Genomic DNA, 57,671 nt, shown 5'->3' on the forward strand with positions numbered 1-57,671 from the left:
GCAATACGAAGCGGATAAAGTTGATGAAACAGCCATGAACGATTTGGAATGGCTCAAACAGTTCATTTTGGCGATTCGTAATATTCGTGGCGAAATGGATATTAGCCCGAATAAACCATTGTCAGTATTGCTGCGTCATGTAAGTGAAACAGATAAACGGCGATTAGATGAAAACAAATCATTTTTATCTTCTCTGGCGAAACTTGAACAGATCCAGCTGTTGCAAGCTGATGAAGCCGCGCCTGCTAGTGCAACGGCCCTGTTAGGTGAGATGGAAATCTTAATTCCAATGGCCGGTCTTATCGACAAAGAAGCAGAGTTAGCTCGAATTGAACGCCAGCTTGAAAAAGCTCAGGTCGATCTTAAACGGGTAAGCGGTAAACTCAGTAACGAAAATTTTGTCAACAAAGCCCCTGCGGCAGTCATTGACAAAGAACGCGCCAAGCAGGCCGAACTGGAACTGACCGTAGATAAACTGCGCCAGCAACAAGCCACGATTGCTGCGTTATAAACAAAGGAAAGGGCAACCTTCGGGTTGCTCTTGTCAGTGACGATTCGGATTAATCAAACCATTATGACCAAAGCTGTTTCTAGTGACGATATTTATAAGGATATTCGTCCATATCATGATCATGAAGTGCCAGCGGTATTAAAGCGCTTGGCCAATGATCAGCGCCTGATTGGCGCTTTGGCACAGTTTAAATTTCCACGCTTAAATCGGTTCATTCCAACTTTGACCCGATACGTGATTCGCCGTTATTTAAACGGTTATGTGAAAAAAGTAAGCGGTGTCGATGATGTTCAGATCCGTCTGACCTCATATATTCAGCGTACTATTGAAACAACCACTGAATCTTTAACTTATGAAGGGCTCGGTGAGCTTGACTCTAAGCAAGCTTATTTGTTTATCTCTAATCACCGGGATATCGTTATGGATCCAACGTTTGTCAATTATGCGTTGCATCTGGAAGGGTTCCCAACTGCGCGAATTGCCGCGGGTGATAATTTGCTTTCCGAGCAATATATTGGCGATCTCATGCGCCTTAATAAAACATTTATCGTTAAGCGCTCGATTAGCAATCGCCGAGAAAAAATGGCTTCTCTAACCAAGTTGAGTCGCTATATTAGTGAGTCGATTCAAGAAGGATGTTCAATTTGGATTGCTCATCGTGAAGGGCGCTCCAAAGATGGGTTGGATAAAACCGACTCGGCAGTTTTGAAAATGTTGCAATTAGGTCAGCGCAGTGAGACCAAGTCATTTGCTCTGGCGATGCAAAATTTGAGAATTGTGCCAGTTGCTATCTCATATCAATATGACCCTTGTGATGCGATGAAGGCTCACGAATTGGCTGTGAAAGCTCAAACTGGTGAATATCAAAAAGCACCGGGGGAAGATACTCGCAGTATTGTCAAAGGGATTATGGGAAACAAAGGGCGAGTGCACGTCTCTTTTGGCCAGCCACTTGAAGAATTTAGTGAAGATGCTGGTGAGATGGCTTCTATCATCGATAAGGCGATTCACCAGTTGTATCGTTTGCACGATACTAATTATGCTGCAGCTGATTTATTAGCAGGCAAAGAGTGTGAAGCGCTAAATGCTGATGCTCTGGCGCATATTCAAAGCCGTTTACAAGGGCTTAATGAAGCTGAACGTCAGCAATTACTGGCGATGTATGCTAACCCGGTACTGCAAAAGCAAAGTTGGGAATCGCAATCAGATCAGGCTCCTTTATCAAGCGAAGCTATTTAGTGCACTTTTCATTGCCTCGCATTAATTTCTATTTATCTGGTAGGGATATTCACCTGCCAGATTTATTAAAATTAAGATCATGTTGAAGATAAATTAACCACGTTTAGTTGCAATATTTTCACGATTGCTGAATTTGCATATTTTTACAGTTGGTTGATTTTTAACTTATTTTATGTTTTTGAGCGCTTAACTATCTGATTTAGCTAAATCAGAGATAAATATTTCGTCTTAGCAAAAGCCTTCTTTTAAGTTGATCTCTCTTGAATATCTCGTTTGTATAGTCAAATCTAGGTCAAAACCATTCAAGTTCATCATGCTGTAATGTATTATGTTGTTTTTAATGGCATAATTGTCATAAATTTCTAAGTAAAATATGCCGTTTTGTACTAAATTATACAGATATCAATAGATTATCTGTAAGTATTGATATTCAAATCTAAAAAGTTCTAAATAGCGTCAATATCGCTATAAAAATAGTAATACTTTGAACATTTTTCAGGTCGTTGATCTGCTTGGGGCTTCGCATTCATATGGATCGTGTAGCTATAAGGATTGTTTTTTTGATATCGAGTTATTCATGAGTGTACAAATTTCTGTTGCTATTCCTGCCAAAGATGAGCAGGGCAACATAGGTCATCTAATCGAAGAGATTCATGCCGCTTTAGAAGGGCAATATAGTTATGAAGTCGTTTTGACCGACGATGGAAGTACCGATGGGACAGTTAATGAAGCTTTAACTACCGCTGAAAAATTAGGGGTTAGTCTGCATGTTGTCAGCCATGAGCAAAGTTGCGGGCAAAGCACGGCGCTATGCAGTGCGGTGCGTTATTCTCAAGGCGAGTGGATTGCGACCTTAGATGCGGATGGACAAAATGATCCAGCCGATATTCCAGGAATGCTTGCTGCAGCTCAAAAATTAGAAAACCCTCATTTTTGTATCGCGGGCTATCGTAAAAATCGTAAAGATACCGCTTGGAAAAGGTTCCAGTCGCGTTTTGCCAATCGAATCCGGCAACGAATGTTACATGATGGTGTGCCCGATTCTGGGTGTGGCCTGAAAATTTTCCCCAGAGCAACCTTTATGATGTTGCCTTATTTTGATCACATGCATCGTTTTTTGCCTGCTTTGATCTGCCGAATTGATGGCCAGATTGTGGTTCATGAAGTTCATCATCGTGACCGCCAAGCTGGCGTTTCAAAATACAATGCGTGGAATCGGGCCTGGGTCGGGATCTCTGATACTTTAGGTGTGATGTGGCTGATTAAACGTGCCAAACATCCCAAAGTGAGTTCGGTTCAATCACGATGACACCAAAAGCAAAACGCGGCCTGAAAATAGTTCTCTTGCTGGCTATTTTAGTCGCGGTTTTTTTTGAAATTGATAACCCTTTTTGGCAACACTTAGCTGACCATCGTTGGATGGCTCATTATATTCGCTCCGGTGGGGTTGGCGCAGTGTTATCGGTTTTATTATTTGGTGTGGTTTTTACCGGTCTTGGTGGCCCAAGACAGCTCATGGCCGCCATGCTCGGCTATGTTTTTGGCGCTTTCCTTGGTGTTGGCGCGAGTTTATTGTGTAGTTTGTTAGGCGCAAGCTGCACCTATAGTTTAGCCCGGTTTGGTTTAAGGGCATCGCTGCAGCGTCGATTTGGCTCAAAGTTAGAAAAATTTCATAAACTCGTCGAATATCAACCATTCTTTAAAATATTACTACTGAGACTGTTGCCAGTGGGTAGTAATGTTATTACCAATTTGCTCTCTGGCTGTGTGGCGCTGCGGTTTTGGCCTTTTATTGCCGGGAGTTTACTTGGCTATCTTCCTCAAACGATTATTTTTGCTTTGGCTGGTTCTGGCGTCGGTAAAGCGGATAAATACCAACTCACCATTAGTATCGCGCTTGGTATTGTCAGTTTATTGGTCGGTGGTTGGCTTTATCGAAGTCATACCCAGCGCAAAGTGGAGAACATGATTAAGGACTGACTTTATGCGTCTATCGGCCTCTTTTCAGAATGCTCTGCAAGAAGATAATTACCGTAAAGTACTCATTTTTATTTTAATCGCATTTGCCATCGTGTTGCTTGCAGGCGTTGGATTGCGCTCTCCTTGGCCTGCTGATGAGCCTCGTTTTGCTGAAGCTGCTCGTGAGATGGTCGCCTCTGGGCATTGGTTTTTCCCGCTACGCGGCGGGGAATTATATCCTGATAAACCACCTGTGTTCATGTGGTCGATTGCCATTTTTTATGCATTGCTTGGCAATATGAAATTAGCTTTTATGTTGCCAAATATCTTTTGCTCACTGGTGGTCGTCTGGTGTGTGTTTGATTTGGCGGCAAAATTTTGGAATGTGCGTGTTGCAAGCTTTGCATCAGTAGGCTTATTAATCGCTCCCCAATTTATTCTGCAAGCTAAATCGGCGCAGATTGATGCCATGCTCGCAACGTGGGTAACGATCTCCATGTATGCGTTGCTGAGGCACTTTTTTGTAAGGACTAATTGGAAACTTTATTATCTGGGTTGGGCCTTTATGGGCTTAGGGATAATTACCAAAGGAGTCGGCTTTTTACCCATCTTTTTGCTGGTCCCGATTTTATTTTTACACTTTAGCAAGCGTTATGATTTTGGCCGTTCCGTAAGTTGGCAGTTATGGCTTGGACCTTTGGCATTGTTAGCGGTAGTCGCCTGTTGGCTCATACCGATGATGTATATTGCCGATAGCAGTGCCAATGCTGATTTTATCGCTTATAAAGAGAATATTCTGTTTCACCAGACGATGAATCGCTATGCCCATTCATGGACGCATTTGCAGCCTTGGTATTATTTTTTACTGCATTTCCCGCTGCTATGGTTCCCATTGCCATGGTTGCTGTTAAACAAAACATTCTGGAAGAAATGCTGTGACGTTAAGATTGCGACCCTATTGATTTGGTGTGTATTAGTGATTGTCTTTTTCAGTTCAACGCCAGGTAAACGAGGTGTCTATATTTTGCCTGCACTGCCCATGCTTGCATTAGCTGTTGCGCCCTATATGGCGCAATATCAATGGGCTCGCTGGTTTCGTTATTTAACGAAGAGTCTCATCGCTTTAGTTTGTGTGGTGTTGATGCTGGCTGGCGTGTTGTTATTGATTCATTACCCTGCGCTGCTTAAGTTGGCTGCCCGTAAATCCAGTGGTATGGAGGATGTTTTACCTCTGGTTAACAGTTTTGGCTGGATGTTGTTAATCGCCGGAGGGATAGCAGGCGGGCTATTTATGTGGTCGCGTCGCCAGAGCGCTGTCTATCAGTTGGCTATTGTTAGTTTCTGGGGGTGGTTATGGTTTTCTCTGGCAGGTTATCCGCTGCTAAACCCACTTCGCACAGCAGCAGGTCCCATTATGCATGAAGCGAGTCAGCAGATAGGTCCTGATGGTGAGTTGGCATTGGTCGATTTTAAAGAGCAATTTTTGCTGGCATCGCCCATTAGTTTGACTCAGTTCAGTTATCTGGCCCCGCGAGATGAGCAACTTGAAAATGCTTGGTTATGGATGCAAGAAAAACCACATCGATTTATTTTAGTGCCTGCATTACCTGGTGAGAAAAATAATTGTTTTGATTTTTCTAAAGGAGTTGAGCTTGGTCGAGGCTATCGTCGGACGTGGTGGCTGTTAGGCGAAAAGGCTCTGGGCAAGCAATGCCCAAAACCTGAGCAGATAAAACGCTATCATATGGTTAGATAATCAAGCGTTATCTCATGTTTAAGATGGCTCTATCGTTTAATTTGGTAGTAATCTAAATACCAATCTACAAATGATTTGACGCCATCTATTACTGATGTTTGTGGTTTGTAATTAACTAACTCGTAAAGCTCTTGCGTATCAGCCCAAGTTGCGTGGACGTCACCAGGCTGCATTGGCAACATATTCTTTTGTGCTGTACACCCTAGTGCTTTTTCTAGCGCTTCTACGTAATCCATCAGTGCAACTGGGCTTCCATTGCCAATATTAAGAATGCGGTAAGGAGCTGAGCTTTTATCTGGGGTAGCAACGCTTGCATCCCAATCAGGGTTGGGTGATGGGAGCTTATCCTGAATACGAATAATTCCTTCGACAATATCATCGATATATGTGAAATCACGGCTTAAGTTGCCATGGTTATAAATATCAATTGGTTCGCCTGCTAAAATGGCTTTAGTGAATTTAAACAGCGCCATGTCAGGCCGCCCCCATGGACCGTAAACGGTAAAAAAGCGCAGTCCAGTGGTCGGCAGAGTATAAAGATGTGAATAGCAATGCGCCATCAGTTCATTAGATTTTTTAGTCGCGGCATACAGTGATACAGGATGATCAACAGAGTCTTGTGTGGAAAAAGGCATTTTTTTATTCAGCCCATAGACCGAGCTGGATGAGGCATAAACTAGGTGTTCAACTTTCTGATTCCGGCAGCCTTCGAGAATATTGATAAAACCTAGCAGATTGCTGTCAGCATATGCGAGCGGATTTTCAATAGAGTAACGAACCCCGGCTTGAGCTGCCAGATGGATGACCCGTGAGAATTGCTCTTTTTGGAACAGCTCGGCGATTGCCGCGCGATCGGCTAAATCGATGGGGAAAAAGCTAAAGTTTGAGTTGAGAGAAAGTGGTTGAAGACGCGCTTTTTTAAGCTCAACTGAGTAATAGTCATTTAGATTATCAATCCCGATAACCTGGTGGCCTAAATTGAGTAAGACCTCACTGACTTTTGCGCCGATAAATCCTGCAGCACCTGTGACTAAATATTTCATGTGGCTCTCTTTAATGCAATAATAATGCAGTTTTCTGACGGCCCTAATTTAAGGCTGCAGTAGCTGTTATTTTCTGTGAATGTACCGCGCTTCTTTGCTGTTGCTCAAAACGCTCAGAAAAACTAAAAGAAAGTTTTTTATGACTGATATAGTTAATCTTGTTGCTAGTGACAACCCCTGCGAACAGTTATAAATCACTATAAACATTCTCTAGTATACCTTGGGTTTTACCCCCGATGGTATCTCTTTGCCCCATTCAATGTATGAGAGGTTTGTTTGAACTGGCAAGAATTAATTACTCACTATGGCTATTTTGCGATAGTGGTAGGAACTTTTTTTGAAGGGGAGACTATTTTAGTTTTAGCCGGAGTGCTTGCCCACCATGGATATTTGAATCTTTATGGGGTGATGGGCTCGGCTTTTATAGGGACATTGTTCGGTGATCAGCTATATTTTTTAATTGGTCGTCGTAAAGGGATGAAGTGGATCAATGCTCGCCCGAAGTATAAGCGTAAGGTGAGGAAGATTTTTAGACTGCTCAACCGTCACCAGATCTTATTAATATTAGGTTTTCGCTTTTTGTATGGCATTCGCACGGTGACTCCATTTGTGCTGGGGGCTGCCGGGATATCACCTAAATTGTATGTGCCGTTAAATTTATTAGGTGCAGGTGTGTGGGCGATTGTTGTTGGGTTACTTGGATATTGGTTTGGTCAGGCTATCCAGGTTATTTTGGAGCAATTGCACCATTATGAGTACTGGTTTTTGAGCATATTAGCAGCATTCGCTGTAATTGTTGCTCTTGCGATGTATTTGCGGCGGCAAAAACGATAATTAGAGAAAAAAATTTTAAATTTTTTGTAAAACTCTGATTCAAGCTGTTCCATATTGAATAATAATTTGGTTAAATTAGCAGCATATTTGTGATGCTGGTCTCATTTTCATTGCAATACTTTAATTGGCGAAATTATCAGCTGTGGCAAATTTTTTGCATTTAAATTTATATCCCCAGGTTGTTGGAGAAAATAATGGTTAAATCGTGTTTCCGTGGAGCTTCTGGCGTTTCTGTTTCAGTTCGTCCTTGCTCTCAGTCATCGAATGGTTCTAAAAGCGCTCTTCCTAAATTAGGAACGTATGTTTGTAAAAAGGACAATGAAAAAAAGTAGCAGACAGTTCGGACTCTGAAGACCCCTTTGCCCAGAAGCCTCTTGTTGAGCAATGGGAGCCCGAGCTGACAAACGCCTAATTAAAGTAGATTTATATTCTGATAGCGAAGCCTTTGAGCTTCGCTATTTCGTTTCTAGCTTTGCTTCTATTCATTGATTTTTTTAAGTAAACGTTATCTTTAGCAAAGCAAAAATATGTCCACACGCTCTGTAAAAAGAATCTGGCAGGTTTTAGTGCCTGCCAGATTTATTGTCTGTGTCTATTAGTGAGATAAATGAAAAGGTTATAGTTCTAACTCGTCGTCCAGATCGAGTGTTGAATCAATTGACAATAACTCCTGTTTTAACCGCATCCGCTCCTTGATGGTTTCGATTTCTCGCCAACGTCTTTTTTTACCGCCTTTAGACGCCTTTGTGGTTGGTTCACTCATGCCTAATGTATCAAAATCTAAACGTTCCATAGGACCCTCACTCAGGCTAATACTGGTTATTTAATTACCATATTGGCTTTTAAAGTAAAGCGTTTTAGTTGCAGATTTTTGACAACTTATAACTATTTCTAAGTAAAAATTTTTAGGATAAAGCGCGGATAAATTTAACTAATGGTAATTTTGAAATTTAAAGAGGAATATAAAAAATGGAACATTTGTTTGAAAATTCGACACTGACAAACTTATATCCAGTAGATATCACTGGTTAGAAAATTATTTCTGGCTGAAAATGAGGCTCGAGAGTGATGCGGTTACATCAGTTCTAAGGTCAATATCAAGATTAGATCTTATAGGGGAAAAATTCCCCTATAAAATAGGTCATTTGGCTATTTAGTTGAGGCCTGTTCACTACTTTCAAGTGCCTGCTCAATCTGTTTTTCAAATGCTTTAAGGCGTTTATAGATAGAGAGAAGTTCAACGATTGTAGTCCACGAGTAGACCAGAAACTGAAATGAATTCTCAACCTTATCAAAGGCTCGTAAAATTTGTTGCAAAACCCCTAAGGTGATAACACCGGCAACAATGGTTGGGCCAAGAAACACATAAGGTAAGATGGTGGTGTACTGAAGGTAAGACCACTTGGCAATATCGAAATAAAGATAGTGTTTATAAAGGGTAAAATAGTTCTTTCGAATATTTTGGAACAATTCTTTAACTGTCTCAGGATGCGCTCGGTCTGCTTCATCCTCGCCATAGACGAGCTCTTTTCGATAAGCTGCCTCAACACGTTGGTTTTTGAATTCCAACCCCGGCAACTTAATTCCTACCAAAGCTAGCAATACTGTGCCGAAAATAGCCGATAGAATCGCCAGATAGATTAGCGAATGGGGAACATGGCCAATCCAAGGCAGTTGCGTGACCTGTTTTGAGAGGACCCACAAAATAGGCAAGAAGGCGATGAGCGTCATCACTGACTGAACTAGACTTGAACCCAATCCTTCAACGATTCGGGCAAAACGCATCGTATCTTCCTGAATACGCTGGGAAGCCCCTTCGATATGGCGGATCTGTGGCCAGTACTGCATGTAATAATCGTTCATTGCTTGGCGCCAGCGGAATACATAGTGGCGAACGAAAAAGTCCAGCAAAACGGCAATAATGATGTAAACGGAAACAATATTGAAAAAGTCGAGACAGCCCATTAATAAGTCGTGAAGGGTAACGGCGTGGGGCTTGGAAAGTGCGCTTTGGATGAGATTATAAAATGAACCAAACCATTCATTCACTTTAACGTCGATTTCTACCTTGTACCATGTAACTCCTAAAATGAGCAATGTGCCCAGAAGTGACCAATGCAGCCACCGCTTATTTAAAAAGAATGATCGAAACATCCCAAATCCTATGTTGTGTAATGCAAAACAGTAACGCTGATATCATTAGGTCATTATTAGCGAAAAAAGTGCCATATTTTGGAAAAAAGAATTTTGAAAAACAATTGGCAACTTTATTGTCCATGTGACGCTAAAATCAACTGCCTTAGATTAGCTAAGACATGTGACCATCATACGAATTTATTTGTAATAATGAGTAATTTTTATGTAAAGGTCGCTTTCAAACGACTTACTCACACTACCACAACATAAGGAAAAGAGGGAAATTTGCTCTGTGATTAATTTGCTGTTAGAGCGTACCAAGATTCAACGATAACCACTGCACTGGCGCTATCAATGGCTCCCTTTTTCAGAGCGCGATAACCGCCTTGTTCAAATAAAGATGCGCGGGCATCGACCGTCGTTAGTCGTTCATCTTGCAAATCAACCGGTAACCCGTAACGGCCATGTAAGCGCTTGGCAAACTTTCGGGCTCGAGTTGTTATATCCTGCTCGGTGCCATCCATATTCAAAGGCAAACCCACCACTAAGCGCTGAGGTTGCCACTGACGGATAAGATTGGCCAGGTCATCCCAATTCGGGATCCCATCGCGCGCTTTGAGCGCATTTAAAGCACTGGCACTACCGGTAATAGGGTTGCCAATCGCAACCCCGATGCTTTGTGTGCCAAAGTCAAAACCAAGTACTGAGACTGTCATAATAATTAGGCATGTCCGATATCAGAGGTAAGCTGCCAAGGTTCAAATCCTAACTGTCGAGCCGCAGCTTCCCAACGCTGATGGGTAGGTGTATTGAAAATGATATCAGGATCAGCTGGAATATTGAGCCAAGCATTATTGGCTATTTCTTGTTCGAGCTGACCTGCTGACCAGCCTGCGTATCCCAATGTAACCAGATACTGTTCAGGTTGCTTATCGGTTCCCAAGGTCTCGAGGATATCTTTAGAAGTGGTAATCATGACTTGATTACTCAATGCTAAAGAGCTGTTGAACCCATCTTTAGGTGTATGCAAAACAAATCCCCGTTCTTGTGCAACGGGGCCACCTTGATAGACTTGATGACCAGCTAGCTCTTTGAGATCGCGGTGGCTGTCCATCATATCTATTTGCGTAAGTAAGCTATCGATGGTCAAATCAACAGGAACATTGACGACTAGTCCCATTGCTCCATCTTCATTATGCTCACATACATAGACGACTGTTTGCTTAAAATACGGATCCGTAAAGCTAGGCATTGCAATTAAAAACTGATTTTTTAGATTTTCCATTGCTCCTCCTCAAGGGAACGCTATCTCCCTAGTGCTTGCGCTCGTCTAAACGACGTTCGATCGCCAGCATTAACTGATGCGCGATATCAAAACCATACGCGGCTTGGATTTCTCGAATACAGGTCGGACTTGTCACATTGATTTCGGTAACGTGATCGCCAATAACGTCCAGTCCGACAAAAATTAGCCCTTTTTCTTTAAGCGTTGGACCAATTGCTCTAGCAATGCGCCAATCTGATTCAGAGAGCTCGCGTGCTTCACCCCGGCCACCTGCGGCCAAATTACCACGAGTTTCACCCTGCGGTGGAATTCGAGCCAAACAATAAGGCATTGGTTCGCCATCAACAATCAAAATACGCTTATCACCATCTTTAATCTCTGGCAGATAGCTTTGGACCATACAAAATTGCTTGCCTTGCTCAGTGAGTGTTTCGATAATCACCGAGACATTTGGGTCATCTTCTTTAACTCGGAAGATTGAAGTCCCCCCCATGCCATCCAGCGGCTTCATGATGACATCGCCATATTGCTGATGAAACTCTTTTAACCGCTTGGCATTGCGAGTGACTAATGTTGGCGGTGTGAATTCACTAAACCAAGCGGTAAATAATTTCTCATTGGCATCACGCAAACTTTGTGGCTTATTGACAATGAGTGTGCCGTAATCTTCTGCTCTTTCAAGCATATAAGTTGCATAAATGTATTCTGTGTCAAATGGTGGATCTTTACGCATTAAGATCACATCTAACTCTTTAAGCTCGCGTGTCGCCACTTCACCTAACTGATAAAAATCATCTGGATTATCGGCAACAGTGATTTTCGTCATCTGCGCCCAAGCTTGCCCATCGCGTAAAAATAGATCGCCCATCTGCATATAATATAGCTCGTATCCGCGCTGCTGGGCGGCTAACAGCATGGCCAGCGATGTATCTTTTTTAAAATGGATCTCTTCTATCGGATCCATGACGATTCCGAGCTTAATTGTCATTATGCTAAATCTCCAAATTGACTCTGTAATGCGCTGATAGCACAAAGAGCGGCAGTTTCTGTTCTTAAAATGCGAGGGCCTAACTGGATTTCGGCGAATGCCAGCGAGCTCATCTGAGTAATTTCCTGTTCACTTAAGCCACCTTCAGGTCCAATCAATAATCGAATGCCCTGTTCTGGCCGTGGCATGCTCTTAATTGTATATGGGGCCTGCGGGTGTAAATTCAACTTCATTTCGCTGGTTTGTTCGCGTGCCCACTGCTCGAGCTCTTGCACCGGGTTTACGTTAGGAATAATAGCGCGACCACATTGCTCGCATGCGCTAATGACTATTTTTTGCCACTGTTGGCGTTTTTTCTCAAGCCGCTCAGGCGGCAATTTTACGCCGCATCGCTCACTTAACAGTGGCGTGATTTCGCTCACTCCCAGCTCAACTGATTTTTGCAAAGTGAAATCCATTTTATCACCGCGAGAGATGACTTGGCCTAAGTGGATGCGAAGGGGGGACTCAATCTGATGTTTGTCATTAATTGAATCTAAGCGAACTTCAACGCTGCGTTTAGTTAATGAGGTTATCTCTGCGACATAATCAAGTCCATCACCACAAAATAAAATTACTTGATGGCCCTCTTTGAGTCGCAAAACACGGGCCACATGGCCTGCGGCCTCATCGCTAAGCGATACCTGCTGCTGTGTTCCTAATGGTGAAGGGTGATAGATTCTCGGAATACGCATTTGTGTAGATATCCTTTACTTATCGGGCAAATGGTGGTGATGCTTATCATCAATTGCAACTAACATAGCGCCACAGTCTCGACACTGATAATAGCGGCCACGCAAAATAGCGCGATGGCGGCGTGTTGACAACTGGTAATGACGGCAGTTGCAACGGTATGGATAGGTTTTACCTTGGACACTACTTACATCATAGTCGTGCAAGCGAGTTGGTTGTAAACCAAAAACTTGCAGCATAATGTGTTGCCACTCTTTGCCATGGGCTCGCACATTGCCCCACAGGCAATAAGCTATCCAATGAGCTACCTCGTGTCCCACTGTCTGTTTAATAAAGTGGCCTCTATTTTCTTCATAGAGAATTCGGTTAAAGCGCAGTTGTGCTTGGCCAAGACGAGCCTGTCCTGCTGCTTTACCGCGCAAATTCACTTTGACGCTGGGCCTTTCAAAGGTTCGATGAAAATAGTTTTCGGCGATACGAATGTAGTGTTCGCAGGCGTCGCTTATCTCTTGCATATATTTATTAGATAAATAAAAAGGCGCCATTGGCGCCTTTATCGATAGCCTAAAAAGGATTTTACAATCCGGCTGCATCTTTGAGCAAGTCGGCTTTATCAGTTTTTTCCCATGGGAATTGACTGCGCCCGAAGTGTCCAAATGTTGCTGTTTCTTGATAGATTGGCCGTTTCAAATCGAGCATTTCGATTAATCCATATGGACGTAAATCGAAGTTTTCACGAACCAACTGAACCAGACGTTCATCACTGATTTTACCTGTACCGAATGTATCAACACTAATAGAGGTTGGCTCAGCAACACCAATTGCATATGAAACCTGAATTTCACAGCGGTTAGCAAGCCCTGCTGCAACAATGTTTTTAGCAACATAACGAGCTGCATATGCTGCGCTGCGGTCAACTTTTGATGGATCTTTACCAGAGAAAGCGCCACCACCATGACGAGCCATACCGCCATAGGTATCTACGATAATTTTACGGCCAGTTAGACCACAGTCACCCATTGGGCCGCCAATTACAAAGCGGCCAGTTGGGTTAATGAAAAATTTAGTTTTTTCACTTAGCCATTCACTTGGCAGAACAGGTTTGATGATCGTTTCCATCACCGCTTCCTGAAGCTCTTTCTGGCTGATATCTTCGCTGTGTTGAGTTGATAAAACAACGGCATCAATGCCTTTGATTTTGCCATTTTCATAGGCAAAAGTGACCTGGCTTTTCGCATCAGGGCGTAACCAAGGCAGTGTTTTATCACGGCGAACTTGAGATTGACGCTGAACTAAACGGTGCGAATAGGTAATAGGGGCAGGCATTAAAACATCGGTTTCATCCGTTGCATAGCCAAACATGAGCCCTTGGTCTCCAGCGCCCTGTTCTTTAGGGTCAGCGCGGTCAACACCTTGGTTAATGTCTGGAGATTGTTTACCAATAGCGTTTAACACAGCGCATGAATCCGCATCAAAACCCATTTCTGAGCCTGTATATCCGATTTCTCGAACGGTTCGACGAGCCAATTCCTCAATGTCTACCCATGCTGAAGTCGTGATTTCACCACCGACTAAAACCATGCCTGTTTTGACGTATGTCTCACAGGCAACGCGTGCCATAGGATCTTGAGTAAGGATTGCATCGAGGACTGCATCAGAGATTTGATCCGCGATTTTATCGGGATGGCCCTCTGAGACAGATTCAGATGTAAACAAGTGTATAGCCATGGAAAACTCTCTTATCAAAGAATTAGAAATAGATGTGTGTCCATCTGGACGTCTATTCTAAATTATTCAGCAAAATTATCCAGTCTTTTGTGTATTATGCATTGTTGTCTGAACTAGTCGATGCATTTTGTTTAACCATATCTTTGGCCGCAGGCTGGCGATTTTCTTTATTCAGCAGCGACTGTTTAAGCAGTGCTGAATACAGTGGACTTCCGCCAAGTACCTGAGCAATAAAGGTTGCGCCAAGACAGGTCATCAAAAGAGGCAAAATTAACTGGTAGTTATCCGTCATTTCAACCACCAGTACAATTCCTGTTACAGGTGCGCGAACTGTTGCGGCAAATAGTGCACCCATTCCGGCAACAGCATACACTCCCGGTTCACTAACTAAGCCTGGGAAGAAATGCGCAGCAATCGCCCCATAAGCTAATCCTAGCAAAGTTCCCAGTGTTAGCATGGGGGCGAACACCCCACCAGGAGCACCAGATGAGAAACATCCCAGTGTGGCAACCATGCGCAAGACAAAGAACATGACCAGAATCACCCAAGGCATTGGATGTTTTACAAACTCGGTAATATGAGCGATACCGCCCATTGCCATCGAAGGATAATACAACTGTAAGAAGGCAAATATGGCCCCGAAAATGGCCCCGGTGATGGTCATCCGCAGCATGTTATTGCGATGGTAGCGTTTGAACATCGCGGTAAACTGCAGAACCCAGTTGTTAAAGTTAATGCCGATAATCCCGAAGATAATCCCCAATAATAAGAACAGCCACAGCGAACCCAGTGGTGGAACTTTATAGCTAGGAATTTCCATAATCGCACTTTGCCCATGAAAATAACGCAAGACAATGGTCGACATGAGCGTTGCTAAAGTCACACATTTAAACGAGGTGATGTTGTAGCGAAATTGCGGGCGCATCTCTTCAATAATAAATAGGATGCCAGCCAGAGGCGCGTTAAATGCCGCGGCTAAACCAGCAGCTGCCCCCGATGCTGTTAATACGTGGGTTGCATGTTGATAGCGCTTAGCACTGCCTGCGCACATACGCCCAACGGCACCACCAATTTGCACTGATGGTCCTTCACGCCCAAGGACCATGCCTGAGCTTAACGTCAGAGCCCCGGCAATAAATTTAACCGGTAGAACTCGCCACCAACGAATGTCATGCAGCCCATCTAATGCGCCTTCAATATGTGGAATCCCACTACCGGATGACTCCGGAGCAAGTTTGCCCGTCATCCAGAAACCAATGGCTGCGAAAATTGCTCCGGCGACAATAATCAGTATGGCGATGACAAAATGAGGGAGTCCCCAGCTATCAAAGAAGTGCATACGATAGTTCGCAAGAAAACCGATTGCATATTCAAACGTTGACACAATAAGGCCGGCAATCGCGCCGACGATAGCGGACAAACCGAGTAGGACAACGTAGTCAGCTTGGGTTGTAAATATTTTGGGGGTCGCTCTATGTTTGAGGAGCCCTCCCTGAAAAAAACGAAAATTTGGAGATTTGGGCATTTGGCCTGAACCTAACAGTTAAATTGTGAGATGGATCATAAAAATTTGACGGCGTTAAGCTTATGGTCGTCAGGTTTTTTTGCTATGACAAACATCAACAAAATCGTTTCTTTCTGTGCTCTGTCGAGTAGGCTAGGCTTGTAAACTGTTGCGTTTACAAACGGATTGTCGGCTCCCAAGGGAGTATAGAAACGCATCCCCTCATCTATTTATTGAGCAGTACCAAGACGTTGCCTGGTCATTCGGGAGTAATTGAGTCACTCTCAGGCTACAGGCTGGCGTATTTTGGGCGCTTAAATAAGCATAGGAATAATCTGACTGAAAAACTGCTCATGAAGTGAGAATTAACAATTCATTCGCGATAAAAATGTGATGTCAATCATACTTATTAAGCATACAAATAACCTGGTCAGGAAACAAGCATATTCCATCATGAGAAGGTGTTTTTTTTATGTTAAATCGATGTAATATAAAGTGGTGTTTCAAGGATAGAAGAACAGTATAAATGGATAATAGCGCTGAAATGTTTCTAATAAGATAGCCAAGCATTATCTAAATCTATGGTATTGAACACCAATTTGATGCTAAATCTAATGGATTAAAAAGCTATATCGCTGTGATTATTCGTCAATCTTTCTAATTTGTTATAAACAGATCATTTTGTTGATATAAACGTTGAGTCGTCCGTGGGAGTTTGTGACAATGGGCGAACATGAGTATTACTATTTATAATCAATTCATTCATCAGGAGAAACCAATGTCTTCCCGTCGACAGCTTGCTAATGCTATTCGGGCGTTGAGTATGGACGCCGTGCAAAAAGCTAAATCTGGTCATCCAGGCGCACCTATGGGTATGGCTGATATTGCCGAAGTTCTCTGGCGTGATTATCTAAAACATAATCCACGCAACCCTAAATGGGCCGATCGTGACCGGTTTGTTTTATCCAATGGTCATGCATCAATGCTGCTGTACTCATTGCTGCACTTAACTGGTTATGACTTGCCTATTGAAGAGTTGAAAAACTTCCGCCAGTTGCATTCTAAAACTCCAGGTCACCCAGAATATGGTTACACCGCTGGCGTTGAAACAACCACCGGTCCGTTAGGGCAGGGCATCAGTAATGCTGTCGGTATGGCAATTGCTGAAAAAACCTTAGCTGCTCACTTTAACCGTGAAGGATTTGATATCGTTGACCATTATACATATTGCTTCTTAGGCGATGGTTGTATGATGGAAGGGATCTCTCACGAGAGCTGCTCTTTGGCCGGGACTTTAGGTCTGGGTAAACTGATTGCATTTTATGATGATAACGGCATCTCAATTGATGGGGATGTTGAAGGTTGGTTTACCGACGATACCGCTAAACGCTTTGAAGCATATGGCTGGCACGTTATCTCTGGTGTTGATGGCCACGATAGCGAAGCAATCAGTAATGCCATTGCTCAGGCTCGCGCAGAACAAAGCAAACCAACATTGCTTTGCCTTAAAACAGTGATTGGTTTTGGTTCGCCAAACAAAGCTGGTTCTCATGACAGCCACGGTGCTGCATTAGGCGATGATGAAGTTGCTTTAACCCGCAAACAGCTGGGTTGGGAATATCCTCCTTTTGAAATTCCAGAAGATATTTATTCACAATGGGATGCCAAAGATAAAGGCACACAGTTTGAACAGCAATGGGACAAACTGTTTAGTGAATATCAAGCTAAATATCCCGAATTAGCGAGCGAATTTACTCGTCGTATGCAAGGCAAACTTCCAGAAGATTGGACTGCATTTGCTGATGAGAAAATTGCAGAGCTACAGAAAACTCAAGAAAAAGTTGCTACTCGTAAGTCTTCCCAGATTGTCTTAAATACCTTTGGGCCAAAACTTCCTGAACTGTTAGGTGGTTCTGCTGATTTAGCACCATCGAACTTAACTATTTGGAATGACTCCAAAGCGATTACCCATGACGATGCATGTGGCAACTATTTGCATTATGGGGTTCGTGAGTTTGGTATGTCAGCCATCATGAACGGTATTGCCGTACATGGTGGATTAGTACCATACGGCGCGACCTTCTTAATGTTTATGGAATATGCTCGTAATGCTGTTCGTATGGCGTCATTGATGAAAGCGAAAACAATTTTCGTTTATACCCATGATTCTATTGGTTTGGGTGAAGATGGCCCAACTCACCAAGCGGTTGAGCAGACCTCTATTTTACGTCTGACTCCAAACATGCAGACTTGGCGTCCTTGCGATACAGTTGAATCAGCGATTGCTTGGCGTAGTGCGGTTGAACGCCAAGATGGTCCAAGTGCGTTGATCTTCTCGCGTCAGGGGCTTGCGCCACAAAGTCGTGATGCACAGCAACTTAAAGATGTCGCTCGTGGTGGTTATATCCTTAAAGATTGCGATGGAACTCCTGAGCTGATTCTGATTGCAACTGGTTCTGAAATTGAACTGGCAGTTGCAGCCGCACAAGAGCTTGCAGCTAAAGGTAAAGCGGTTCGCGTTGTTTCAATGCCTTGTACTGAACTGTTTGATGCTCAAGACGAAGCTTATCGCGAAGCTGTCTTACCAAGTGACGTTCGTAAACGCGTTGCAATTGAAGCCGGTATTGCTGATTTCTGGGCAAAATACACAGGCTTTGATGGTGCTATCGTTGGGATGCATACTTTCGGTGAGTCAGCTCCAGCTGGTGAACTGTTTAAAGAATTTGGCTTTACAGTTGAAAATGTCGTAGCGAAAGCTTTGGCTCTGTAGAGTTATTTATCAAAGATAAAGCCCGCTTATCTAAGCGGGTTTTTTTATATCTGAAAAATACTGATGGTTTGTAAAAATAGCCACAAAAGGGCCTCAGCTACGACTATAAATGTGGTAGTATTACTACAAATGATCGGATTGAAAGAAATGAGTGCAATATAGAGTTTTTGGTTATCAAAGCTATTGAGCGTGATAACTAGACGATCTATTATCGCATTCATCGTCAGTAAACACCGATAAACGAGTTTAAATCACTTTAATTGTCGATCTTTTGCCAGAAGATTTAATGACAAAGTTGATAAAATAATCTGCATCTGAATGTAAAAAATTTACAGTTTCTGATGTAAATCAAGTCATGTTGGCATGCATTCAAGGTAGATTATAGGTAGCATTGATTTCACAATATAATGGCCAAAGCCAATGACTCCAATACTGTTCCATGGTATGAGTATGGCGGTAGCCTTGATGGCATCGAATCGAATTAGTCGGCAAGGTCCGGCTAATAAAGTTTACCTTTTAATATATGAAGAGGACTGATAATGGCAATTATCAAAATGGCTGATCTTGATCTCAGCGGTAAACGAGTCTTAATTCGCGAAGATCTAAACGTTCCAGTAAAAAACGGTAAAGTAACTTCTGATGCACGTATTCTTGCATCTATCCCTACCATCAAATTAGCTCTGGAAAAAGGCGCTAAATTGATGATTACTTCTCACTTAGGCCGTCCTACTGAAGGTGAATACAATCCTGAATTCTCTTTGCAGCCAGTCGTTGATTATCTTAATGATGCTTTGGATGTTCCTGTTCGTTTAGCCAAAGACTATTTAGATGGCATCGAATTAAAAGGCGGTGAAGTTGTTGTTTTGGAAAACGTTCGCTTTAACAAAGGTGAAAAGAAAAACGACGAAGCATTAGCTAAAAAAATGGCAGCTTTGTGTGATGTTTACGTCATGGATGCATTTGGTACTGCGCACCGTGCTCAGGCATCAACTCACGGTGTTGGTCTGTTTGCTGAAACTGCTTGTGCGGGTCCTTTGTTAGCAGGTGAACTTGAAGCGCTTGGTAAAGCAATGGATCATCCAGCACGCCCAATGGTTGCGATTGTTGGTGGTTCAAAAGTTTCAACTAAACTGACTGTACTGAAATCACTGTCTCAGGTTGCTGACCAACTCGTTGTTGGTGGTGGTATTGCCAACACCTTTATTGCTGCTAATGGCGGTAATGTTGGTAAATCTCTGTATGAAGCAGACTTAGTCGATACAGCGAAAGAACTGATGAAAGAATGTTCTATTCCAGTTGCAACCGATGTTGTTGTTGGTAAAGAATTTGATGAAAAAACTCCAGCAACTACTAAATCAGTTGCTGAAGTTGCTGATGATGACATGATCTTTGACTTGGGTCCTGATTCATCTGCTCAGCTGGCTGACATTCTTAAAAATGCTAAAACTATTCTGTGGAATGGCCCTGTTGGCGTATTTGAATTTGACCAGTTTGCTGAAGGCACCAAAGTCATCGCCGATGCGATTGCTCAAAGCGATGCATTCTCTATCGCTGGTGGTGGTGACACGCTGGCAGCTATCGATAAATTCGGTATCAAAGATAAAGTATCTTATATTTCAACTGGCGGCGGTGCATTCCTTGAATTTGTTGAAGGTAAAACATTACCTGCTGTTGCAATGTTAGAAGAACGCGCTAAAAAATAATATCTAGAAGGAACAGCGCTTTAGCTGTTCCTCTGGTTAATTATCTAACAGCTGGTCACAGTTGTTAGATAATTTGTTAGAATTGTTATCTATATTTTAAAAGAGACAAGATGGGAACCCTTACTATGTCTAAAATTTTTGATGCGGTCAAACCAGGTGTTTTAACTGGTGATGACGTCCAGAAAGTATTCAAGATTGCGAAAGAAAACAACTTCGCTCTGCCTGCTGTTAACTGCGTTAACACCGATACAATCAATGCAGTATTAGAAGCTGCTGCGAAAGTTAAATCGCCTGTAATCATCCAGTTCTCTAACGGTGGTGCGGCATTTTTAGCAGGTAAAGGCATTAAACTAGAAGGTCAGCAGCCACAAATTTTGGGTGCTATTTCTGGTGCTAAACATGTTCACAATTTGGCTGAACATTATGGGGTTCCAGTTATCCTGCATACTGACCATGCAGCTAAAAAATTACTTCCTTGGATCGATGGTCTGTTAGATGCGGGTGAAAAACATTTCGCTGAAACTGGCAAACCACTGTTCAGCTCACATATGCTGGATCTTTCTGAAGAGTCTCTTCAAGATAACATCGAAATCAGTTCTAAATATTTAGCTCGTATGGCTAAAATGGACATGACTCTGGAAATTGAATTGGGTTGTACAGGTGGTGAAGAAGATGGCGTAGATAACAGCCATATGGATGCATCATCTTTGTATACTCAGCCAGAAGATGTTGCTTATGCATATGAAAAACTGCATGCCATCAGCCCTCGTTTCACTATCGCAGCTTCATTTGGTAACGTTCATGGTGTCTACAAACCAGGTAACGTTGTCTTAAAACCAACGATTCTGCGTGATTCTCAGAAATATGTTTCTGAAAAATTTAACTTGCCAGAAAAATCATTGGATTTTGTTTTCCATGGTGGTTCAGGTTCTTCATTAGAAGAAATCCGCGAAGCTATCAGCTACGGTGTTATTAAAATGAACATCGATACTGATACTCAGTGGGCAAACTGGCATGGCGTACTAGAATATTACAAAGCTAACGAAGGTTATCTGCAAAGCCAGATTGGTAACCCGAAAGGCGATGACCAACCAAACAAAAAATTCTATGATCCACGCGTTTGGTTACGCAAAGGTGAAGAATCAATGGTTAAACGTCTAGAAGAAGCATTTAATGCGCTTAATGCAATCGACGTACTGTAGTCATTCGCTAATTCTTTAGCATGTAAAAACCGGTCATTTGACCGGTTTTTTTGTTTTTACTGTTGGTTAAGTTGCAACTTATTCATGACTCGTTAAGCTCAATTATACCGTCTTTGTTTAAGAGGTTTGTATGGCTATCCCCAAAGCATGGCTTTTCACAGTAATTGCTGCATTAGTGCTAAGTGGTCAAGTCTTTGCGACAACATTAACGCTCACAGGTCGCGCTTCGCTCAAAGTGATGCCTGATATGGCCACAATTATGTTTAGCGTTTCTAAAACAGCAAAGAGCGCCTCGATTGCTAAACAGCAAGCCGACCAGAGCGTGAGTGCTCTTGAGCAAAAATTTTCGACTAAACCTTGGCTTCATTTTAGTAGTGCTCAGATACAAGTCACACCTGTTTACTCACTCGATTCTGAAAAAAAGCGGCAATTAGATGGTTACCAAGCAAGGCGTCCAGTCCAAGTAAAAATTACCAACCTTACTAAATTAAGTGATGTTCTTTCTTGGGGACTAACAGATGCTGATAGTGTGACGCAAATTCGCTACGATAGTTCTAAACGCGCAAAATTGACTGAAGACGTCCGTCTTGATGCACTTAAAAATGCACAACTCATTGCCCAGCAATTTGCTAAAGCACTTGGTAAAAAAGTGGTATCGGTTGATGCAATTGATTATGACAACCGCTCTCCGAGCTTGCCGATTCATCTGCTTAAACAAGCAAAGCTAAGCTCTAACAGTTATCAGAGCCAAAGTCTGAGTATTGATGACTCAGTGCTGGTTCATTTTACTCTCGACTAATAAAAAAGCCTGCATAAGCAGGCTTTCAAATTGCCATGTAAAAGCGTTGAATTAGTACAATACGCGAGCGCGAATTGTGCCATCGATTGCTTTGAGTTTTTCTAGTGCTTCATGGCTATGAGTGGTCTGAACATCAATAACGACATAACCAATTCCACCCACTGTCTGCAGATATTGAGCGGCGATGTTGAACTCATCATCGGCAAAAATCTGGTTAATTTTAGTAATGACACCAGGTTGGTTATGGTGGATATGCAACAGACGACTTGCACCATCAGTATTTGCTGGCAGAGAAACTTCAGGGAAGTTCACCGCAGACAATGTTGAGCCATTATCTGAGTATTTAACCAGTTTTGAGGCAACTTCAGTACCGATATTTTCCTGAGCTTCTTGAGTGCTACCACCGATGTGTGGCGTGAGTAACACGTTATCAAATTCACGAAGTGGTGATACAAACTCTTCAGTATTTGATTTTGGCTCGCTTGGATAAACATCGATAGCTGCTCCTGCAACTTTGTCGGTTGCCAAAGCTTTTGCCAGAGCGTCAAGATCAACGACACTGCCGCGTGATGCGTTAATCAGCATCGCGCCATCTTTCATCTGCGAAATTTGTTCTGCGCCAAACATCATTTTCGTCTGAGGTGTTTCTGGCACGTGTAAGCTGACAACATCTGCTCGGCTTAACAGCTCTTGCATGGTATTTACTTGGCGAGCGTTGCCCAAAGATAATTGAGGCTCAATATCGTAGTAAATAACTTCCATACCAACGGTTTCAGCTAAAATCCCCAACTGGGTTCCGATATGGCCATAACCGATGATCCCCAGTGTTTTCCCGCGAGCTTCAAATGCATTATTAGCTGATTTTTGCCATTCGCCTCGATGAGCTTTGGCATTACGTGCTGGAATGCCACGTAACAGTAAAATGGTTTCAGCGATGACCAGCTCGGCAACACTACGGGTATTTGAGAACGGTGCATTAAATACCGGGATCCCTAAATCTCTGGCTGCATTTAAATCGACCTGGTTGGTACCAATACAAAAACAACCGATTGCGACTAATTTTTCCGCATGACTTAAGACTTCTTTGGTCAGATTTGTCCGCGATCGGATCCCGATAAAGTGAACATCTTTAATTTTTTCAATGAGATCTTCTTTGCTCAAGGAAGTTTTTAATTGTTCAATATTGGTATAACCCGCACTATGAAAACTTTCAATGGAGCTTGGGTGTAATCCTTCGAGCAGGAGAATTTTTATTTTATCTTTATCGAGTGAAAATTTTGACATGGTTTCGATCTACTCCGAGTGTGCTGCATAACAGAGTTATAAACTAGCAGAAAAGTGATCCCGGGGAAATGTATCATTTTCCCGGAATTGGGGGTGTTTAGTGATTTATCTGGTGTGCAGCGTAAATACAATTTGAATAATTTATGCTCAAATTTATTGCTAGATGTTTACACCAAATTAAGCTGCATTATCCGAATAAAAAAAGCTATTGATATGTCTGCGCTCTCTTTTAACGTTCAATAATACCGTTTTCGGTACCGATGATGACTTGGTCAGCGCCTCGCAGTGCAAAAATACCATTGGTGACAACACCTGGAATATTATTGATGGCTTTTTCCATGGCAATTGGGTCAAGGATTTCAAAATTGTGCACATCTAAAATGATATTGCCGTTATCTGTGACAACCCCTTGGCGATATTCTGGCATTCCACCGAGCTTAACCAACTGGCGAGCTACATAGCTGCGAGCCATTGGAATGACCTCAACTGGCAGCGGAAATTTACCCAGAACATCAACCTGTTTGCTCTGATCGACAATGCAGATAAACGTTTTTGCCACAGCTGAGACAATCTTTTCGCGTGTTAGAGCCGCGCCACCGCCTTTAATCATCGCGTTGTGTGGGGTGATTTCATCAGCACCATCTATATAGATATCAAGCTGATCGACGCTGTTGAGATCTAATACTTCAATCCCGAGCTTGCGCAGGCGTTCAGCAGATTGAACCGAACTTGAAACAGCACCATCAATTTGACTTGCAATTGGTTTGAGTGCATCGATAAAACAGTTCACCGTAGAACCTGTGCCAACACCAATAATAGTTCCTGGTTTGACATATTTGACGGCCGCCTGGCCAACCGCTTGTTTTAATTCATCCTGGGTCATAAAGACTATCTCAATCTGATATTTATTAACCGATTATACCCTTTTGCGTGGCCATTCCCAGAGTCGAGATGGCGTGACAATACAATCGAGCGGTTGATCCCAGGTTTGAATGGGTAAGCTTGGATACAGTTGGCTATCGTGGGCGATTCCGATACGCGTCACCTTATCTGATAGCGTGCTTAACGTTCTGTCGTAAAAGCCGCCGCCCATCCCTAGACGATTTCCCTGTTTATCAAAAGCAACCAAAGGCATGATTAAGACATCTAGTTGCTGAGGAGGAAGAACCTGTAAACAGCTAAGTTTTGGCTCAAGGATACGAAAGCGGTTGGAGATAAGCTTAGTGTCACGCTGATAGTGCTGAAAGAGCAGATGGCCTGAACAAAAAGGATGCAAGATAGGTAGATAAAGCTGCTTTGCTTTCTGCCAGAGCGCATCGATGAGCGGCTTAGTGCAAAGCTCGCCATCGAAACTTAAATAAAGCGCAATGTGTTGAGCGCTAGTAACTTGCGGATGCGCTAATAATCGCTGACAAACACTCTGCGCGGCTTTTTGCTGCTGCTCAATACTTAATGATTGACGCCGTGAGCGAATGTCACGGCGGATCTGTTGTCTGAGCTGTTCATTACTTTGGGTCTCATCTATGGCCATATTCAAACATATTCAAACACGATTAATTCATTTAAAAATTGTACAACAATGTGACGGCCGTGACTGTATCTAAATGTTCTGGGACATCATCGTCATCATCTGATGAAGGGTTCGTTTGATGAGTTAATGTCACACTGGTTTTCAGCGCCAGTGGCCCCCAAATGCTGCTGGTTAGAGAGGTTTCACTGCGGCTCATCGTATTGTATTGACCTATGTCACTTGAGAGCGTTTGATGAAATGATGCATTCGAGGTGATATTCCAAGTGTAATCCATTCCGACATGGAAAATACCTTCATCGCGATAATCTGATGATTCATTATGACGCCAACCAGGACCTACTTCGAGATCCATGGTTTGAGTATCGCTATGAAATGCTCGGTACCCATAACCTAATGAGGTTGTAATTGTATTATCGAGCCCATTAAAGCGGTCATTTTCATAGGTGACAAGGCCATAAGTGTAGCGGTTTTTGCTCCAATCTCGATTAACTTTGTAACTGGCGTAGTAGCGTTCGGCACTCACTTCACCAGTATCTTTGGCATAGTTTGCTTCAAAATCGGTGTTGTGCCGCCACTTACCATAGAAAAAGTCCATGACCAAACGACCATGACCGCTAGATGTATGACTGTTGCCTGTTGTGAGGTTAACCCCTGCTTCGGCTTCGCCAGCATAGCCTTTTTTTTGCAAATCAGAATCGTTAATTTCAAATGCACCAACTTGGGTTGAACACAATAGCGCCAGCAGCGCGCCAACTGTTATCTTTTTCAGAATCAACCTCCAGCATCGATAATTCATATTTTATTCACCAGAGCGTAATAGAGCATTAATGACCGCACTGGGTAAACAAGCGACTTGTTAATCAATAGTTACTATAACGGAAAGCATAGCAATGCTCATCAGTTATCATCAACAAGACGGGTGAGATTTATCTGATGCTTTTGGCTATTCTTGTGAGAAATATCTGTGCGTGTGAGAGAAGAGAACCCAGGGTGGCGCTGTCAAGTTTTTCCCTTGAACCGAAAAGTTCAAGGCGGGCTATAAATTTAGTTACCGTAGGCTTCTCAGTTCGCGCTGAGCATGCTCAATAGTAATAAAATATACCCCTTATACTGTAGTATCGGCAGAGGAGCAACTGACTGACGCTCACCCCAGGTATTAAAGAGTTTAACGATTTATCGAACTATTTTCCAATAATGCCTGTTCTATGGTGTTCTGCAGAGAACGAATTCTCTCATCCATATTTTCAGCATACTCGATATTTTTTTGTTTTTCTGACAGAAGTTCAGAACTGAGATTTAGCGCAACCATCATCGCTAACTGCTCATTGTTGCTGGGCATTTTGGCGTGTGCTTCAGCTAGTCGAGCGGCTAGCTCAGCGGCTGCTTCATGCAGTGCTTGTTCTTGTCCTTCAGGACAAGCAACGCGATATGTTTTTCCTAAAAGGACGATATCTACTGCTTTACTCATCGTGATGGCCTGCCTATCTATGTTGCCGAGACTATATAGTGCGATTGTCTAGCTTGCAAGCTGTGATGCTTTTTTCAGTCTTTATTTGCCTGCTATATAAGCAATATCTTACACTTTTATTCGCTTCAACATAGTGAAAAATCGCTAGCAGTGATAGGATCACAGCTCAATTAAGGTATATAGGCTAATATCGTGAAAGAGATGACTTACCCGGATTATGCCGAGTTTGGCGAACTTTTGGCTAAACATGTCATGGCAACCCCTGCTGAAGTACATGGTTTACTCTCTGGATTGCTCGCCGGTGGCTTACCCGTTGATGATCAAAGCTGGCACGTCCATCTCAATGACCTATTTAACGATGGTTATGCACTTCCAGCAGCTTTACAACGCAAAATAGAGAAATTGGTAGCCACCAGTGAACAGCTTTATCGAGATAACCAGTTCGCTTTTTATCCTTGGGTGCCATCAGACAATGATCCTCTTGATGAGCGCAGTGAAGCACTTGCTCAATGGGTGCAGAACTTTTTAGTCGGATTCGCTCTGGTGTGTCAGGAATTAAGTAAAGCACCGGATGATATCCAAGAACTCATCAATGACTTTAATCAGATTGCGCAGCTTTCTTTAGAGTTTGATAGCGAAGATGAAGTCAACGAACAGGCATTTTTTGAAGTACTCGAATATGTACGAGTTGGAGCCATGGCTTGTTTTAATCATTATGCGCTGCGCCCGTCTAACCCTGCGAGCAAAACTCTACATTAAATACGTTTGTGACCATGCAATCTGAACATTTTGATATTTTAATTTGCGGTGCTGGCATGGCTGGCGCTTCATTGGCTTTATTGTTAAGTGAATTTAGCGAAAAGCCTGTTAAAATCGCCTTAGTCGAAGCCAATTCTCTTGATTATGGCCATCATCCTGGATTTGATGCCAGAGCCATTGCGCTTTCTGCTGGAAGTATTGATATCTATAAACAGGCGGGCATTTGGCCTGAGCTTGCAAGTTACGCGCAGCCTATCGAGAAAATTCATGTTTGCGATCGGGGCCACTTAGGTCAGGTATCGATTGAGCGAGATGAATACGGTATCGAACAGCTTGGCGCCGTAATTGAGTTAGCCCATGCCGGACGAGTGCTGCATCAGCGTTTGCAACAGCGTGACAATATCACGTTATTTTGTCCGGCAAAGGTTGGGCTAATCAGCTCGTCTCAAACGCACCAACGAGTCATTTTAACTGATGGTCGCGCTCTTGAGGCTAAGCTAGTGGTCGGTGCTGATGGCGGCGCTTCGGATGTCGCCGCGCAGATGAAGCTTGATGCTAAGACTCTCGACTTTGGCCAGAGCGCGATTATTGCTAATGTGCAATGCAACCTGCCACATCAAGCCAGAGCATTTGAGCGTTTCACTGAATTTGGCCCAGTGGCGCTGCTGCCAATGCTCGATAACCGTTGGTCACTGGTTTGGTGCGTCAGTCACAGCCAAGCTAGTCAATTGAGTCAGTGCGATGATGCGCAGTTTTTAGCACGCTTACAAACTATGTTTGGTTATCGGGTCGGGCGGTTCGAAATTGTTGGTAAGCGTGACGTTTATCCACTGATTTTAACGACTCGCAGTGCGTTATTTAGCCATCGCAGCGTTATTATTGGAAATGCTGCACACAGTTTACATCCGATTGCAGGTCAGGGCTTTAATTTAGGCATTCGTGATGCCGCAATGCTTGCACAGTTACTAAAAGATGCTGAAGACCCGGGTGCATTTACACTGTTAAACCGCTATCGACAGTTGCGCAAAGAAGATATTACAACCACTGTTGGGTTAACGAGCGCTCTGGCAATTGGCTTCTCTAGTAAAGATAAATTGTCTGTTGTCGCTCGTAATATAGCGTTAGTGGCTTTGGCTAAATGCCCAGAGCTCAAAGCGCCATTGGTTCGCCAGACATTGGGTATGCTTGAGATTAAAAATAGCGAGTGTGATTTCGCTCAGACCGTTTAAAGGAAAATGAATGCAAACGTTTGATGTTGTGATTTTAGGCGCAGGCATGGTGGGGCTGGCATTAGCCCGTGGCCTTGCAAAAAGTGCATTAAATATTGCAATTGTGGAGCCTCAGTTACCCAAGCCTTTAGCAACTTCGAGAGATTTTGCCCTTCGGGTGAGCGCTATTAGTCCGGCGAGTGAAAAATTCCTCAATCAACTTGATGCTTGGTCACTAATTGAAAAGCAGCGTTTGCAAAGCTACCAACGGATGCAAGTTTGGGAAAAAGACAGTTTCGCTAAAATCGATTTTGATTGTCAGCAAGCAATTTTACCCGCATTAGGCCATATCATTGAAAACGAAGTGATTCGTGACTCCCTTTGGCAGTTGGTCCGTCAACAGGCCAATGTGACAGTCATCAATGAAAAATGTACTCAGTTTGAGCAAGGCGCACGAGAGGCGTGGTTACAGTTTGAGCAAGCTGGAATGTTAACTGCGCAGTTGGTGATTGGCGCAGAAGGCGCTCACTCTTGGTTGCGCGAACAAGTGAATGTGCCATTAACATTTTGGGATTATCAGCATCATGCGCTGGTGGCAACGATTCGTACCGAGCTTGCTCATAAAGGATGTGCCAGACAAATCTTTACGCCCCAGGGGCCACTTGCGTTTTTACCGCTGAGTGACCCACACTTGTGCTCGATTGTTTGGTCGGTGGATAAAACCCGCGCCGAGCAGTTGCAATCATTTGACGAGGCTCGTTTTAATCATGAACTGGCGGTTGCGTTTGACTCCCAATTGGGGCAATGCCAGAGGGTATCAGAGCTTGAGAGTTTCCCACTTCGTATGCGCTATGCCAGACAGTTCGCCGGAGATCGTTTTGCACTCATCGGTGATGCTGCCCACACGATTCATCCATTAGCGGGCCAAGGCGTGAATTTAGGATTGGCCGATGCTAAATCTCTGGCTTTGACGTTATGTCAACTGAGCGAGCAAGGCTGTGATCTGGGCGAGTACAAATTACTGCGTCCGTGGGAGCGGGAACGTAAAGCTCAAGCCATGGTAATGATCGCAGCTATGGAATTTTTTAAACAGCTCTTTAGTGGCGATGCTCCTGGAAAAAAATTACTGCGTGGGATAGGGATGCGCTTAACCGATCAACTGCCGATGATTAAACAGCGTTGGTTAGCCAAAGCGTTAGACTTGGGATAAGTGACGTTGTACCAACAGCGATAGATGCTGTTGGTACAAAATTTAGTATCAGCCGCGCAGTTCAGATAACTTGCCCAACCGCTGCAAGGTGAGTTGCTCTTTAATTTGAGCTCCTTTATAACCCGCTTTCACGATTTCACTGACTGGAATCTGCTGCAAGTGGTGAAGATAATTGAGCAGAATTGCTTTTTGTGGGTAATCATCCTGCTCATGCCCCGTACGACCTCGAATGTCGCTTTGACAAACATCTAACAACTGCTCAAATCGCTGCGGTTTTCGCCATACATCACACTGGTCCAGCAAGTTTAGAAGTTGCTCATCACTGAGCTCTGCTTGTTTATGACATTGGATGTGCCAGCGACATGCAAGCCTTGCTAAATCCTGAACTGGATTAGGCACTTTGAGGCGATTACAAAGAGCTTTAACCGGAATGATGCCACGTTCATCGTGGCCATGATGACTTGGCCATTCATTTTGTGGTGTTAAAGCCTTGCCAAAATCATGGCATAAAGCAGCAAATCGAACTTCAATGTCGGTGCTTATCAGCGCTGCTTGTTCAAGGACCATCAGCGAATGAATGCCCGTATCTATTTCTGGATGCCAATGCGCGGGGGCTGGAATACCAAAAAGGGCGTCAAGCTCTGGGAAGATAATAGACAGTGCGCCGCATTGGCGAAGGGTTTCAAAAAACACCTGAGGCGATTGGCTGGTCAGCGCTTTTTCCATTTCCTTATAAATCCGCTCAGCCGTTAGGCTTTCAAGCTCACCAGAGCTTGCCATCTCACTCATCAGCAGCATGGTTTCATCTGCGATGGAAAAACCTAAATGAGCAAATCGGGCTGCGAACCGAGCAACTCGCAACACTCGAAGTGGATCCTCGGCAAATGCTGGCGATACATGACGAAGCAGCCGTTTTTCAAGATCTTGGCGGCCATTATATGGGTCAATGATGTTGCCAGATGCGTCTTGAGCGATTGCATTGATGGTCAAATCACGGCGTTTAAGGTCTGTTTCCAGTGGAATTTCTGGGCCAAAGTCACAAACAAAGCCAGTGTATCCTTTGCCTTGTTTTCGCTCCGTGCGAGCAAGTGCATATTCATCACTTGTTTTGGGGTGTAAAAACACGGGAAAGGACTTTCCCACTTGTTGGTAGCCTTTTTCTAGCATTTGCTCAGCGGACGCGCCAACCACCACATAATCGCTATCATTAACAGGCAAGCCGAGTAACATGTCGCGTACGGCACCACCGACTAGATAAATTTGCACAAACATCTCCCACTTCGTGTTCACAAAGCTATTATACAGACTTTATAAAGCCTAGGGACTGTTGATCTTTAGTGGTTGAATTTTGTTCAAATTAAACGCATTTTGAACGCTGCTCATCCGCTGTCGCTTTGAGTTAAACAAACAAGGTGCAACAAAGTTCAGGATGCGTTTAAATAAACCCGAAGGGCAGCATCTGAGGCTGATTTATTCAGCGTAATAACTACACGATAAAACGTTTATCTGCCTAAACTCGCCTTGGATTGGCGCAAAAATAATCACAAAAGATCAATAGCCCATAGGGTGAGGAGTGTAAATTTGTACCAGAGCTATTTCAATATGCGGGATGTCCCGTTTTCGATAGCCCCGAACCCTGATTTTTTGTTTATCAGCCCTCGCCATCAAGAGGCGCTTGCTCATCTGAAATATGGTTTAAGTGATACCGGCGGTTTTGTTTTATTAACCGGCGAAGTTGGTACTGGTAAAACCACTTTGGCACGAACGCTCCTTCGAGAATTGGATGATAAAATAGCGGTCGCAACATTGTTAAATCCGCAGCTCAATGGTTGCGAATTACTCTCAGCCGTTTGTGATGGTTTTGGTGCCCCTTATCCTAAAAAAGCTGGGTTAAAGGCGCTAACCGATAGCCTCGTTACATTTTTGCAGTCGCTGTATGAGCGTGGTTGTAGCGCTATGTTGTTGATTGATGAGGCCCAACAGCTAAGCATGGAAGCATTGGAGCTTTTACGGCTTTTAACTAATCTTGAAACAGATACTCAAAAACTGCTGCGCATTGTGCTGGTGGGGCAACCAGAATTGCAGGTAATGCTACGCCAAAAGGCTCTTCGGCAATTATCACAACGCATTACCGCTCGCTACCAGTTACTGGCGTTTAACGCCAAGGAAACCGCTGACTACATCGCGTATCGATTAAAGGTTGCCGGTTGTGACAAGCCACTTTTTTCATCTTCTATTGTTCAAAAAGTCTATCAATATAGTGGCGGTATCCCGCGTCTGATTAACCTGTTATGTGACCGGGCGTTACTTGGAACTTATATGGCGGGTGAAAAGCAAGTTTCAGCTGCGATTTTAAAGCAAAGTGCCAATGAACTTGAATTGCTCGGTACTGATAAAAGTTCAGAGCACAGTCATAGAAAAGCTATTTTAGGAATTATTTTTATCGCGCTATTGCTCGGTTCATTTGGGCTTTCTTGGGAATTAACGCCAAGAGCTGTGAGTCATCAAGCGCAGTTAGATTTTAATCACACCCAACAGAGCCATCAGCAGCAGTGGCAAGATTTAATTACTCAGTCTTTAGAGAAAAATACGCCGATGGCTCAACTGATTAGCCTGTGGGGATATCACGTACCGTTATCTCAAGCGCGCTGCGAGCTGTTATCGGCCATAAATTTGGCGTGCTTTACGGGTAAGGCCTCGTTATCGCAGCTTATTAAATGGAATTACCCAGCGCTGTTAACGCTTAATTATCAAGGTCAAAGTGCTTATGCACTGCTGCGCTCAGTATCCGCTCATTCTCTAGAGTTATACATGGGAAAACATTCGTTGAGTGTCTCTAAAAAATGGCTTCAATCTCATTGGCAAGGTGAGTACCAACTGATTTGGCAGCCTTTTATCGATGATGCTGATGTAGTGCTAAAAGCAGGGGACTCTGGGCCAAGGGTTCTTGCTTTAGCTCGGCAATTGGCTCTTTTTTATGGCCAAAAAATTCCAAGCTCTTCTAAATACGATAAAAAACTAAAACAACAAGTGCAGCAGTTTCAGCATGAACATGGACTGAAAGCTGATGGTGTGGCAACCATTCAAACGAGATTGGTGTTAAGTCATCTGTTGCACTCAGAACAACCGAATCTGGAGGCCAGAAAATGAAATCATCAACATCCTCTCGGTTCTGGTTGGGCTATGGTGCTCTAATCATTACTGGCGTATTCATCACCGGTTATGGAGGCTTTTGGGGGAAGAGTCATTTACTTAAACCAAAAGAAGTTACGCCAATTGGGCAGAAAATTGATTTTCCTGCGTTGCATCCCATTGCAGAGGTTCAAACCAAATCGGTTGACCTTATTGCTCTAAGAGAGCAGCAGTTGGCCAAACAATCAAGCGATACTCAGGCAGTTTTATCTGCTGATCACTCAGACAACACTGATGTTAAACCGCCAGCCTCTCTAGAGGATCCTGTATTTAATCAACCGATTGCGGTGTTAAGTCGGGTTGGCGCTAAACTCCATATTCCGGCGTTTGTTTATAATGCTCATGTTTTTTCATCCGATCCGAGCTTAAGTTATATCCAATTAAATGGTCGAACGTTGCATCAGGGCGATGATTTTTTGGGGATGACAGTGATGAAAATCTTATATGGCAAAACTATCTTCAAAATAAAAAGCCAGCTGCTTGAGCAACCGGCTTTAGAAGATTACAAACCTTAATGGTTTAATACGTTGAGCTAAACGCTATGGTGAGCGGTCTCATTGATTGGTGCTGTTTCTGCTTCTGCTGTAACTGGCATTGCGCTATCGTCAGTAACACCTAAGTCACGCAATTTTTTCCCAGCCATCAAGTTTGCTTCGATGCGTTCCAGTTCAATTCCTTTGGTTTCAGGAACAAACATAATCGTGACAACGATAAAGATGATGTTTAGTGCAGCGTATAACCAGAAGGTATTCCCTGTACCAATACCATTAATTAAGCTTAGGAAGGTTGCACCTAACACCATGTTTGAGATCCAGTTCATTGTTGTTGAACAAGCAATCCCGAAGTCACGACCTTTCAGAGGTTGAATTTCAGAACATAAGATCCAAACCATTGGAGCGGCACTCATGGCATAACCGATGATGCAGATAATAGCCATGATAACTGCTAAATAACCAAATAATGGGGCTGTATGACCATGTTTAATCAGCTCAAGCAGACCGCCTAAACAGAACATGCCCGCACCCATAATGAAGAACCCAATTTTAAGAGCAGGTTTGCGTCCCCAAGTATCTGTTACACGAGAGACCAGCGTCGTTACAATCACAAATGCCAGACCAACAAATACGGTACTAATCATCTGTTCCATGTGGCTTTCAAAACCGGCCATTTTGAAAATGGTTGGCGCGTAGTACATCAGAATATTCATCCCGGTGAACTGTTGCATAAACTGCAGTGCAACACCAAGTGCGACACTACGACGGAAGTTTTTATTACCGCGGAACAGGTCAAAGCCTGCTTCTTTTACTTTTAAGCTGGCGATAATATCTTGGTATTCTTGATTCGCTTCACGGTCAGTTTGACGCAGTGACAATAAAATTTCTTTCGCTTCGGTACTGCGTCCTTTTGCGGCCAGCCAGCGAGGACTTTTTGGCATGAACCAGACTGCAAAAATTAAGATGGCAGCAGGAATAACCAGTACAGCAAACATCGCGCGCCAATTGCCGAATAAACTAAAGAAAGTATCCGACAAAAACGCTACCACAATCCCGATATTAACCATGACCTGATACATGGCAATTTTTTTACCACGTACTGCTTTATCGGACATTTCTGATAAATACAGAGGGGCCGCGTAAGATGCAATCCCGATAGAAAAGCCTTGAACGACGCGAAAGGCCAACATCATGTCGATATTTACTGACACGGAACAACCCACTGTACCAATGGCAAACAGGACACCACCCCACAACAGGCTGAGTTTACGACCCAAGCGTGATGATAACCAACTGTTTGCAATTGACCCAAGCGTTGCACCTAACATCATGGTACTGACCACCCATTCTTGCTGGTGGATAGTAATGTGCCAGTCCTGAGTGATGAATGGTAAAGCACCTGAGATAATCCCAATATCCAGACCGAACAACAAGCCGGCAAAGGCTGCTGCGATGGTCACTAAACTTTGTTTGGCTGATGACATAATTAAAAACCCCTTACGAAGGTAAGATGTGCTCGTTGCATGGCGACATCTTATGGGGCTTTAGAAATCAGTAGATTGAGCCGATTCACACTATTTGGGGGGTGGCAATCCTGTCTATTCCTGTAGCAATTTTGTACATATTGCTAATAACATTCTCAATAATATTGGATTTTTATGATGTAAATGAATGAGTTATATATTGTCAGCAGGTTAAAATAAGAGATGATGTGTTAACAGGTAGCGAATTAGTCTATTTATATAGCAATAAAAATAATAGGAGTTGGCCTTGACCAACTCCAAAAAATTTACATCCAGCGATCACTGTTGCGTTTACGTCGGCGAGGTAGATAAGGAATAATTAAACCAATAATTAATCCGCCACCTGCGACAATTCCGCCTTTAATTAACCACTGCATCTGTACGTCTTGCTGAATATTTCCTAATTTAACCGTTAGTTTTTTATTTTCACTAACAAGTTTACTCAGATGCGTATTCATGTCGGTGGTTCGTTGCTGCTCAGTTTTCAACTGCTGTTGTAGCTGGGTAATCAGTTTGCTTTTATCATCAGAGCTTTGTTCGGATGATTTTTGCAAATCACTGAGTTTTTGTTGAGTCGATTTAAGTTGATCGGTCGCTGCACTAAGTTGTGTTTGTAAACTAGGCGTATTGGTCAGCTTATCTGCTTCTATCCAACCATCTTTGTCTGAATTAGCGACTTTAACGTGGGCAAATTGGCTATCTTGGTCATATTCGATTTCATTGACCTTCTCGCCAGCATTCACTGTGCCGACAATTCGATAATTGTTTCCTGGGCCAGAATGCATGTAAATGAATAAATCATTGGTTACATAGCGCTGCGCGGCTAACGTGCTGAAGCTAAGTCCTGCAGCCAAGACTGAAAGCAGTAGTTTGTATCTCACAAGCTATCTCGTTTTCGTTGCGAATCAAAGGGAAGAAAGACACTTAGTGTAAGTCTTTCGCGAATGTCGCTCAACCACCATTGATGTGTTAGATAATTATCTCACATCAATTTCATCTGATCGGCAAAGAGCTTTAGTGATTCAGGTGCGATTTGACAAATTAATGCAACGCTAGAGCACCTGAATCAAATATCTGTTTAATTAAAAACAGGCTCTAAGAATATAGTAGAAAACGATAGCAAAAACAGCCCCTGCAGGAAGGGTGATCACCCAAGAGACTACAATTTTTCGCACAATTCCTAAATTTAATGCCCCAATGCCTCGGGCCATTCCAACGCCAAGAATTGCACCCACCAATGTTTGAGTAGTTGAAATCGGCAAACCAGTGCCAGATGCAATGACCACGGTTGTCGCAGCGGAAAGCTCAGCGGCAAAACCACGACTAGGCGTAAGATGAGTAATGCCTTTACCAACCGTTGCAATCACGTGGTGTCCTAGAATTGCAAGACCCGCCACAATGCCTAAACCACCTAGGGGCAGGATCCACCAAGCGATTTGTGCTTGCGTCCCAATCACACCGCCATGGGCGATGATACTGACAACAGCCGCTAGAGGACCAATAGCATTGGCTACATCGTTAGAACCATGCGCAAAGGCCATTGAACAGGCTGTCATAATCATCAAAATACCAAAGATTTTTTCAACATTGGTATAGTGCATCTGTTGGTCAGCGTGCGGATCAATGTGCAAGCGATTAATGAGCAATCGCCCTGCTAGCGCGATAACTAAACCAATCGCAATAGCTAATAGATAACCTTGTATGTCACCTACGTTCAAGCCGACATGCGACAGCCCCTTTTTGATGGTCACGAGGGATAAAACAAAACCGGCTAAAAACATGTAACCCGGCACATAGCGCTTGGCTGCTAGAATTGGGTTTTCATGTTTGAAGATAAGTAACTGGGCGCTGGTAAACAACAGGTAGGCTATCACACCAGCGATGATAGGCGTGATGATCCAACTGCCGATAATGCCAGATAACTTTGACCATTCAACAGTTTGTGGACCTGCTGTGACACAAGCAAAACCAATAATGGCTCCGACGATTGAATGCGTTGTTGATACTGGCCAGCCTTTATATGACGCGATTAACAACCAAGTGCCAGCCGCTAAAAGAGCCGCGATCATGCCAAAAACCATAATATGTGGATCTTTGGCAAATAATGCAGGATTAATAATCCCTTGACGAACAGTATTGGTGACTTCGCCACCGGCTAAATACGCACCAGAGAACTCAAAGATCATCGCAATGAGTACCGCACGCTTAATCGTTAAAACACCAGAGCCGACGGATGTACCCATGGCATTTGCTACATCATTTGCACCAATGCCCCAGGCCATAACAAAGCCAAACACAGCGGCAATCGCCACCAAAATGGTGCCGTAATTCGCAATTATTTCCATAATTGAACAACCTGAATATAAGACTTAAGCTCGGAAAATCATTAATTCCATACGGGCACCAACGCGAAGCGCTTGATCTGCCAGCTCGCCGACTTTTTCAATCATGTTGTACAAAAACATGACATCGACCGGATTAAGTTGTGCTTCCAATTGACGAAGTTTCAGTCGAAGACGAATTTGCATGGTATCGGTGTCATCTTCGATTTGATCAAGCTCAGTCACCATTTTGGTAACCAAGTCAACTTCACGTCCGCGAAAGCCTGTTTCCAAAAGGTCTTCTAATTCGTGAATGGTTTCTTGAGCTTTAGCAGTGGCATCAAGAGAGCGTTTAAGGTAGGGCAAAAAGAGATCATGTAACTCTTTTGGCACATAGAGTTGTCTGCCAACCACGCGACCACTGATATCTTTTGCTTTATTTGCAATACGGTCTTGATGTGTTAGCAATTCAAGCAAATCAGAGCGTTCGACTGGCATAAAAATACCGCCCGGAAGATTCATACGAATATTCCGTTTCAAACTATCAGCCTCTTTTTCAAGATGGTTGATCTGCTCACGGTATTTTCCAGCTGCATCCCAGTCATCTGCGAAAACAGCTTCAAAAAACGGAACTAAGCTTTCAGCACATTCATGAACTTTGCTGATATGCTCTTCTAAGGGTTTAATTGGCGATTTGGCAAATAAACCAAGTAATGTATTGGGCATAGCGTTTATTCTGTCTGACTATTGCGCCGCGAATCTTAACTGATATAAGAGTTCATGCAAGTAAATTCTGCACTTTCTTTGATTCTTTATAATAGCAAATCGCTCAATAAAACGCCATTTTTCAAGGTTTGTTTTAAGGGTAAATATATATTTAGATCATGAGGTTAATATAGGTATTTGGGTAGTGAAATCACTAAAAATAACGACTGTATTTTGTTGATATGACGCGATTACCCAACGAGTATGATATCCTGCATAAATTGCAATATTATTACTCTTGGCAACACCTGTTGAACTATGAATAGTGAAATTGAACTAAAGTTCTATCTCCGTGATGATTCAGTGGCGCAAATTGAGCCGATTTTGGCCGATTTTTCGATTTTACAGAATGAGGTCCGGCATTTACGCAGTGTCTATTTTGATACTAAACAACGCCAATTGCGGCGCTGGCGTATGGGGCTGCGCATTCGTAGTGGCGATGAACAAAACGTTCAGACGGTAAAAACAGCAGGAAGGGTCGTTGGCGGATTACATGATCGCCCTGAATATAACCAAGTTGTAGATGGTTCTCGTCCACAATTGAGTCGCTTTGAAAATCTTCCTTGGCCAGAAGAGGTTGATTTAAGTGAGCTTGAAAACGCCTTACTTCCTATCTTTGTTACCGATTTTAAAAGAACGACTTGGCTTGTGGATCTTCAAAATGAGACCCTCGTTGAAGTCGCGCTGGATTCGGGGAAGTTAGAAGTTGATGGTCGTGAAGAGCCAATTTGTGAATTAGAACTAGAACTGGTTAAAGGTGACGTTGGTCAGCTATTCTTCCTAGGTGAAAAATTAAGTTCTTTAGGAGCGCTGATTCTAGGTTCCACCAGTAAAGCAAAACGCGGTTATGCTCTGGCCGATGGATTGCCTAGTGAGCAGCCCATTCGACTCGGATTTGTGCCGTTAGAAAACGATGATTCTTTGCCTCACGCGCTGCATAAGAGCGTTGATTATGCACTCTCGCATTGGCAACGCCACCAGCAAGTTTATATTGATTCTCTTTCTTATCGCGCTTTAAGTGAGCTTAAACAAGCCGCCCAATTAATTCATCAAGTCGTTTCAATGTATCAAGATGTGGTTGAATTTAGCTGTCCATGGCATGACGACTTATTATGGTTAATTCGCCAGTTAGGGTGGCTTGATGAAGCGTGCCATATTCAAAGGTTAATGGATGATCAGGGTAAATTTATTCGCAAATTAACCAATAAGCGGACCATTTACCGCCAGCTGGAGCAGCGTCTTAGCGAACTGCCAGATACCGATGAAGTTCTACAGCTATTATCCAGCGAGCGTTATAACAAGTTGATGTTGGCGCTTATTCAGTGGGTTTATCAAAAAGAAGATATGCAAGCTAAGCAGTCTCTGAGTCTAAATGAGTTTGCCAGTACGGCTTTGCAAGAGTGTTGGCAGAAATTGCGGGATTCTGAATTTGGTGAACAGCTTTCTTTGGATTTTAACCAGTATACCCGCTTGGCCGGGCAACTTAAGCGTAACTTAATGCTGGGCAATTGTTTGGGAGCATTATTTGAGGCGACAAGCCGTGATGAATTCCGCTCGTTATGGCTTGATTTACTCGGCGGTATTGAGGATTTACGCCTACTTGAGCCGATTGCTGAATTAGCTGACGATAGCGTTGAGAATAAAGACGAGGCCAAGCAACTGAATAAATGGCTCAAACGTAAGCAAGACTCGATTACTGATGCAATGGAGTTTACGCGCACTCAAGCATTGAGCAAAGCTGATTACTGGTTGCTTAATAACGTGTCATAAATTTGTTATTTCTGTCACATGTTCACGATAAAAGGCAGCTAAAAGCTGCTTTTTCTTTGTCTTTTTTAATAGAACTCAGTAAGTTATGTAAACAAAGCATAATTTAATTGTTTCATTCTTTTATGCTCCCCGAAAGTTGTTTTTACCTATCAGATTCGCCTGTCTGCTAAGCTCAATTGCGCTTATCTTCCGGGGCTAGGACATAGGATGTCCCAGGCAGCAGTGTAAATAACTTTTGTTCAATTGTGAGTTTATCGTGATAACTAGGACGAATCGATTAAGCTTTTGCGAGATGATTCCGATAAACTGTAACGAATAATTTACAACTGCTGTTTTGTTTTAATTAATGCAAAGGACCCTTAGATGAAATCTGCAATGTTGTCACGATGGGAACGATTATTAACTAGGATCAGTTTAAAGCATAAAATCTATCTGTTGATCCTCGCAAGTCTTGTCGTGTTAGTTGGAAAATTGTGTTTAGATAGTTATCTGGTCAAGCAGGATGCACTGACAACTCAGGCTCAGAGCATGAGTCAGGATGCGAGCAAATTAGCCAATTTGGTCAATCAGCAGCTAAATAACTCGAATTATCTGAAGACGTTGATTGATTCAAATGTTCATTATCAACTCTCTTTAGTCGATAGTAACCAGCGTGTGATTTTAGGCGCGCCGCTTTCGTCTATTCCTGCTCCTTCGCATATCGTTCGCTCTAATGACGTATTTCATTATGCGCTCAAGCTCAATGATGGGCGTCTGTTAGTGCTCACTCAGCATCAACATCGTACGGTTAGTGTAGCTGAGCGTTTTTTCCAGCGTAGCCTTATTGTCACCCTGATTATCGGCGTATTTTTCATTGTGTTTATGGTTGCCGCTGCTAGAGTTTTAATTAAGCAGGTTGAGCAATTGCGTAAACAATTGCGTCTGATGGCGAATAAAGACTTTAGCCAACCGCAAATGATGTACTCCAATGATGAATTTGGTCGTATTGAAAAGGCTGCTAATGAGACGCGTCTTGATCTTGAAAAGGTCTTAATTAGCCAGAAAAAAATGACTCAAGAGCTCCAAACAGTCGCCGAGCAGATGACCGTTTGTATGGATGAAACCAAAGAGGCCACCCAAGAGGAATTTGCTCAGATTGATCAATTAGCCACAGCCATGAGCGAAGTAGCCGCAACGGTAAATGATGTAGCTAATAACGCCGAGCAAGCTGCAATTGCGGCTCAGCAGGCCAATGATTTAGCCAGCCAAGGCAACCATGATGTCACCGAAAGTATTCGCACTATCAATCAGCTAGCTGATAATATTTCTCTCTCTAACGAATCAGTGCAAACCGTTGAACAACGCGTTAGTGAAATTGGTTCAGTTGTCGAAACCATTAATAGCATATCCGAGCAGACGAATTTGTTGGCTTTGAATGCTGCAATTGAAGCGGCTCGAGCTGGTGAACATGGCCGCGGTTTTGCTGTCGTTGCCGATGAAGTACGTAATTTGGCAAAAAGTACTCAAAGAGCAACGGTTGAAATTCACTCGATGATCGATCAACTGCGTGAAAGTGCTGCTTTGGCAGGGAAAATGATGGATGAGAGCGTTCAATACGCTAAGCAAAGTGTCTCTCAAGTGGGTAATGCCGGAGAAGAGCTTAATCAGATTGTGCAACAAGTGTCGCAGATTACGCAGATGAATACCCTTATTGCAACCGCCTCAGAGCAGCAGCGCGAAGTGACTCGAGAAATGGATGAGAACTTAATTCAAGTTAAAGAACTTATTCAAGCAAGTGTCACCGTCATTGATGAGTTGTCGGAAACTTCGCAAATCCTAGCGAATCATGGTCAGGCTTTAGGGCAAATGGCCTGCGAGTTCCGCCTTGAGAGTCAAACAGGATAATTATGTCGCAGTGTTATCATTCGTGGCTTAAGCAAATGGCGAATTGGCCAGAGCTTCAAAAACTTGGTCAGCAGCGATATGAGCAGTTCATCGAAAAACATGATGGGTTACTCGTTGTTGATAAAGAAACTTTAGTTGGGGCACTCGCGGTTAGCGATTTTATTTATTCACGTTTGATGCAAAATCCGCTGTGGCATGTTGCATTAGCGGCAACGGTTGATGAGCTAGCAAGTTGGATAGATGAGCAGCACTGTTGGCGCTCGTTTGAACCTTTAGATGAAAAGTCAGCTCAACGTTGGCTGCGAGAATATCGAGCGCAATTTATGTTGCGTATCGCTTGGCTTGAACTCTCAGGGCAGATTGAAATTACTCAAAGTGTTCGTTATCTGTCAGAATTTGCCCGCTTAGCAATTAATGTGACTCTCAAATGGTTGGTTCGTCATAATCAGCCATTATATGGAACGCCTGTCGATGAACATGGCCAGATACAGAAACTCCACGTATTGGCGATGGGAAAACTCGGTGGGGGTGAACTCAACTTTTCCTCAGATATTGATCTTATTTTTTGTTATCGCGAACAGGGCAATACCACTGGTGGGCGCCGCGAGTTAGCCAATCAGCAGTATTTTATCCGTCTAGGGCAGCAGCTCATTAATTTCTTATCCCATCCCCAGTTGGGAGGTTTTGTCTTTCGCGTTGATATGCGGCTTCGCCCGTTTGGAGAGGCTGGACCGTTAGCAGTAAGTTATGCCGCTCTTGAAGATTATTACCAGAATCATGGCCGAGATTGGGAGCGCTACGCCATGGTTAAAGCGCGCTGTATCAACGATACAACGGCAAATAATGAACTAAAACAGCTGTTACGCCCCTTTGTTTTTCGCCGCTATATTGATTTTAGTGTGGTGGATGCTTTGCGCCGAATGAAAGCTTTAATCCTCTCGGAAGTGCGCCGCAAGCAACGCTGGGTTGATATTAAGTTGGGGCGGGGTGGCATTCGCGAGATTGAATTTATCGTTCAGGCCCAACAGCTTATCTGGGGAGGACGATTACCCCTCTTGCAGCAAACCAGCTTACTTAAATCGCTTGAGCTGTTGCAAAGTGAAAATATTATAAGTGGTGATCATTACCAAATTTTAAAAGAGAGTTATCTCTTTTTACGACGGATTGAAAATTATCTGCAGGAGTTTGATGACCAGCAAACTCAGCAATTACCCCAAGATGAACTTAATCAAACGCGTTTGGCTTGGGTTATGGGAGAGCCTAATTGGTCCGCGGCGTTTCAGGCTATTCAGTCGGTTTTAGCGGATGTTAGTGGTTGTTTTGATAATCTGTTTGGTCATTCATTGTGTGAGTTAACCCCTGTTGATAATCGCTATGAAATTCTCTGGCAAGCTTGTTTAGACCCGCATAGTCCAATATTGACCGAAGAGTTAGAACCTGAAATAGCTCAAGCACTCGTTGCATTTCGCGCCTTGGCAAGTCAACGGCTAGTTGGTGAAAAAGGCCAATCAACACTCGATCAACTTATGCCTCGGCTGATTCCGATGTTACTGGCTTTTGAGCATCCGCAGCGAGTTTGTCAGCGCGTCTTACATCTGTTGGCGCAGATTCTGTCGCGAAGCACTTATCTGCAGCTATTGTTAGAAAATCCTGGGGCGCTCAATCAGCTTTTAAAATTATGTGATGCTAGTGCAATGGTAGCCGAGCAATTGAGTCGCTACCCATTGTTATTAGATGAATTGCTCGACCCACAACTGTTGTATCGAGTCTGCGGCGAAGATTCTTATACTCAAGAGCTTGATTTGTTTATGCTGCGAATTGCAGCCGATGATCTTGAGCTGCAAATTGATGCGCTTCGCCAATTTAAGCAAATTCAAATGCTGCGCATTGCAGCCGCTGATCTTGCTGATATGTTGCCACTGATGAAAGTGAGCGATCACCTAACAGCTTTAGCTCAGGCTCTGGTTGCGAAGGTGGTCAATTTAGCATGGCAACAAATGGTTGAGCGATATGGTTATCCCGCAGGCGTGAGCGATAACATTCAACGTGGTTTTGCAGTCATCGGATATGGAAAATTAGGAGGTATTGAGCTTAGTTACAGCTCAGATCTCGATTTGGTGTTTATCCATAGCTGCGAAACCTATGCGCCTACTTTCGGCCCTAAAGTTATCGATAGTAAGCAGTTCTATCTGCGTTTAGCACAGCGCATTATGCATCTGTTTCAAACGCGTACTCGCTCTGGAATTTTATATGAAGTCGATATGCGGTTGCGCCCCTCGGGTAATGCGGGACTGTTAGTGAGTTCGTGGTCGGCGTTTGCCGAATATCAGCGCACACAAGCTTGGACTTGGGAACATCAAGCGCTGGTGCGCAGTCGTATATTGGAAGGTGATAATGCCCTTTGCTCTGATTTTATCGCGCTTCGCGAAGAGATTTTATCTCGGCATAGAAATTTACCCGAGCTGGCTTTGCAGATAAAACAGATGCGAGAGAAAATGCGCGAGCATCTTGATCGCTCCGATGAGCAACACATTGACCTTAAACATGCGTTTGGGGCAATGGTTGATATTGAATTTATCGCTCAATTACTAGTGCTTGCCTATGCTAAAGAGGCGCCAGAACTGCTCCGTTGGCCTGATAATATTCGTATTTTTGATGCAGCAAAAGATGCCAAACTTATCAGCGCACAACAATGCCAATTACTGCGTCAAAGTTATATTCATTTGCGCCGCACCGGCCATCACCGTGTGTTGAATGGGCAAAGCACTTTAGTTGCTAAGTCGTTGCTTGATGAGGATGCTTTAGCATCCATGCAAGCTGTGCAGCAACTCTTTCACACCTTGTTCGATAAATTAGCCTAATATGGATAGGCTTCGCCTTCAGGACGTGATTTAAAGCGGCGGTGGATCCACATGTATTCAGGGATCTGCTGCAATATGGCTTTTTCAATCTGCTGGTTTACTGCTGTGGCATCAGCGGCTTCATCGCCACTTGGAAATTCCCCATCATGTTCAAATGGTTTAATGACCAATGTATAACCTGGTTTGCCTTTGTTGCGCCTTGCATAACTAATGATTGGCCGCACGCCTTTTACTCTTGCCAAAGTGGATGTTCCGGTAACCGTTGCAGCATGGGGCTGGGCAAATAAGGGGACAAAGATAGATGCTTTTTTCCCGTAATCGTGATCGGGAGCATACCAGAGAGCTTCGCCTTTGCGCAGCGCCTTCACCATGCCACGAACATCATGGCGATCCACCAGATAGTGGTTACAGCGAATGCGAGCCCGGTGCTGAAAATGTTCATAAACAGGGCTACTGTTTGGCCGATAGACGCCGACCCCAGGGTCCAAAGTGCCATACATTCGAGCATGCCATTCTAGCGTGTAAAAATGCATACTGATAATCAAAATGCCACCTTTAGGCTCTTCAGTGCGCAGTTTTTCTAAGTAATCGCCACCTTCAACTTGCATGTGTTTGACAAATCGGTGCTGCGACCAAAACCAAGCGGTTGCAGTATCAACAATTGCCAGTCCAAAATGCTCAAAGGTTTCATCAACCCATTTTTCCACTTGCTCTTTGCTGGCCTGGGGAAAGCATATTTCAAGATTGCGCCGAGCAATATGGCGACGTGATTTAAGAATCCGTTTGGCGAATCGACCAATCGCTTTGCCTATCGCCCAAGAGATGCGAGAAGGTAAAATTGATAAAAAATAGAGAAACCCAATGATCAGCCAAGCGCCCCAATTTTTTGGCAGAAAGGCTTGCCATTTGAGACGTGGAGGAGTGGTGATTGCCATTAAAATACCGTTTAAACCTAAAAAGATTGTTAATCTGAATACAGATTTCGTTTAAGGGCGCTTATTGTAGTTGAAAATTCGCTGCTTTTAAAAGTCTCTATGGTAGACTTTGGGGCATTAATAGCAGAACAAGCGTTTTTAAACGATAGGATTGGCAATGCAAGTAGATCTTCCTGAATATGCTCCAGCAAATGTGTTAGTGGTTGGGGATGTCATGTTGGATAGGTACTGGCATGGAGGCACAGGGCGGATTTCTCCTGAAGCTCCCGTCCCGGTAGTCAATGTTAAGCGAAACGAAGAGCGTCCAGGCGGTGCGGCAAACGTTGCTTTAAACGCAGTGGCACTGGGGGCAAAATCAACTCTATTAGGAATGACGGGTAATGATGAAGCAGCTGATTCACTCGATAAGCTGCTCTCAGCGGTTGGCGTTCGGTGTGATTTTGCCAAATTTGATAATTATCCGACGATTACCAAACTGCGGGTGATGAGTCGTCATCAGCAATTAATTCGGCTTGATTTTGAAGAAAATTTTCATTCAGTGGATGCCTCGGAGCTGATTGCTAAATTTAAATCGCATCTAAGTGGCCATCAGGTGGTTATCCTATCGGATTACAATAAAGGCGCTCTTGCGCAAGTTAAAGCCTTGCTAGCAGCGGCCAAAGAGCAAAATATCCCAGTATTAGTTGATCCTAAAGGCACTGATTTTAGTCGTTATCACGGTGCGACATTATTAACCCCAAACTTTTCAGAATTTGAAGCGGTGGTCGGTGTTTGTGAATCTGAGCAGCAAATCGCTGAAAAAGGTTTTGCCCTCATTGAAAAATTAGCGCTTAAAGCTCTATTGGTGACCCGCAGCGAGCACGGTATGACACTGTTAGAGCCTGGTAAAGCGCCGCTTAATTTGCCAGCTCAAGCTAAAGAAGTGTTTGATGTAACTGGTGCCGGTGATACCGTCATTGCAACGCTCGGTGCAAGCCTTGCCGCAGGACAAACGCTCTCACAAAGCTGTGCTTTAGCTAACGCTGCGGCTAGTATCGTCGTAGGTAAAATGGGAACATCAACGGTTTCAGCTCAAGAGTTGGCGAAATTTATTTACGGCGGCGATGACAGCGGTTACGGCGTTGTGAGCAAATCACAGCTTCACGAAGCGGTGCAGATTGCTCACAGTCGCGGCGAAAAAGTGGTGATGACTAACGGTTGCTTTGATATTTTGCATGCCGGACATGTCTCATATTTAAGCAAAGCCAAAAGCTTAGGCGATCGCTTGATTGTGGCCGTCAATGATGATGCGTCAGTACGCCGCTTAAAAGGCAGCGAGCGGCCGATTAATCCACTTGAGCGTCGTATGGCCGTTCTGGCTGGATTAGCCGCTGTGGATTGGGTCGTAAGTTTTAGTGATGACACCCCACAACAATTGATTGGCGATATTTTACCTGATTTGTTGGTCAAAGGTGGCGATTACCAAGTTGAGCAGATTGCCGGGCACAAAGAAGTGTTAGCCAATGGCGGTAACGTGCAGGTGTTAAATTTCGAAGATGGCTGTTCGACCAGCAAAATTATTGAGGCGATAAAAAAAACCGGCAATCGTGAGTAACAAATCCCTAATTGCCGGTAAGACCTGAGAATGAGTCATTCTCAGGTCAAGCCATTATTAATGATGATGTTCTAATCGAGCTTGCGTATATGGGCCTTTGAATTTAATCCAGAAGGCAATCAGTGCGACCACTGTAATGGCAATTCCCAAAGGGGTGGCAATGCTCATCGGCAGGTTAAAGCCGATGGTAGCATGGGCAATATAAGTGAATGTTACCGCCGTCATAAAGGCTGCCGGCAAAGTACAAATCCAATGGAATTTCCCTTCTTTCGCTAAGTAAGCGGCACCAGCCCACAACATAATCATCGCGGTGGTTTGATTGGCCCAGCCAAAGTAGCGCCAGATGACACCAAACTCAGCCAGTGTAATCAGATAACCTACCACAAACATCGGGATGGCTATCCACAAACGGTGCATTAGTGATTTTTGGCTGAGTTTTAGAAAATCAGCAACAATCAATCGAGCACTACGAAATGCTGTATCGCCAGATGTAATCGGTAATATAACGACCCCTAAAATGGCTAAAATGCCGCCAACTCCACCGAGAAGGGCAATTGATACTTCATGAACGACAGCTGCCGGACCACCACTGGCAATTGTTGCATTTAACGCGGTGGTGTCTTGATAGAATGATAATCCTAAAGTACACCATATAAGGGCTATAATTCCCTCACCAATCATGGCGCCATAGAAGACGAAGCGGCCAGAGCGTTCACTTTGCATGCAACGCGCCATCAGCGGCGATTGGGTTGCATGAAAACCAGATACAGCGCCACAGGCAATGGTGATAAATAACAGCGGCCAGAGCGGCAAATCTTTCGGATGCATGTTAGTTAACAGATGCAGCCCTTGGTTATAGAAATGGTGACCACTTGCAACCAACCCTACCATTAAGCCAACTGACATGAAAATGAGCAAAGCTCCAAAGATGGGGTAAAATCGGCCAATGATCTTGTCAATCGGGACAATGGTTGCGAGGATGTAGTAAAGGAATATGGCGCCAACCCACCAGCCAACCTGTATATCCATCATTTTGGCAAGCAATTCAGCAGGCCCAAGAACAAATACGACCCCGACCAAAAGCAGTAAAACGACTGCAAACAGGTTCATAAAGTGCTTCGCAAATTGGCCAAGCTCGTTACCAACGACCGTTGGCACGGATGCTCCTTTGGAGCGAATTGAAAGCATTCCGGAGAAATAGTCATGGACTGCCCCGCCAAAAATACTTCCCAGCACAATCCATAACATCGCTGATGGACCATACAGTGCCCCCAAAATAGGCCCAAAAATAGGCCCGAGACCGGCAATATTAAGTAGTTGTACAAGATAGATTTTTTTATCTGACATGGCGACGTAATCGACTCCGTCGGCCATCTCGGTTGCTGGTGTTTTACGATCAGGCTGTGGGCCAAAAATCGTATCGACAATTTTGCCGTAAATAAAATATCCGGCTAGTAATAACGCTACACAAAAAATAAACCAAAGCATCTGCTTCTCCCTTTTTCATTCAGTTCTCCCTAGAATGATTAAAGTTCTGCTTTGAATGTTCTGCCACAGACAATTAACTCAGTGGTCGATAAGCGAACTCTAGTGGTCAAAATTACATCGTTAACGGTTTTTTTTATTCTACGTTAATGGCTAAAAATGCTTTGAGTGTGCGCATATAGCGGCGGCTGACAGGAATTTTAGCACCACTGTAGGTGACAAGTTCCCCATTGCCATTTTCAGTGAGGATAAAATGATGGATAGATTGAGGGTCAATTAAATATTGGCGATGGCAACGCATCAACCCCAATTGCGATTCTAGCGTTTTTAATGTCAGCTGAGTATGTAGCAACTGTTGGCCATCAAAAACATGGACACCACTTAAATCAGAAAATGCATATTCGATATTTTCACAGCGGATCCATTGCTGGCGCTGCTGACAGAGACAGGGCAATAAGTTAAGTGGGCTCTGGTGAGCGTTTTGTTTTAACGTTGCGAGATTCTCCAATCGCTCAATGGTTTTTGCCAGTCGCTGCTCTTCAACTGGTTTTAACAAGTAATCAAATGCGGCTGCTTCAAAGGCTTTGAGTGCGTAATCTTCATAAGCGGTAACCAACACAATTTGTATATTAGGTTCGCTGTGCATAATCGATAACAACTCAAGGCCATCAATCTTGGGCATATGAATATCAACAAATAACACGTCGGGTTGATAATTTCGGTATTGGCTAAGACAGTCTATTGCGTTATCAAATTCACCGACGACTTTCACGCGACCATCTTCATTGAGCATCGCACGGAGCTCTTCTCGGGCTAATGGTTCATCATCAACTAATATAGCGTTGAGCATGGTTTTCTCCTGATAGCGGGACGCCGACTCGGGTATAACAGCCTTGGCAGCAATCGATATTTAGCTTGGCTTGTTGACCTAAAAAGTTCTGTAATCGAGTGGTCACAATATTTAGTCCTAGTCCTTGATTGGGCTCTTTGGGAAAGAGCCCCGCATTATCTTCAATCACCAACAACTCTTGTTCTGTCTGGCTTTGTTGAATATAGATGGTTAACTGAGCGTCTTTAAGTTTTTGGCTTAATCCGTGCTTGAGGGCATTTTCAACCAACGGTTGCACAGTAAAACTAGGCACAGGACAAGCCATAAAGCGGGCCGGAATATCCCACTTTATAGTGAGTCTGTCGCCGTAGCGAAGCTGCTCAATATTGAGATAAGCGCGCGTAAGTTTTAGCTCATCGGCTAAGGTGGTGAGCTCTGGCTGTTGTTTAAGACTGGTGCGTAAAAATAATGCTAAATCATGAATGAGTTGGCGCGCTTGGCGAGAGTCTTTACGAATCACCGCGGTTATTGTGTTCAATGCATTAAATAAAAAGTGTGGATGGATTTGCGCTCGGACAAGTTTAAGCTCGGCTTGGGTCAGTAAATTCTGCTGCTGGATGAGGCGAGAACTGACAAGCTGCTCTTCAATGATATGAGCTATTCCTTCGCCTAGCGTGCGATTTATGTTTAAAAACATTTTGCGCTTCGATTCGTATAATTTAACCGTGCCGATGACTTCCCCAGCGCAGCGCAGCGGAATAACCAGTACCGACCCAAGCGGGCAACATCTTGAGCACTGGCAGTGATAGTGAATTTGCTGGCCATCAGCAAACATTACCTGATTGTTGGCAATTGCCTGATAGGTCAGCTCGGATGTTATTGGTGTTCCCGGCAGGTGATGATCATGGCCAAGGCCTGTGAACGCTAACACCTGATGGCGATTAGTAATAGCTACCGCTGAGACGCCGGTTTCTTGGCGCAATATTTCCGCCATCTGTTTGGCGCTGGCGGTATTTAAATCGGGCAGAACACCGACAATTCGCTGCGCTAAACGCAATGCGCGCTGTGAGTAATTGGAACTGAACTTTTCATAGAGCGATTTTCTATCACTGATCATCGCCATAAATAAAGCAGCCCCAATGGGGTTTGTGATAAGCATCGGCAAAGAAATTGTTTTCACCAGCTCAAGCGCTTGTGGATAGGGTTTGGCAAGCAGTAACAGTAATAACATCTGCATCGCTTCTGCCCCAAGGGTCACGACAAAAACTAACAGGGGTGAGTAAGGCCTATCATTTAAGCTTTTACGATGGCGGTATATGGCATGGACACAACCGGCCATAAGCCCTTCAGCACAAGTTGAGATAGCACAGGCAAAATCAGTAAACCCACCTAACTGATAGCGATGCAATCCGCCGGTTAATCCCACTAGGAACCCAACTACTGGCCCACCGAATAAACCACCTAATACAGCTCCAATGGCGCGTGTATTGGCAATTGCATCATCGACCGGTTTGCCAAAATAAGTGCCTAAAATACAAAATGCCGAAAATAACAGATAAATACAGATTCGATGCGGGAGTCTTTCGGACAGTTGCACAATTGGAATAAACAGAGGCGTTTTACTGAGCAGATAAGCGATGACCAGAAATAAACTCATCTGCTGAATAAGTGAGATAATCAAAAGTCCGTGAGGCACGAAATTCACGCAAATATCCCTTTAAAAACGGTTGCTCTGGGCAATTATTAACCTTTAAGTGGACATTCACACAGAGGATTGCAAGAATTGTGCGAAAGCTCAAAAAAACAACAGAGCCATAACAGCGATGGCGATGAATATTGGCGCTTGCAAAAGCGCTGCGCGCTGGTATGGTGAGCTTTCCCAACAATTTTACCCAAAATAGATAATCAGGCTATGAAGGCCATACCGAGGAGTTAATAGGTCAGATGCAAACCGATTTGATCAACGATAAACATATCCGTTCGGAACAGGTGATGATCACCCCGGCTGAATTACGTGCAAAATTGCCACTGTCAAAAGAAGCTGAGCAGTTTGTACTTAACTCACGCAAAACTATTGCGGATATCTGTCATAAACGCGATCCCCGTTTTCTGGTGATCTGCGGTCCGTGTTCCATTCATGATTTGGATGCAGCTAAAGATTATGCGCGGCGTCTAAAAGCACTTCATGAACGATACCGGGATGAACTGTTTATCGTGATGCGGGTGTATTTTGAAAAACCCCGGACAACTGTCGGTTGGAAAGGATTTATCAACGATCCTCATATGGATAATAGCTTTGATATTGAAACCGGATTACATCGTGCGCGCGAACTTTTAACTTGGATTGCCGAGTTAGGATTGCCTGCAGCAACAGAAGCGCTTGATCCGATTAGTCCACAATATTTAAGTGAGCTATTTAGCTGGTCTGCTATCGGTGCTCGTACAACTGAATCACAGACTCACCGCGAGTTAGCTAGTGGCCTGTCGATGCCCGTTGGATTTAAAAACGGCACAGATGGGAGCTTGCAAACGGCTATTAATGCGATGCGCTCTGCTGCAGCTTCACATCGTTTTATGGGCATTAATCAGCAAGGCCAAGTCAGCCTGTTGCAGACTCACGGAAACCCTGATGGGCATGTGATTTTGCGCGGTGGTAAACAGCCAAACTACGATTCAGTGAATGTCTCGTTGGCTGAAGATGCAATGCGCGATGCAGGTCTAGAACCTTGCATGATCGTCGATTGCAGCCATGGTAACTCGAATAAGGATCACCGTTTGCAGCCGCGGGTTGCGAAAAATGTGGTCAATCAGATTATTGATGGTAACCACTCCATTATTGGTCTGATGCTAGAAAGTAATATTCACGAAGGCAATCAGTCTAGCGATATGCCGATTGAAGAGCTTGCTTATGGCGTCTCAGTAACAGATGCATGTATTGATTGGCAATCGACTGAGCAAGTCATCGATGAGATGGCTCATTCGCTAAAAACTGTTTTACCCATACGTTGGGAGTCAGGCCATGAGTGATAACGACCCATTAGGCGAGTTGCGCGTTCAAATCGACAGTGTTGATAAACAATTGATCGATTTGTTTGCTCAGCGTTTAAGCCTAGTCAAGCAAGTCGGGGAGATTAAAAGCCAGCATGGTTTGCCGATTTATGTCCCTGAGCGTGAAGCCTCAATGATCGCCAAACGCCGTGCTGAAGCTTTATCACAAGGGGTTCCTGAACAGCTGATTGAAGACGTTTTGCGCCGAGTGATGCGCGAGTCTTATAGCAGTGAAAATGACAGTGGCTTTAAGCAAGTCAACCCTAATGCCGGTCCGATTGTCGTGATCGGTGGCGCAGGTCAACTCGGCAGCTTATTTGTTCGAATGTTTAAAGCCTCTGGTTACGATGTTCGAATTTTAGAAAAAGATGACTGGGATAATGCAGATGCCATTTTAGCTGGTGCATCCTTAGTCGTGGTTTCGGTGCCGATTCATAGCACTGAAACTGTGATATCTCAGTTAACGACGCTTGGCGATGACTGCATTTTGGCCGATTTAACCAGTGTTAAAGCGGCTCCGCTTAAAGCGATGTTGCGCTCGCATAAAGGCCCTGTAGTTGGCCTGCATCCAATGTTTGGTCCGGATGTCACAAGCTTTGCTAAACAGGTCGTGGTCTTTAGTGAAGGCCGAGAACGTGAACGTTATGATTGGCTGATTGAGCAAATTCGTATTTGGGGGGCTCATTTGTACCCAGCGCTGGCACCAGCCCATGATCAGGCAATGTCATTGATTCAGGCTTTGCGCCACTTTACATCATTTGCTTATGGCGTTCATTTGGCCAATGAAGCGCCAGATTTAGATATGCTGGTGGATTTAAGTTCACCTATTTATCGTCTTGAATTGGCGATGGTCGGGCGTTTGTTTGCGCAAAACCCAGAACTTTACGCTGATATCATTATGGCGCAAAAAGAGAATCTAGAAATGATTCGCCGCTATCATCAGCGGTTTGGGCAGTTGCTGGAGTTGATTGAAAGCCATGATACTCAGGCATTTATAACCGAGTTTGAGAAGGTCAAACAGTGGTTTGGCGATTACGCGCAACAATTTTTAATTGAAAGCCGTAATTTGCTGGCCCAGGCGCACGATCAGCGCCATCACCAAAGCCGTTAGGCTCCTTTCTAAAAACAAGCCAAAGGATCTGCTTTGGCTTGCATTTTATCCAAAAAAGAGTAAAATTTCGCGGCTTCAATTAGCGGGTGCTCCATGTGGAGCAAAATTTACAAACAAGTGAGGAACGATATGGTTACCATTCGTTTACAACGCGGTGGCGCTAAAAAGCGGCCATTTTATCAGGTTGTTGTCGCTGACAGCCGTTACGCTCGTAACAGCCGTTTTATCGAAAACGTTGGTTTTTATAACCCAATCGCTAAAAACGAGTCAGAAGAAAACCTGCGTATCGATTTAGATCGCATTAAACACTGGATTGCCCAGGGTGCGACTGTTTCGGTTCGCGTTGAAAAACTGATTAAAGACGCACAAGCTGCGGCTTAATCGTTAGTTAAAAAGGTAATTGAGATGAGTCATCCAGAAACAGTCATCGTAGGGCGCTTAGGTGCTGTATATGGCATTAAAGGCTGGTTGAAAGTGAACTCTTTTACCGAACAGGCCGAAGCAATTTTTGATTACTCGTCATGGATGGTTGGTAAAGATAGCCAGCTTAAAAATGTCGAAGTAGTTGAGTGGCGACGCCATAATCATTCGTTGATTGTTAAATTAGCCGGGTTTGATGTGCGTGAGCAATCGCAAACTCTTACTGGGTTAGATATTGCCGTTGAGGCTGAACAGTTACCTGAGCTTGCTGAAGATGAATTCTATTGGCGAGACCTGCTCGGTATGCAAGTTGTAAACCGCCAAGGTTATGACTTGGGTAAAGTGACTGACTTAATGGAAACAGGCTCCAACGATGTTTTGGTGGTTAAAGCAAATTTAAAAGATGCTTTTGGCAAGAAAGAGCGGTTAATTCCGTTTATTGAGTCACAAATGGTCGATAGCGTCGATCAGAGTGCTCAAGTCATTACAGTTGATTGGGACCCTGGTTTTTAGTGTCCGAGATGAGTGAGCAATCACCAAAGCTCTGGATTGGCATAATTAGCTTATTTCCAGAGATGTTTGATGCCATTAGTGAGTATGGGGTAACAGGGCGAGCCGTGCGTAACGGATTGCTTGAAATTAACCGGTTTAATCCGCGTGATTTCACCCATGACCGTCATCGAACTGTCGATGATCGCCCCTATGGTGGTGGTCCTGGAATGTTGATGATGGTTCAGCCGCTTAAAGATGCAATTAGTGCAGCAAAACAAGCAGCTGGCTCTGATGCTCGGGTGATTTATCTTTCTCCTCAGGGGAATACTTTTAATCAGGCTAGTGCTGCAACGTTGGCTAAAAGTGAAAAATTAATTTTTCTCTGTGGCCGATATGAAGGAATCGATGAGCGATTAATTCGCTCTGAAGTTGATGAAGAGTGGTCGATTGGAGACTACGTCCTAAGTGGCGGAGAGCTCCCAGCGATGGCGATGATCGACTCCATCAGCCGACTTATTCCCGGAGTTTTAGGGGATAGCGCTTCAGCTGAGCAGGATTCTTTTTCACAAGGGTTGTTAGATTGTCCGCATTACACGCGTCCGGAAGTATTGGATGGGCAGACAGTCCCTGAGGTGTTACTCAGTGGCAACCATAAAGCGATTGCGCATTGGCGTTTAAAACAATCACTGGGACGGACATACCAAAGACGACCAGAGTTATTAGAACTTCTAGCTCTGACTGACGAACAGCAGGCATTGCTTGCTGAGTATATTCGTGAAAATAACGAGTAAACACACGACAGTTTCAGTTAATACTAGGATGAGAAATTATGAGTAATATCATTAAAGCGCTCGAACAAGAGCAAATGAAACAAGATGTTCCTGCATTCTCTGCAGGTGACACTGTAGTTGTTCAGGTTAAAGTAAAAGAAGGTAACCGTGAACGTCTGCAGGCTTTTGAAGGCGTTGTAATCGCCAAACGTAACCGTGGTTTACATTCATCTTTCACCGTACGTAAAATTTCAAGCGGTGAAGGTGTTGAACGTGTATTCCAGACTCACAGCCCGTTAATTGACAGCATTACTGTGAAACGTCGTGGTGATGTCCGTCGTGCGAAAATCTACAACCTGCGTAATCTGTCAGGTAAGAAAGCACGTATTAAAGAAAAACTGGATAAAAAATAAGTTTTTCTGGAAAACGGATAGGAAAAAACCAGGCCATGTGCCTGGTTTTTTTATGCCTGAGGTAAATCATGCTACTTGCTTTTTAAAGCCGCAAAACACTCTCCATTGTCATAATGGCATCAATCTATCAACGCTAAAAACAGTTCTGACTAATGCGTTACGGTTACCACTGAATTGTCTTCGCCAAATGCATTTGGATAATAGGCATCAGCTTCCCAGTCATTTTCGAACATCTCATCGCCATCTGGTGAACAGAGTTTATAGCGAAATTCATAACTTGGCTTTTTATCAGTAGGTAAGCTCACGATAGTTTTAAATTTGCCATTTTTCATATGTTCCAACTCAATGGGTGTCCAGTCATTAAATTCACCTAATAAATAGACTTTTGCGGCATCATGAGCGGCCTGTTTGCTGACCTCGAAAGTAACGCGAACTTCAGGGCGTGATTTCAGGTACTGTTTTTTTAACGTCATTGCTTAATGCTCCTCAGCTAAAAACAATTGGAATTGGGGTAAACAGAAATTTTGCGCTTTACACTCAGTATTATTTTGAGCATAGTCCAAGATTTATACAATGGGTAAAATTGTTTAACTTCCGATGGTTAATGCGCTGCTCTATAGCGCAGTGCAATAGCTTTGCGATGTGGCTTTCGGGAAAAATGAAATGTCTGTGTTTTTCTTTTTATCTATAACGAGTATTGAAAGCCGCGTTTTAGCTGAGATTAGCGAAATGTTTTTCTAGTAATGCTTGGGTAAAGCTGCGCCGCAAATAAAATCCGCGGGGTAAGGTTTCAATGAGCTGACCATCACGCCCATAAGCCTGGGTTCTTACTTTACTATTGGCCGCTTTGGGGCGCAGCTGCAGCGCAACGCCGTGACGAGCGGTGATTTCATCCACCCGGCCAAAGGCGACGGCTTCCATTAATTCTTCCCAATCTTGGCGCAGTATTGCCTCTTCTTCTTGATCTGGTGACCACAGCAGTGCGTGGCCAATCATTCGATTGGCAATTGCAATCGAGCGCTCAGCTAAAACTGGCACCCATAAAACCTGTGAAAGTTTATTTCTCACGTTCGATTGTTGCCACGTTTCTCCTTGCGCATGGAGCAGCTGAGTCATACAGACATAGGTACTTTCTAAAGGACGGCCTGATGCATCAATTGGCAAAGATTTAAGTTCAACACCTAAATTCGGAAAGTCTTGCACAGGTTTACTCCCAGCACTTGCACCCAGTGCTAACTCTAATAGCTGTCCTGTCCATCCTTTCTCTTTTCTGGCATTTTTGGGTAGTTCAATGTGCATCTGCTCAGCTAGTTCTTGAAGTGATAATCCGGCGATAGCTTTTGCGCGCTCAAGTAGCTCGGTAATTGATTGTGGAGCGTTATTCATAATGGCCTAGTTATTCAATGCAGACAATTATTGTACAACAGTTAATTGAATCTGAGTTGGGGATTTTTCCTTATCCTAAAATATTTTAAAAATATAATAAAAACATTAAGTTAAATAATCTAAAAGAAAACTAATAATTAGAATTTTAACTCATGCACGGGTTATGCCCGATGACTCAGAGAGAGCTCACAGACTTATCCACAAATTTATTGAATAACCTCAGTAGCAGCATGTTTGTCTATGTCTAAATCCGTTAAAATTGGCAATTGATGGATCAATAGCCAATTTGATGAAATAAAAACAGGGGATAAGTCCAATATGGTGTTTTTTTAAGCGGTTTTTAAGGAGGCTTTTGGATGGCTTAAATTAAATCCGAATAAATTAAAAAAACATCTTTTAAAACATATAGATGCTGTTATTCTTAGAGAGTTATAAAGGATGTTTTATGCACAGCTAAATAGTTATTTGTGTGTAACTGATAGGTTATCCAAGTGTTTATCCACAGTTTTTTTGGAAAAAGTCCCAATAGTTGTTAGATTCATTCACCGCAGTGGATTGTCATAACTCGCATTGTTGATATTTATTCTTCGGGATACTCATTATTGGTTTGCTGCTATCGCACAGATGTGAAAGAATCAGTTTATAGCTTGGAATTATAACTGAAGGTATTTCAGTGATTGATGGTGATGGTTATCGTCCTAATGTTGGCATCATCATTTGTAACAGACG

Annotated in this window: 52 protein-coding genes, 1 other RNA gene and 1 other annotated feature (2 of these 54 running past the window's edge); of the genes, 26 read left to right on the plus strand and 27 right to left on the minus strand. The window is 43.6% G+C overall.

All coding sequences use genetic code 11. The features are described from left to right. From ABTQ23_RS10270 to ABTQ23_RS10290, 5 genes are all read left to right on the plus strand, one after another. Positions 1-511, plus strand: the final stretch of a protein-coding gene (locus ABTQ23_RS10270; protein ID WP_408615623.1) for a valine--tRNA ligase. Its footprint begins 2,348 nt before the window's first position; only the last 511 of its 2,859 coding nucleotides appear in the window; its start codon lies beyond the left edge, outside the window; its stop codon occupies positions 509-511. Between the two features lie 36 nt (positions 512-547). Continuing rightward, entirely contained in the window at positions 548-1,750 is a 1,203-nt protein-coding gene (locus tag ABTQ23_RS10275; RefSeq protein ID WP_408615624.1) for a lysophospholipid acyltransferase family protein, read from the plus strand. A gap of 577 nt (positions 1,751-2,327) precedes the next feature. Further along, on the plus strand, positions 2,328-3,059 hold the full coding sequence (locus ABTQ23_RS10280) for a glycosyltransferase family 2 protein (protein ID WP_408615625.1): 732 nt from the start codon (positions 2,328-2,330) through the stop codon (positions 3,057-3,059). Continuing rightward, entirely contained in the window at positions 3,056-3,730 is a 675-nt protein-coding gene (locus ABTQ23_RS10285) for a TVP38/TMEM64 family protein (protein WP_408615626.1), read from the plus strand. The genes ABTQ23_RS10280 and ABTQ23_RS10285 overlap by 4 nt, the downstream gene beginning before the upstream one ends. 4 nt (positions 3,731-3,734) lie before the next feature. Then, positions 3,735-5,465: an ArnT family glycosyltransferase gene (locus ABTQ23_RS10290; RefSeq protein WP_408615627.1), complete on the plus strand. Its 1,731-nt coding sequence runs from the start codon at positions 3,735-3,737 to the stop codon at positions 5,463-5,465. A 29-nt stretch (positions 5,466-5,494) separates the two neighbouring features. Here ABTQ23_RS10290 and ABTQ23_RS10295 read toward each other — a convergent pair whose 3' ends face one another. Beyond that, complete coding sequence (locus tag ABTQ23_RS10295; RefSeq protein WP_408615628.1) at positions 5,495-6,508, minus strand: NAD-dependent epimerase; 1,014 nt, start codon at positions 6,506-6,508, stop codon at positions 5,495-5,497. Positions 6,509-6,784: 276 nt separating this feature from the next. On the opposite strand from ABTQ23_RS10295, the gene ABTQ23_RS10300 reads away from it, so the two are divergent. Then, on the plus strand, positions 6,785-7,342 hold the full coding sequence (locus ABTQ23_RS10300) for a DedA family protein (protein ID WP_408615629.1): 558 nt from the start codon (positions 6,785-6,787) through the stop codon (positions 7,340-7,342). Between the two features lie 616 nt (positions 7,343-7,958). On the opposite strand, the gene ABTQ23_RS10305 is transcribed toward ABTQ23_RS10300, so the two are convergent. The 9 genes from ABTQ23_RS10305 to clcA form a co-directional block, all read right to left on the minus strand. Further along, a complete protein-coding gene (locus ABTQ23_RS10305) occupies positions 7,959-8,135 on the minus strand; it encodes a DUF3545 family protein (protein ID WP_408615630.1) in 177 nt (58 codons plus the stop codon). A 356-nt stretch (positions 8,136-8,491) separates the two neighbouring features. Next, positions 8,492-9,496 carry a peptide antibiotic transporter SbmA gene (gene sbmA / locus ABTQ23_RS10310; protein ID WP_408615631.1) on the minus strand — a complete coding sequence of 335 codons (1,005 nt, stop codon included), beginning with the start codon at positions 9,494-9,496 and terminating at the stop codon, positions 8,492-8,494. Between the two features lie 278 nt (positions 9,497-9,774). Continuing rightward, positions 9,775-10,194 carry a Holliday junction resolvase RuvX gene (gene ruvX, locus ABTQ23_RS10315; RefSeq protein WP_408615632.1) on the minus strand — a complete coding sequence of 140 codons (420 nt, stop codon included), beginning with the start codon at positions 10,192-10,194 and terminating at the stop codon, positions 9,775-9,777. Positions 10,195-10,199: 5 nt separating this feature from the next. Beyond that, entirely contained in the window at positions 10,200-10,763 is a 564-nt protein-coding gene (locus ABTQ23_RS10320; RefSeq protein ID WP_408615633.1) for a YqgE/AlgH family protein, read from the minus strand. Between the two features lie 28 nt (positions 10,764-10,791). Then, positions 10,792-11,751, minus strand: coding sequence for a glutathione synthase (gshB, locus tag ABTQ23_RS10325; RefSeq protein WP_408615634.1), 960 nt, complete (start codon positions 11,749-11,751; stop codon positions 10,792-10,794). Further along, the gene (gene rsmE, locus ABTQ23_RS10330; protein WP_408615635.1) at positions 11,751-12,485 is read right to left on the minus strand and encodes a 16S rRNA (uracil(1498)-N(3))-methyltransferase; all 735 of its coding nucleotides are present in this window, start codon (positions 12,483-12,485) and stop codon (positions 11,751-11,753) included. Before rsmE ends, gshB begins: the two co-directional genes overlap by 1 nt. 15 nt (positions 12,486-12,500) lie before the next feature. Beyond that, a complete protein-coding gene (locus ABTQ23_RS10335) occupies positions 12,501-13,028 on the minus strand; it encodes a SprT family zinc-dependent metalloprotease (protein WP_408615636.1) in 528 nt (175 codons plus the stop codon). Between the two features lie 31 nt (positions 13,029-13,059). After that, entirely contained in the window at positions 13,060-14,211 is a 1,152-nt protein-coding gene (gene metK, locus ABTQ23_RS10340; RefSeq protein ID WP_408615637.1) for a methionine adenosyltransferase, read from the minus strand. Between the two features lie 94 nt (positions 14,212-14,305). Beyond that, positions 14,306-15,736: a H(+)/Cl(-) exchange transporter ClcA gene (gene clcA / locus ABTQ23_RS10345; RefSeq protein ID WP_408615638.1), complete on the minus strand. Its 1,431-nt coding sequence runs from the start codon at positions 15,734-15,736 to the stop codon at positions 14,306-14,308. A gap of 757 nt (positions 15,737-16,493) precedes the next feature. On the opposite strand from clcA, the gene tkt reads away from it, so the two are divergent. The 4 genes from tkt to ABTQ23_RS10365 all read left to right on the plus strand — a co-directional run bounded on the left by tkt (position 16,494) and on the right by ABTQ23_RS10365 (position 22,189). Next, positions 16,494-18,485 (plus strand): transketolase, encoded by a 1,992-nt coding sequence (tkt, locus tag ABTQ23_RS10350; protein ID WP_408615639.1) that lies wholly within the window; start codon positions 16,494-16,496, stop codon positions 18,483-18,485. A 539-nt stretch (positions 18,486-19,024) separates the two neighbouring features. Next, complete coding sequence (locus ABTQ23_RS10355; protein ID WP_408615640.1) at positions 19,025-20,188, plus strand: phosphoglycerate kinase; 1,164 nt, start codon at positions 19,025-19,027, stop codon at positions 20,186-20,188. A gap of 125 nt (positions 20,189-20,313) precedes the next feature. Beyond that, positions 20,314-21,390 (plus strand): class II fructose-bisphosphate aldolase, encoded by a 1,077-nt coding sequence (gene fbaA / locus ABTQ23_RS10360; RefSeq protein WP_408615641.1) that lies wholly within the window; start codon positions 20,314-20,316, stop codon positions 21,388-21,390. A 130-nt stretch (positions 21,391-21,520) separates the two neighbouring features. Then, the gene (locus ABTQ23_RS10365) at positions 21,521-22,189 is read left to right on the plus strand and encodes an SIMPL domain-containing protein (protein ID WP_408615642.1); all 669 of its coding nucleotides are present in this window, start codon (positions 21,521-21,523) and stop codon (positions 22,187-22,189) included. Then, positions 22,189-22,280: a sequence feature (Trp leader region), on the minus strand. Its footprint overlaps the gene before it by 1 nt. Here ABTQ23_RS10365 and serA read toward each other — a convergent pair. The 6 genes from serA to zapA all read right to left on the minus strand — a co-directional run bounded on the left by serA (position 22,241) and on the right by zapA (position 26,472). Continuing rightward, entirely contained in the window at positions 22,241-23,473 is a 1,233-nt protein-coding gene (serA, locus tag ABTQ23_RS10370; RefSeq protein ID WP_408615643.1) for a phosphoglycerate dehydrogenase, read from the minus strand. (Overlaps the previous feature by 40 nt.) A gap of 229 nt (positions 23,474-23,702) precedes the next feature. Then, a complete protein-coding gene (rpiA, locus tag ABTQ23_RS10375) occupies positions 23,703-24,356 on the minus strand; it encodes a ribose-5-phosphate isomerase RpiA (RefSeq protein WP_408615644.1) in 654 nt (217 codons plus the stop codon). A gap of 33 nt (positions 24,357-24,389) precedes the next feature. Beyond that, positions 24,390-25,004, minus strand: coding sequence for a 5-formyltetrahydrofolate cyclo-ligase (locus ABTQ23_RS10380; protein WP_408615645.1), 615 nt, complete (start codon positions 25,002-25,004; stop codon positions 24,390-24,392). A 31-nt stretch (positions 25,005-25,035) separates the two neighbouring features. Beyond that, positions 25,036-25,800 carry a DUF481 domain-containing protein gene (locus ABTQ23_RS10385; protein WP_408615646.1) on the minus strand — a complete coding sequence of 255 codons (765 nt, stop codon included), beginning with the start codon at positions 25,798-25,800 and terminating at the stop codon, positions 25,036-25,038. Between the two features lie 182 nt (positions 25,801-25,982). Beyond that, positions 25,983-26,163, minus strand: a non-coding RNA gene (ssrS, locus tag ABTQ23_RS10390) — 6S RNA. Positions 26,164-26,169: 6 nt separating this feature from the next. After that, a complete protein-coding gene (gene zapA / locus ABTQ23_RS10395) occupies positions 26,170-26,472 on the minus strand; it encodes a cell division protein ZapA (RefSeq protein WP_408615647.1) in 303 nt (100 codons plus the stop codon). Positions 26,473-26,673: 201 nt separating this feature from the next. Here zapA and ABTQ23_RS10400 point away from each other — a divergent pair, with 201 nt between their 5' ends. From ABTQ23_RS10400 to ABTQ23_RS10410, 3 genes are read left to right on the plus strand one after another with little or no spacing between them, the layout of a single operon-like run. Beyond that, positions 26,674-27,231: a UPF0149 family protein gene (locus ABTQ23_RS10400; RefSeq protein ID WP_408615705.1), complete on the plus strand. Its 558-nt coding sequence runs from the start codon at positions 26,674-26,676 to the stop codon at positions 27,229-27,231. 14 nt (positions 27,232-27,245) lie between these two features. Further along, a complete protein-coding gene (gene ubiH, locus ABTQ23_RS10405) occupies positions 27,246-28,460 on the plus strand; it encodes a 2-octaprenyl-6-methoxyphenyl hydroxylase (RefSeq protein ID WP_408615648.1) in 1,215 nt (404 codons plus the stop codon). Positions 28,461-28,470: 10 nt separating this feature from the next. Next, complete coding sequence (locus tag ABTQ23_RS10410) at positions 28,471-29,649, plus strand: FAD-dependent oxidoreductase (RefSeq protein WP_408615649.1); 1,179 nt, start codon at positions 28,471-28,473, stop codon at positions 29,647-29,649. A 48-nt stretch (positions 29,650-29,697) separates the two neighbouring features. On the opposite strand, the gene ABTQ23_RS10415 is transcribed toward ABTQ23_RS10410, so the two are convergent. After that, positions 29,698-30,915, minus strand: coding sequence for a multifunctional CCA addition/repair protein (locus ABTQ23_RS10415; RefSeq protein WP_408615650.1), 1,218 nt, complete (start codon positions 30,913-30,915; stop codon positions 29,698-29,700). Between the two features lie 315 nt (positions 30,916-31,230). Here ABTQ23_RS10415 and ABTQ23_RS10420 point away from each other — a divergent pair, with 315 nt between their 5' ends. Together ABTQ23_RS10420 and ABTQ23_RS10425 are read left to right on the plus strand one after the other, a co-directional pair. Beyond that, complete coding sequence (locus ABTQ23_RS10420; protein WP_408615651.1) at positions 31,231-32,799, plus strand: ExeA family protein; 1,569 nt, start codon at positions 31,231-31,233, stop codon at positions 32,797-32,799. Then, the gene (locus ABTQ23_RS10425) at positions 32,796-33,356 is read left to right on the plus strand and encodes a general secretion pathway protein GspB (protein ID WP_408615652.1); all 561 of its coding nucleotides are present in this window, start codon (positions 32,796-32,798) and stop codon (positions 33,354-33,356) included. Before ABTQ23_RS10420 ends, ABTQ23_RS10425 begins: the two co-directional genes overlap by 4 nt. 17 nt (positions 33,357-33,373) lie before the next feature. Here the strand turns inward: ABTQ23_RS10425 and ABTQ23_RS10430 are convergent, their stop codons facing one another. From ABTQ23_RS10430 to ABTQ23_RS10445, 4 genes are all read right to left on the minus strand, one after another. Then, positions 33,374-34,819 carry a sugar porter family MFS transporter gene (locus tag ABTQ23_RS10430; protein ID WP_408615653.1) on the minus strand — a complete coding sequence of 482 codons (1,446 nt, stop codon included), beginning with the start codon at positions 34,817-34,819 and terminating at the stop codon, positions 33,374-33,376. Positions 34,820-35,124: 305 nt separating this feature from the next. After that, complete coding sequence (locus ABTQ23_RS10435) at positions 35,125-35,739, minus strand: TIGR04211 family SH3 domain-containing protein (RefSeq protein WP_408615654.1); 615 nt, start codon at positions 35,737-35,739, stop codon at positions 35,125-35,127. Positions 35,740-35,940: 201 nt separating this feature from the next. Continuing rightward, a complete protein-coding gene (locus tag ABTQ23_RS10440) occupies positions 35,941-37,203 on the minus strand; it encodes an inorganic phosphate transporter (RefSeq protein WP_408615655.1) in 1,263 nt (420 codons plus the stop codon). Positions 37,204-37,227: 24 nt separating this feature from the next. Continuing rightward, on the minus strand, positions 37,228-37,905 hold the full coding sequence (locus tag ABTQ23_RS10445) for a TIGR00153 family protein (RefSeq protein WP_408615656.1): 678 nt from the start codon (positions 37,903-37,905) through the stop codon (positions 37,228-37,230). A gap of 297 nt (positions 37,906-38,202) precedes the next feature. On the opposite strand from ABTQ23_RS10445, the gene ABTQ23_RS10450 reads away from it, so the two are divergent. From ABTQ23_RS10450 to glnE, 3 genes are all read left to right on the plus strand, one after another. Next, the gene (locus ABTQ23_RS10450) at positions 38,203-39,714 is read left to right on the plus strand and encodes a CYTH and CHAD domain-containing protein (RefSeq protein WP_408615657.1); all 1,512 of its coding nucleotides are present in this window, start codon (positions 38,203-38,205) and stop codon (positions 39,712-39,714) included. Positions 39,715-40,077: 363 nt separating this feature from the next. Further along, complete coding sequence (locus ABTQ23_RS10455) at positions 40,078-41,598, plus strand: methyl-accepting chemotaxis protein (protein WP_408615658.1); 1,521 nt, start codon at positions 40,078-40,080, stop codon at positions 41,596-41,598. A 2-nt stretch (positions 41,599-41,600) separates the two neighbouring features. After that, entirely contained in the window at positions 41,601-44,459 is a 2,859-nt protein-coding gene (glnE, locus tag ABTQ23_RS10460) for a bifunctional [glutamate--ammonia ligase]-adenylyl-L-tyrosine phosphorylase/[glutamate--ammonia-ligase] adenylyltransferase (protein WP_408615659.1), read from the plus strand. Here glnE and lpxL read toward each other — a convergent pair. Beyond that, the gene (gene lpxL / locus ABTQ23_RS10465; protein WP_408615660.1) at positions 44,456-45,394 is read right to left on the minus strand and encodes an LpxL/LpxP family Kdo(2)-lipid IV(A) lauroyl/palmitoleoyl acyltransferase; all 939 of its coding nucleotides are present in this window, start codon (positions 45,392-45,394) and stop codon (positions 44,456-44,458) included. The genes glnE and lpxL overlap by 4 nt on opposite strands. 157 nt (positions 45,395-45,551) lie before the next feature. On the opposite strand from lpxL, the gene hldE reads away from it, so the two are divergent. Beyond that, entirely contained in the window at positions 45,552-46,988 is a 1,437-nt protein-coding gene (gene hldE / locus ABTQ23_RS10470) for a bifunctional D-glycero-beta-D-manno-heptose-7-phosphate kinase/D-glycero-beta-D-manno-heptose 1-phosphate adenylyltransferase HldE (RefSeq protein ID WP_408615661.1), read from the plus strand. A 57-nt stretch (positions 46,989-47,045) separates the two neighbouring features. On the opposite strand, the gene ABTQ23_RS10475 is transcribed toward hldE, so the two are convergent. From ABTQ23_RS10475 to ABTQ23_RS10485, 3 genes are all read right to left on the minus strand, one after another. Continuing rightward, positions 47,046-48,476 carry a carbon starvation CstA family protein gene (locus ABTQ23_RS10475; protein WP_408615662.1) on the minus strand — a complete coding sequence of 477 codons (1,431 nt, stop codon included), beginning with the start codon at positions 48,474-48,476 and terminating at the stop codon, positions 47,046-47,048. Between the two features lie 133 nt (positions 48,477-48,609). Continuing rightward, on the minus strand, positions 48,610-49,323 hold the full coding sequence (btsR, locus tag ABTQ23_RS10480) for a two-component system response regulator BtsR (RefSeq protein WP_408615663.1): 714 nt from the start codon (positions 49,321-49,323) through the stop codon (positions 48,610-48,612). Then, positions 49,301-50,959: a LytS/YhcK type 5TM receptor domain-containing protein gene (locus tag ABTQ23_RS10485; RefSeq protein ID WP_408615706.1), complete on the minus strand. Its 1,659-nt coding sequence runs from the start codon at positions 50,957-50,959 to the stop codon at positions 49,301-49,303. Before ABTQ23_RS10485 ends, btsR begins: the two co-directional genes overlap by 23 nt. A gap of 287 nt (positions 50,960-51,246) precedes the next feature. On the opposite strand from ABTQ23_RS10485, the gene ABTQ23_RS10490 reads away from it, so the two are divergent. From ABTQ23_RS10490 to rplS, 6 genes are all read left to right on the plus strand, one after another. Beyond that, positions 51,247-52,329, plus strand: coding sequence for a 3-deoxy-7-phosphoheptulonate synthase (locus ABTQ23_RS10490; protein WP_408615664.1), 1,083 nt, complete (start codon positions 51,247-51,249; stop codon positions 52,327-52,329). Beyond that, positions 52,322-53,461 (plus strand): bifunctional chorismate mutase/prephenate dehydrogenase, encoded by a 1,140-nt coding sequence (gene tyrA, locus ABTQ23_RS10495; RefSeq protein WP_408615665.1) that lies wholly within the window; start codon positions 52,322-52,324, stop codon positions 53,459-53,461. Before ABTQ23_RS10490 ends, tyrA begins: the two co-directional genes overlap by 8 nt. A gap of 129 nt (positions 53,462-53,590) precedes the next feature. Continuing rightward, positions 53,591-53,842 (plus strand): 30S ribosomal protein S16, encoded by a 252-nt coding sequence (gene rpsP, locus ABTQ23_RS10500; RefSeq protein ID WP_408615666.1) that lies wholly within the window; start codon positions 53,591-53,593, stop codon positions 53,840-53,842. 24 nt (positions 53,843-53,866) lie between these two features. Beyond that, positions 53,867-54,394, plus strand: coding sequence for a ribosome maturation factor RimM (gene rimM, locus ABTQ23_RS10505; protein WP_408615667.1), 528 nt, complete (start codon positions 53,867-53,869; stop codon positions 54,392-54,394). Between the two features lie 8 nt (positions 54,395-54,402). Next, complete coding sequence (gene trmD, locus ABTQ23_RS10510; protein WP_408615668.1) at positions 54,403-55,164, plus strand: tRNA (guanosine(37)-N1)-methyltransferase TrmD; 762 nt, start codon at positions 54,403-54,405, stop codon at positions 55,162-55,164. 38 nt (positions 55,165-55,202) lie between these two features. Next, complete coding sequence (rplS, locus tag ABTQ23_RS10515; protein WP_408615669.1) at positions 55,203-55,556, plus strand: 50S ribosomal protein L19; 354 nt, start codon at positions 55,203-55,205, stop codon at positions 55,554-55,556. 149 nt (positions 55,557-55,705) lie between these two features. On the opposite strand, the gene ABTQ23_RS10520 is transcribed toward rplS, so the two are convergent. Together ABTQ23_RS10520 and mutH are read right to left on the minus strand one after the other, a co-directional pair. Then, the gene (locus ABTQ23_RS10520; protein WP_408615670.1) at positions 55,706-56,029 is read right to left on the minus strand and encodes an isoamylase early set domain-containing protein; all 324 of its coding nucleotides are present in this window, start codon (positions 56,027-56,029) and stop codon (positions 55,706-55,708) included. 238 nt (positions 56,030-56,267) lie between these two features. Then, positions 56,268-56,942, minus strand: coding sequence for a DNA mismatch repair endonuclease MutH (gene mutH, locus ABTQ23_RS10525; protein ID WP_408615671.1), 675 nt, complete (start codon positions 56,940-56,942; stop codon positions 56,268-56,270). A gap of 673 nt (positions 56,943-57,615) precedes the next feature. Between mutH and rppH the strand changes: the two genes are divergently transcribed. Further along, a protein-coding gene (gene rppH / locus ABTQ23_RS10530; RefSeq protein WP_408615672.1) for an RNA pyrophosphohydrolase crosses the window boundary here: on the plus strand, positions 57,616-57,671 show its 5' end (the start). Its footprint extends 484 nt past the window's final position; only the first 56 of its 540 coding nucleotides appear in the window; it begins with the start codon at positions 57,616-57,618; its stop codon lies off the right edge, out of view.

The organism is Celerinatantimonas sediminis (assembly GCF_046054195.1).
Taxonomy (GTDB): Bacteria; Pseudomonadota; Gammaproteobacteria; order Enterobacterales; family Celerinatantimonadaceae; genus Celerinatantimonas.

Excerpts from the sequence above, each read along its gene's own strand:
- ABTQ23_RS10280 (WP_408615625.1), top strand. The coding sequence starts at position 2,328 with ATGAGTGTACAAATTTCTGTTGCTATTCCTGCCAAAGATGAGCAGGGC.
- ABTQ23_RS10285 (WP_408615626.1), top strand. The coding sequence starts at position 3,056 with ATGACACCAAAAGCAAAACGCGGCCTGAAAATAGTTCTCTTGCTGGCT.
- ABTQ23_RS10290 (WP_408615627.1), top strand. The coding sequence starts at position 3,735 with ATGCGTCTATCGGCCTCTTTTCAGAATGCTCTGCAAGAAGATAATTAC.
- ABTQ23_RS10295 (WP_408615628.1), bottom strand. The coding sequence starts at position 6,508 with ATGAAATATTTAGTCACAGGTGCTGCAGGATTTATCGGCGCAAAAGTC.
- ABTQ23_RS10305 (WP_408615630.1), bottom strand. The coding sequence starts at position 8,135 with ATGGAACGTTTAGATTTTGATACATTAGGCATGAGTGAACCAACCACA.
- sbmA (WP_408615631.1), bottom strand. The coding sequence starts at position 9,496 with ATGTTTCGATCATTCTTTTTAAATAAGCGGTGGCTGCATTGGTCACTT.
- ruvX (WP_408615632.1), bottom strand. The coding sequence starts at position 10,194 with ATGACAGTCTCAGTACTTGGTTTTGACTTTGGCACACAAAGCATCGGG.
- ABTQ23_RS10320 (WP_408615633.1), bottom strand. The coding sequence starts at position 10,763 with ATGGAAAATCTAAAAAATCAGTTTTTAATTGCAATGCCTAGCTTTACG.
- gshB (WP_408615634.1), bottom strand. The coding sequence starts at position 11,751 with ATGACAATTAAGCTCGGAATCGTCATGGATCCGATAGAAGAGATCCAT.
- rsmE (WP_408615635.1), bottom strand. The coding sequence starts at position 12,485 with ATGCGTATTCCGAGAATCTATCACCCTTCACCATTAGGAACACAGCAG.
- ABTQ23_RS10335 (WP_408615636.1), bottom strand. The coding sequence starts at position 13,028 with ATGGCGCCTTTTTATTTATCTAATAAATATATGCAAGAGATAAGCGAC.
- metK (WP_408615637.1), bottom strand. The coding sequence starts at position 14,211 with ATGGCTATACACTTGTTTACATCTGAATCTGTCTCAGAGGGCCATCCC.
- clcA (WP_408615638.1), bottom strand. The coding sequence starts at position 15,736 with ATGCCCAAATCTCCAAATTTTCGTTTTTTTCAGGGAGGGCTCCTCAAA.
- tkt (WP_408615639.1), top strand. The coding sequence starts at position 16,494 with ATGTCTTCCCGTCGACAGCTTGCTAATGCTATTCGGGCGTTGAGTATG.
- ABTQ23_RS10355 (WP_408615640.1), top strand. The coding sequence starts at position 19,025 with ATGGCAATTATCAAAATGGCTGATCTTGATCTCAGCGGTAAACGAGTC.
- fbaA (WP_408615641.1), top strand. The coding sequence starts at position 20,314 with ATGTCTAAAATTTTTGATGCGGTCAAACCAGGTGTTTTAACTGGTGAT.
- ABTQ23_RS10365 (WP_408615642.1), top strand. The coding sequence starts at position 21,521 with ATGGCTATCCCCAAAGCATGGCTTTTCACAGTAATTGCTGCATTAGTG.
- serA (WP_408615643.1), bottom strand. The coding sequence starts at position 23,473 with ATGTCAAAATTTTCACTCGATAAAGATAAAATAAAAATTCTCCTGCTC.
- rpiA (WP_408615644.1), bottom strand. The coding sequence starts at position 24,356 with ATGACCCAGGATGAATTAAAACAAGCGGTTGGCCAGGCGGCCGTCAAA.
- ABTQ23_RS10380 (WP_408615645.1), bottom strand. The coding sequence starts at position 25,004 with ATGGCCATAGATGAGACCCAAAGTAATGAACAGCTCAGACAACAGATC.
- ABTQ23_RS10385 (WP_408615646.1), bottom strand. The coding sequence starts at position 25,800 with ATGAATTATCGATGCTGGAGGTTGATTCTGAAAAAGATAACAGTTGGC.
- zapA (WP_408615647.1), bottom strand. The coding sequence starts at position 26,472 with ATGAGTAAAGCAGTAGATATCGTCCTTTTAGGAAAAACATATCGCGTT.
- ABTQ23_RS10400 (WP_408615705.1), top strand. The coding sequence starts at position 26,674 with ATGACTTACCCGGATTATGCCGAGTTTGGCGAACTTTTGGCTAAACAT.
- ubiH (WP_408615648.1), top strand. The coding sequence starts at position 27,246 with ATGCAATCTGAACATTTTGATATTTTAATTTGCGGTGCTGGCATGGCT.
- ABTQ23_RS10410 (WP_408615649.1), top strand. The coding sequence starts at position 28,471 with ATGCAAACGTTTGATGTTGTGATTTTAGGCGCAGGCATGGTGGGGCTG.
- ABTQ23_RS10425 (WP_408615652.1), top strand. The coding sequence starts at position 32,796 with ATGAAATCATCAACATCCTCTCGGTTCTGGTTGGGCTATGGTGCTCTA.
- ABTQ23_RS10430 (WP_408615653.1), bottom strand. The coding sequence starts at position 34,819 with ATGTCATCAGCCAAACAAAGTTTAGTGACCATCGCAGCAGCCTTTGCC.
- ABTQ23_RS10440 (WP_408615655.1), bottom strand. The coding sequence starts at position 37,203 with ATGGAAATAATTGCGAATTACGGCACCATTTTGGTGGCGATTGCCGCT.
- ABTQ23_RS10445 (WP_408615656.1), bottom strand. The coding sequence starts at position 37,905 with ATGCCCAATACATTACTTGGTTTATTTGCCAAATCGCCAATTAAACCC.
- ABTQ23_RS10450 (WP_408615657.1), top strand. The coding sequence starts at position 38,203 with ATGAATAGTGAAATTGAACTAAAGTTCTATCTCCGTGATGATTCAGTG.
- ABTQ23_RS10455 (WP_408615658.1), top strand. The coding sequence starts at position 40,078 with ATGAAATCTGCAATGTTGTCACGATGGGAACGATTATTAACTAGGATC.
- glnE (WP_408615659.1), top strand. The coding sequence starts at position 41,601 with ATGTCGCAGTGTTATCATTCGTGGCTTAAGCAAATGGCGAATTGGCCA.
- lpxL (WP_408615660.1), bottom strand. The coding sequence starts at position 45,394 with ATGGCAATCACCACTCCTCCACGTCTCAAATGGCAAGCCTTTCTGCCA.
- hldE (WP_408615661.1), top strand. The coding sequence starts at position 45,552 with ATGCAAGTAGATCTTCCTGAATATGCTCCAGCAAATGTGTTAGTGGTT.
- ABTQ23_RS10475 (WP_408615662.1), bottom strand. The coding sequence starts at position 48,476 with ATGCTTTGGTTTATTTTTTGTGTAGCGTTATTACTAGCCGGATATTTT.
- btsR (WP_408615663.1), bottom strand. The coding sequence starts at position 49,323 with ATGCTCAACGCTATATTAGTTGATGATGAACCATTAGCCCGAGAAGAG.
- ABTQ23_RS10485 (WP_408615706.1), bottom strand. The coding sequence starts at position 50,959 with ATGAGTTTATTTCTGGTCATCGCTTATCTGCTCAGTAAAACGCCTCTG.
- ABTQ23_RS10490 (WP_408615664.1), top strand. The coding sequence starts at position 51,247 with ATGCAAACCGATTTGATCAACGATAAACATATCCGTTCGGAACAGGTG.
- tyrA (WP_408615665.1), top strand. The coding sequence starts at position 52,322 with ATGAGTGATAACGACCCATTAGGCGAGTTGCGCGTTCAAATCGACAGT.
- rpsP (WP_408615666.1), top strand. The coding sequence starts at position 53,591 with ATGGTTACCATTCGTTTACAACGCGGTGGCGCTAAAAAGCGGCCATTT.
- rimM (WP_408615667.1), top strand. The coding sequence starts at position 53,867 with ATGAGTCATCCAGAAACAGTCATCGTAGGGCGCTTAGGTGCTGTATAT.
- trmD (WP_408615668.1), top strand. The coding sequence starts at position 54,403 with ATGAGTGAGCAATCACCAAAGCTCTGGATTGGCATAATTAGCTTATTT.
- rplS (WP_408615669.1), top strand. The coding sequence starts at position 55,203 with ATGAGTAATATCATTAAAGCGCTCGAACAAGAGCAAATGAAACAAGAT.
- ABTQ23_RS10520 (WP_408615670.1), bottom strand. The coding sequence starts at position 56,029 with ATGACGTTAAAAAAACAGTACCTGAAATCACGCCCTGAAGTTCGCGTT.
- mutH (WP_408615671.1), bottom strand. The coding sequence starts at position 56,942 with ATGAATAACGCTCCACAATCAATTACCGAGCTACTTGAGCGCGCAAAA.